Source organism: Nocardia sp. NPDC050799 (assembly GCF_040654015.1).
Taxonomy (GTDB): Bacteria; Actinomycetota; Actinomycetes; order Mycobacteriales; family Mycobacteriaceae; genus Nocardia.
Window position 1 is genome coordinate 1 of sequence record NZ_JBFAHF010000024.1, and the last position, 56,380, is coordinate 56,380.

52 protein-coding genes and 4 pseudogenes are annotated in these 56,380 nt (G+C 65.5%); 29 read left to right on the top strand and 27 right to left on the bottom strand.

Annotated features, from left to right (window positions below; all coding sequences use genetic code 11):
- Positions 1–328 precede the first annotated feature (328 nt).
- Positions 329–667: pseudogene (locus AB0H42_RS23245) on the top strand (transposase); the annotation flags it as partial.
- Positions 668–852: 185 nt separating this feature from the next.
- On the opposite strand, the gene AB0H42_RS23250 reads toward AB0H42_RS23245, so the two are convergent.
- The 3 genes from AB0H42_RS23250 to AB0H42_RS23260 are packed head-to-tail and all read right to left on the bottom strand — an operon-like array spanning position 853 to position 5,234.
- Positions 853–2,160, bottom strand: coding sequence for an MFS transporter (locus tag AB0H42_RS23250; RefSeq protein WP_357059039.1), 1,308 nt, complete (start codon positions 2,158–2,160; stop codon positions 853–855).
- A 33-nt stretch (positions 2,161–2,193) separates the two neighbouring features.
- Entirely contained in the window at positions 2,194–3,858 is a 1,665-nt protein-coding gene (gene ilvD / locus AB0H42_RS23255; protein ID WP_357059042.1) for a dihydroxy-acid dehydratase, read from the bottom strand.
- The gene (locus AB0H42_RS23260; RefSeq protein WP_357059045.1) at positions 3,855–5,234 is read right to left on the bottom strand and encodes an FAD-dependent oxidoreductase; all 1,380 of its coding nucleotides are present in this window, start codon (positions 5,232–5,234) and stop codon (positions 3,855–3,857) included. The genes ilvD and AB0H42_RS23260 overlap by 4 nt, the downstream gene beginning before the upstream one ends.
- 69 nt (positions 5,235–5,303) lie before the next feature.
- On the opposite strand from AB0H42_RS23260, the gene AB0H42_RS23265 reads away from it, so the two are divergent.
- Complete coding sequence (locus AB0H42_RS23265; protein WP_357059048.1) at positions 5,304–5,942, top strand: GntR family transcriptional regulator; 639 nt, start codon at positions 5,304–5,306, stop codon at positions 5,940–5,942.
- Here the strand turns inward: AB0H42_RS23265 and AB0H42_RS23270 are convergent.
- The gene (locus AB0H42_RS23270) at positions 5,918–6,283 is read right to left on the bottom strand and encodes a hypothetical protein (protein ID WP_357059302.1); all 366 of its coding nucleotides are present in this window, start codon (positions 6,281–6,283) and stop codon (positions 5,918–5,920) included. The two genes, AB0H42_RS23265 and AB0H42_RS23270, sit on opposite strands and share 25 nt — an antisense overlap.
- Positions 6,284–6,377: 94 nt before the next feature.
- Positions 6,378–7,019 carry a TetR/AcrR family transcriptional regulator gene (locus AB0H42_RS23275; protein WP_357059051.1) on the bottom strand — a complete coding sequence of 214 codons (642 nt, stop codon included), beginning with the start codon at positions 7,017–7,019 and terminating at the stop codon, positions 6,378–6,380.
- A 103-nt stretch (positions 7,020–7,122) separates the two neighbouring features.
- Between AB0H42_RS23275 and AB0H42_RS23280 the strand changes: the two genes are divergently transcribed.
- Positions 7,123–8,520: an MFS transporter gene (locus AB0H42_RS23280; protein ID WP_357059054.1), complete on the top strand. Its 1,398-nt coding sequence runs from the start codon at positions 7,123–7,125 to the stop codon at positions 8,518–8,520.
- The gene (locus AB0H42_RS23285) at positions 8,517–9,731 is read left to right on the top strand and encodes an FAD-dependent monooxygenase (protein ID WP_357059057.1); all 1,215 of its coding nucleotides are present in this window, start codon (positions 8,517–8,519) and stop codon (positions 9,729–9,731) included. The genes AB0H42_RS23280 and AB0H42_RS23285 overlap by 4 nt, the downstream gene beginning before the upstream one ends.
- Positions 9,732–9,909: 178 nt before the next feature.
- Here AB0H42_RS23285 and AB0H42_RS23290 read toward each other — a convergent pair whose 3' ends face one another.
- Positions 9,910–11,931, bottom strand: a complete 2,022-nt coding sequence (locus tag AB0H42_RS23290; RefSeq protein ID WP_357059060.1) for an NADPH-dependent 2,4-dienoyl-CoA reductase — start codon at positions 11,929–11,931, stop codon at positions 9,910–9,912.
- A gap of 323 nt (positions 11,932–12,254) precedes the next feature.
- Here AB0H42_RS23290 and AB0H42_RS23295 point away from each other — a divergent pair, with 323 nt between their 5' ends.
- Positions 12,255–12,824: a PadR family transcriptional regulator gene (locus AB0H42_RS23295; protein ID WP_357059063.1), complete on the top strand. Its 570-nt coding sequence runs from the start codon at positions 12,255–12,257 to the stop codon at positions 12,822–12,824.
- Positions 12,825–12,960: 136 nt separating this feature from the next.
- Here AB0H42_RS23295 and AB0H42_RS23300 read toward each other — a convergent pair whose 3' ends face one another.
- Genes AB0H42_RS23300 through AB0H42_RS23320 form a run of 5 tightly spaced genes read right to left on the bottom strand, consistent with a single transcriptional unit; the run spans position 12,961 to position 18,415 of the window.
- Entirely contained in the window at positions 12,961–14,067 is a 1,107-nt protein-coding gene (locus tag AB0H42_RS23300; protein ID WP_357059066.1) for a phosphotransferase family protein, read from the bottom strand.
- Positions 14,068–14,105: 38 nt separating this feature from the next.
- Entirely contained in the window at positions 14,106–14,978 is an 873-nt protein-coding gene (locus AB0H42_RS23305; protein WP_357059069.1) for an SMP-30/gluconolactonase/LRE family protein, read from the bottom strand.
- Positions 14,979–14,988: 10 nt separating this feature from the next.
- On the bottom strand, positions 14,989–16,503 hold the full coding sequence (locus AB0H42_RS23310; protein ID WP_357059072.1) for an AMP-binding protein: 1,515 nt from the start codon (positions 16,501–16,503) through the stop codon (positions 14,989–14,991).
- Between the two features lie 14 nt (positions 16,504–16,517).
- On the bottom strand, positions 16,518–17,291 hold the full coding sequence (locus tag AB0H42_RS23315; RefSeq protein WP_357059075.1) for a glucose 1-dehydrogenase: 774 nt from the start codon (positions 17,289–17,291) through the stop codon (positions 16,518–16,520).
- Positions 17,288–18,415 (bottom strand): acyl-CoA dehydrogenase family protein, encoded by a 1,128-nt coding sequence (locus tag AB0H42_RS23320; protein ID WP_357059304.1) that lies wholly within the window; start codon positions 18,413–18,415, stop codon positions 17,288–17,290. Before AB0H42_RS23320 ends, AB0H42_RS23315 begins: the two co-directional genes overlap by 4 nt.
- A 162-nt stretch (positions 18,416–18,577) precedes the next feature.
- Here AB0H42_RS23320 and AB0H42_RS23325 point away from each other — a divergent pair, with 162 nt between their 5' ends.
- A complete protein-coding gene (locus tag AB0H42_RS23325) occupies positions 18,578–19,402 on the top strand; it encodes a crotonase/enoyl-CoA hydratase family protein (RefSeq protein WP_357059077.1) in 825 nt (274 codons plus the stop codon).
- A 125-nt stretch (positions 19,403–19,527) separates the two neighbouring features.
- On the opposite strand, the gene AB0H42_RS23330 is transcribed toward AB0H42_RS23325, so the two are convergent.
- Both AB0H42_RS23330 and AB0H42_RS23335 read right to left on the bottom strand, forming a co-directional pair.
- The gene (locus tag AB0H42_RS23330) at positions 19,528–20,331 is read right to left on the bottom strand and encodes an enoyl-CoA hydratase-related protein (protein ID WP_357059079.1); all 804 of its coding nucleotides are present in this window, start codon (positions 20,329–20,331) and stop codon (positions 19,528–19,530) included.
- Positions 20,328–21,479, bottom strand: coding sequence for a CaiB/BaiF CoA-transferase family protein (locus AB0H42_RS23335; protein WP_357059081.1), 1,152 nt, complete (start codon positions 21,477–21,479; stop codon positions 20,328–20,330). Before AB0H42_RS23335 ends, AB0H42_RS23330 begins: the two co-directional genes overlap by 4 nt.
- A 166-nt stretch (positions 21,480–21,645) precedes the next feature.
- Between AB0H42_RS23335 and AB0H42_RS23340 the strand changes: the two genes are divergently transcribed.
- The 9 genes from AB0H42_RS23340 to AB0H42_RS23380 all read left to right on the top strand — a co-directional run bounded on the left by AB0H42_RS23340 (position 21,646) and on the right by AB0H42_RS23380 (position 30,659).
- Positions 21,646–22,980: an acyl-CoA dehydrogenase family protein gene (locus AB0H42_RS23340; RefSeq protein WP_357059084.1), complete on the top strand. Its 1,335-nt coding sequence runs from the start codon at positions 21,646–21,648 to the stop codon at positions 22,978–22,980.
- Between the two features lies 1 nt (position 22,981).
- Entirely contained in the window at positions 22,982–23,983 is a 1,002-nt protein-coding gene (locus tag AB0H42_RS23345; RefSeq protein ID WP_357059087.1) for an NADPH:quinone oxidoreductase family protein, read from the top strand.
- A 95-nt stretch (positions 23,984–24,078) separates the two neighbouring features.
- Positions 24,079–24,654, top strand: coding sequence for a TetR/AcrR family transcriptional regulator (locus tag AB0H42_RS23350; protein WP_265807670.1), 576 nt, complete (start codon positions 24,079–24,081; stop codon positions 24,652–24,654).
- Between the two features lie 203 nt (positions 24,655–24,857).
- Positions 24,858–26,054, top strand: coding sequence for an ABC transporter substrate-binding protein (locus AB0H42_RS23355; RefSeq protein WP_357059090.1), 1,197 nt, complete (start codon positions 24,858–24,860; stop codon positions 26,052–26,054).
- Positions 26,055–26,067: 13 nt separating this feature from the next.
- Positions 26,068–26,934, top strand: coding sequence for a branched-chain amino acid ABC transporter permease (locus AB0H42_RS23360; protein WP_357059093.1), 867 nt, complete (start codon positions 26,068–26,070; stop codon positions 26,932–26,934).
- Between the two features lie 61 nt (positions 26,935–26,995).
- The gene (locus AB0H42_RS23365; RefSeq protein WP_357059097.1) at positions 26,996–28,990 is read left to right on the top strand and encodes a branched-chain amino acid ABC transporter ATP-binding protein/permease; all 1,995 of its coding nucleotides are present in this window, start codon (positions 26,996–26,998) and stop codon (positions 28,988–28,990) included.
- Positions 28,974–29,693 carry an ABC transporter ATP-binding protein gene (locus AB0H42_RS23370; protein ID WP_357059100.1) on the top strand — a complete coding sequence of 240 codons (720 nt, stop codon included), beginning with the start codon at positions 28,974–28,976 and terminating at the stop codon, positions 29,691–29,693. The genes AB0H42_RS23365 and AB0H42_RS23370 overlap by 17 nt, the downstream gene beginning before the upstream one ends.
- A 1-nt stretch (position 29,694) precedes the next feature.
- Positions 29,695–30,150, top strand: coding sequence for a MaoC family dehydratase N-terminal domain-containing protein (locus AB0H42_RS23375; RefSeq protein ID WP_357059103.1), 456 nt, complete (start codon positions 29,695–29,697; stop codon positions 30,148–30,150).
- On the top strand, positions 30,147–30,659 hold the full coding sequence (locus AB0H42_RS23380) for a MaoC/PaaZ C-terminal domain-containing protein (RefSeq protein WP_357059106.1): 513 nt from the start codon (positions 30,147–30,149) through the stop codon (positions 30,657–30,659). The genes AB0H42_RS23375 and AB0H42_RS23380 overlap by 4 nt, the downstream gene beginning before the upstream one ends.
- 169 nt (positions 30,660–30,828) lie before the next feature.
- Here the strand turns inward: AB0H42_RS23380 and AB0H42_RS23385 are convergent, their stop codons facing one another.
- Positions 30,829–32,325 (bottom strand): long-chain fatty acid--CoA ligase, encoded by a 1,497-nt coding sequence (locus tag AB0H42_RS23385; RefSeq protein ID WP_357059109.1) that lies wholly within the window; start codon positions 32,323–32,325, stop codon positions 30,829–30,831.
- Between AB0H42_RS23385 and AB0H42_RS23390 the strand changes: the two genes are divergently transcribed.
- Positions 32,324–32,488, top strand: coding sequence for a hypothetical protein (locus tag AB0H42_RS23390; RefSeq protein WP_357059112.1), 165 nt, complete (start codon positions 32,324–32,326; stop codon positions 32,486–32,488). The genes AB0H42_RS23385 and AB0H42_RS23390 overlap by 2 nt on opposite strands.
- A 131-nt stretch (positions 32,489–32,619) precedes the next feature.
- On the opposite strand, the gene AB0H42_RS23395 is transcribed toward AB0H42_RS23390, so the two are convergent.
- Both AB0H42_RS23395 and AB0H42_RS23400 read right to left on the bottom strand, forming a co-directional pair.
- Positions 32,620–33,081, bottom strand: coding sequence for a DUF3237 domain-containing protein (locus AB0H42_RS23395; RefSeq protein ID WP_265807709.1), 462 nt, complete (start codon positions 33,079–33,081; stop codon positions 32,620–32,622).
- Positions 33,078–33,560, bottom strand: a complete 483-nt coding sequence (locus AB0H42_RS23400) for a nuclear transport factor 2 family protein (protein WP_357059115.1) — start codon at positions 33,558–33,560, stop codon at positions 33,078–33,080. Before AB0H42_RS23400 ends, AB0H42_RS23395 begins: the two co-directional genes overlap by 4 nt.
- Before the next feature lie 267 nt (positions 33,561–33,827).
- On the opposite strand from AB0H42_RS23400, the gene AB0H42_RS23405 reads away from it, so the two are divergent.
- The 5 genes from AB0H42_RS23405 (at position 33,828) to AB0H42_RS23425 (ending at position 39,639) form a co-directional block, all read left to right on the top strand.
- Entirely contained in the window at positions 33,828–34,892 is a 1,065-nt protein-coding gene (locus AB0H42_RS23405; RefSeq protein ID WP_357059118.1) for an NADP-dependent oxidoreductase, read from the top strand.
- A 625-nt stretch (positions 34,893–35,517) separates the two neighbouring features.
- Positions 35,518–36,384 (top strand): GyrI-like domain-containing protein, encoded by an 867-nt coding sequence (locus AB0H42_RS23410; RefSeq protein WP_357059121.1) that lies wholly within the window; start codon positions 35,518–35,520, stop codon positions 36,382–36,384.
- Between the two features lie 140 nt (positions 36,385–36,524).
- Entirely contained in the window at positions 36,525–37,169 is a 645-nt protein-coding gene (locus tag AB0H42_RS23415) for a response regulator transcription factor (protein WP_357059124.1), read from the top strand.
- 68 nt (positions 37,170–37,237) lie between these two features.
- Positions 37,238–38,977 (top strand): GAF domain-containing sensor histidine kinase, encoded by a 1,740-nt coding sequence (locus AB0H42_RS23420; RefSeq protein WP_357059127.1) that lies wholly within the window; start codon positions 37,238–37,240, stop codon positions 38,975–38,977.
- A 239-nt stretch (positions 38,978–39,216) separates the two neighbouring features.
- A complete protein-coding gene (locus tag AB0H42_RS23425; protein WP_357059130.1) occupies positions 39,217–39,639 on the top strand; it encodes a hypothetical protein in 423 nt (140 codons plus the stop codon).
- Between the two features lie 419 nt (positions 39,640–40,058).
- Here the strand turns inward: AB0H42_RS23425 and AB0H42_RS23430 are convergent, their stop codons facing one another.
- Together AB0H42_RS23430 and AB0H42_RS23435 are read right to left on the bottom strand one after the other, a co-directional pair.
- Positions 40,059–40,466: a DUF302 domain-containing protein gene (locus tag AB0H42_RS23430; protein WP_357059133.1), complete on the bottom strand. Its 408-nt coding sequence runs from the start codon at positions 40,464–40,466 to the stop codon at positions 40,059–40,061.
- Between the two features lie 178 nt (positions 40,467–40,644).
- A pseudogene (locus AB0H42_RS23435) lies at positions 40,645–41,061 on the bottom strand (universal stress protein); the annotation flags it as partial.
- Positions 41,062–41,363: 302 nt separating this feature from the next.
- On the opposite strand from AB0H42_RS23435, the gene AB0H42_RS23440 reads away from it, so the two are divergent.
- A complete protein-coding gene (locus AB0H42_RS23440) occupies positions 41,364–42,008 on the top strand; it encodes a GNAT family protein (protein WP_357059136.1) in 645 nt (214 codons plus the stop codon).
- A 43-nt stretch (positions 42,009–42,051) separates the two neighbouring features.
- Here AB0H42_RS23440 and AB0H42_RS23445 read toward each other — a convergent pair whose 3' ends face one another.
- A complete protein-coding gene (locus AB0H42_RS23445; RefSeq protein WP_357059139.1) occupies positions 42,052–42,468 on the bottom strand; it encodes a hypothetical protein in 417 nt (138 codons plus the stop codon).
- A 292-nt stretch (positions 42,469–42,760) separates the two neighbouring features.
- Between AB0H42_RS23445 and AB0H42_RS23450 the strand changes: the two genes are divergently transcribed.
- On the top strand, positions 42,761–43,453 hold the full coding sequence (locus AB0H42_RS23450; RefSeq protein WP_357059142.1) for a class I SAM-dependent methyltransferase: 693 nt from the start codon (positions 42,761–42,763) through the stop codon (positions 43,451–43,453).
- Here AB0H42_RS23450 and AB0H42_RS23455 read toward each other — a convergent pair.
- Positions 43,450–43,716, bottom strand: a complete 267-nt coding sequence (locus AB0H42_RS23455) for a hypothetical protein (protein WP_357059145.1) — start codon at positions 43,714–43,716, stop codon at positions 43,450–43,452. The genes AB0H42_RS23450 and AB0H42_RS23455 overlap by 4 nt on opposite strands.
- Positions 43,717–44,283: 567 nt before the next feature.
- Between AB0H42_RS23455 and AB0H42_RS23460 the strand changes: the two genes are divergently transcribed.
- The 3 genes from AB0H42_RS23460 (at position 44,284) to poxB (ending at position 46,938) form a co-directional block, all read left to right on the top strand.
- Entirely contained in the window at positions 44,284–44,670 is a 387-nt protein-coding gene (locus tag AB0H42_RS23460) for a glycine zipper domain-containing protein (protein WP_357059148.1), read from the top strand.
- A 37-nt stretch (positions 44,671–44,707) separates the two neighbouring features.
- Positions 44,708–45,022 (top strand): hypothetical protein, encoded by a 315-nt coding sequence (locus AB0H42_RS23465; protein WP_357059151.1) that lies wholly within the window; start codon positions 44,708–44,710, stop codon positions 45,020–45,022.
- A 179-nt stretch (positions 45,023–45,201) separates the two neighbouring features.
- Positions 45,202–46,938, top strand: coding sequence for a ubiquinone-dependent pyruvate dehydrogenase (gene poxB / locus AB0H42_RS23470; RefSeq protein WP_357059154.1), 1,737 nt, complete (start codon positions 45,202–45,204; stop codon positions 46,936–46,938).
- Between the two features lie 63 nt (positions 46,939–47,001).
- Here the strand turns inward: poxB and AB0H42_RS23475 are convergent, their stop codons facing one another.
- Both AB0H42_RS23475 and AB0H42_RS23480 read right to left on the bottom strand, forming a co-directional pair.
- On the bottom strand, positions 47,002–48,705 hold the full coding sequence (locus AB0H42_RS23475; RefSeq protein ID WP_357059156.1) for a bifunctional 3'-5' exonuclease/DNA polymerase: 1,704 nt from the start codon (positions 48,703–48,705) through the stop codon (positions 47,002–47,004).
- A 408-nt stretch (positions 48,706–49,113) separates the two neighbouring features.
- Entirely contained in the window at positions 49,114–49,560 is a 447-nt protein-coding gene (locus AB0H42_RS23480; protein ID WP_357059159.1) for an SPW repeat protein, read from the bottom strand.
- 99 nt (positions 49,561–49,659) lie between these two features.
- Here AB0H42_RS23480 and AB0H42_RS23485 point away from each other — a divergent pair, with 99 nt between their 5' ends.
- The 3 genes and pseudogenes from AB0H42_RS23485 to AB0H42_RS23495 all read left to right on the top strand — a co-directional run bounded on the left by AB0H42_RS23485 (position 49,660) and on the right by AB0H42_RS23495 (position 51,744).
- Positions 49,660–50,214 carry a TetR/AcrR family transcriptional regulator gene (locus tag AB0H42_RS23485; protein ID WP_357059162.1) on the top strand — a complete coding sequence of 185 codons (555 nt, stop codon included), beginning with the start codon at positions 49,660–49,662 and terminating at the stop codon, positions 50,212–50,214.
- Positions 50,215–50,391: 177 nt separating this feature from the next.
- Positions 50,392–50,559, top strand: coding sequence for a hypothetical protein (locus tag AB0H42_RS23490; protein ID WP_357059165.1), 168 nt, complete (start codon positions 50,392–50,394; stop codon positions 50,557–50,559).
- A 49-nt stretch (positions 50,560–50,608) separates the two neighbouring features.
- Positions 50,609–51,744 (top strand): annotated as a pseudogene (locus AB0H42_RS23495) (Rieske 2Fe-2S domain-containing protein).
- On the opposite strand, the gene AB0H42_RS23500 reads toward AB0H42_RS23495, so the two are convergent.
- The 5 genes and pseudogenes from AB0H42_RS23500 to AB0H42_RS23520 all read right to left on the bottom strand — a co-directional run bounded on the left by AB0H42_RS23500 (position 51,727) and on the right by AB0H42_RS23520 (position 56,371).
- Positions 51,727–52,356, bottom strand: a complete 630-nt coding sequence (locus AB0H42_RS23500) for a TetR/AcrR family transcriptional regulator (RefSeq protein WP_357059306.1) — start codon at positions 52,354–52,356, stop codon at positions 51,727–51,729. The pseudogene AB0H42_RS23495 and the gene AB0H42_RS23500 overlap by 18 nt on opposite strands.
- Positions 52,357–52,494: 138 nt before the next feature.
- Positions 52,495–53,247, bottom strand: a complete 753-nt coding sequence (locus AB0H42_RS23505) for an IclR family transcriptional regulator (RefSeq protein ID WP_357059167.1) — start codon at positions 53,245–53,247, stop codon at positions 52,495–52,497.
- A 162-nt stretch (positions 53,248–53,409) separates the two neighbouring features.
- Entirely contained in the window at positions 53,410–54,063 is a 654-nt protein-coding gene (locus tag AB0H42_RS23510; protein ID WP_357059170.1) for a helix-turn-helix domain-containing protein, read from the bottom strand.
- A gap of 181 nt (positions 54,064–54,244) precedes the next feature.
- Positions 54,245–55,171, bottom strand: coding sequence for a biphenyl-2,3-diol 1,2-dioxygenase (gene bphC / locus AB0H42_RS23515; RefSeq protein WP_357059173.1), 927 nt, complete (start codon positions 55,169–55,171; stop codon positions 54,245–54,247).
- Positions 55,172–55,199: 28 nt separating this feature from the next.
- Positions 55,200–56,371, bottom strand: a pseudogene (locus tag AB0H42_RS23520) (acyl-CoA dehydrogenase family protein).
- Positions 56,372–56,380 lie beyond the last annotated feature (9 nt).

Below are 56,380 nucleotides of genomic sequence, written 5' to 3' on the forward strand. Positions count from 1 at the left end.
TGCTCGACGAACTCCGCCTTGGACATGCTGCCTGAGACAGGGAACGAATCAGCGTGTGCCATCACAGTCCACAAGGCGCTCTCATGGAGAAGATCGAAAGCTGCGTCGCCATGGTCGGAGTCGAGGCCCTGCACCAACTCACAGGCAATCCTCTTGTTTTCTTCCACACTCATCAGTGCACCCTAATCGCTTAACCACTGAATATGTACCTGGACTGCCGAGACCTCGATTCGGCGCAGCGAGGGCTCAGCCTCGATCCACCGAATGGGTCCATCGGTTGTGAGAGTTCTGAAGCACCAGAATGGGTGCAGGAGGAGACGATCACACCATGTCACGACGTCGGCACGCGCCCGAGCGGATCATCCGCAAGCTCCGCGAGGGTAGCGGCTGCTCGGTGGAAATTTCACGATCGAGGACGTGTGCAAGCGCCTGGAGATTTCGGATGCGACCTGGCATCGCTGGCAGAATCAGTACGGCGGGATAACATACGAAGACGCCAAACGGCTCAAAGAGCTCGAACGTGAGAACGCCCGGTTGAAGCGGATGGTCGCTGATCAGGCCTCGACATCGACATGCTCAGGGAGTTGAACCGGGGAAACTACTGAGCCCGGACCGCCGCCGCCGGGCCGTGCAGGTGCTGCGTGACCGGTTCGGGGTCAGCGGCCGTCCCGGCCGGGGTTCATCGACCAGCCCGGCCAAGCCGTGCTCGATGAACCGTTTTCGCCACTCCGCCAGGGAATGCCTGGAGGCCTCCATTGTGGACCGCGGGATCGTGTTGCGGCCGGCCAAGGTGCGACCGGATCGTCGACGAGGTGGGCCGCAACACCCGCCTCGTCCCCGTCGATCCCTGGGCTACCCCGTCAGGACCGTCTCGCGCGTACCGGCGGACTCGATGTCGTAGCGCCGGGTTTCTGGGCCGACGGCGAGCGCGATGAGGGTGAGCACCGTCAGCAGCCCCAGGTACACGGCGACCGGCCACCAGTGGCCGGACCACGCGAGCAGCGCGGTAGCGATCAGTGGCAGGAAACCGCCCGCCAGTACAGAACCGATCTCACGGGCGAACGCGAATCCGGCGAGCCTGGTCTTGGTCTCGAACAGCTCCGCGAACCACGCCGCCTGCGGCGCCAGCATCGCCGGGTAGCAGATGCCGAGTCCCACCACGAACCCGACGACGACGGCTACCGGCTCGCGGGTTTCCAGCAGGAGGAAGAACGGTACGGTCCACAGCGCCGACGCGACAGCGCCGGCCGCGTAGACAGGCCGCCGTCCCCACCTGTCGGACAGCCAGGCGAACAGCGGCACTCCGCCCACTTGTACGGCCGACGCGATGATCACCGCGGTCAGCGCGAGCGACTCGGACAGGCCCAGCTGCTGGGTCAGGAAAGCTACCGCGAACACGGGGAACAGATAGGCGAAGCCGTTCTCGGCGAAACGGGCACCGATGACGACCAGGAAGCTCTTCGGCTGGTTCCGCAGCGCGGCGAACAGCCCCGGTTCGGTTTCCTCGGCCTGCTTCGCCTTCTCGAACGCGGGAGTCTCGTCCACGCCGCTGCGGATGAAGTAGCCGATCACGAGCATGACGAGCCCCAGCAGGAACGGTACTCGCCAGCCCCACTGGCGGAACTGATCGTCGGGCAGCAGCAGGAACAGTTGGAAGACCCCAGTCGCGAGCAGGGTGGCGAGCGCGAAACCGGCCGGGGCCCACGCACCGGCCAGTCCGCGCCGTCGCTGGTCGCCGTGCTCGACGGACAGCACCACGGCGCCGGCGTACTCGCCTCCGGCGCCGAAGCCCTGCACGAGACGCAACAGGATCAGCAGGGCCGGCGCCCACGCGCCGATCTGATCGTAGGTGGGCAGCACGCCGATCAGCGTGGTCGCGACGCCCATCAACACGAGGGTGAGCACCAGCATCGTCTTGCGGCCGAGCCGGTCGCCGAGGTTGCCCAGCACGATGCCGCCCAGCGGTCGGGCGAGGAAACCGACGGCGTAGGTGGCGAAGGTGGCCAGTGTGCCCGCGACCGGACTGATCGTGGGAAAGAACAGCTTGTTCAAGATCAGCGCGGCAGCCGTGCCGTAGATCAGAAAGTCGTACCACTCGAGCGTGGTGCCGACGAGGGCGGCGATACCGGCTTTGCGGGCGCGCCGTCGCGATTCGGTCATGTAAAGCCAACTCCTTCGGAGGCCAGAGAAACTTCAGTGGCGGGCGGGACGGCGCAGGACCGCACCCCGCTGAATCGGTCCGACCAGTGCCGCGTACTGGCCCAGCCAGCCGCGCTCGGCGCCCGGGTCCCCGGCGGTGATGGGCTTGCCGTCGCGCACGGGGTCGGCGTCGATCAGCCGTGCGTCGAGGTCGATCGAGATGCTGTCCCCGTCCTGGACCCCGGCGAGTGGTCCGCCGTCGGCTGCTTCGGGCATGACCTGCCCCACGACGAGACCGTGGTTCAGCCCGGACAGTTCGCCGTCCGTGACCACGGCGACCTGGCCACCGAGGCCGGCGCCGTTGAGGGCGGCTACGAAGCTCGCGGCGAACACTGTGCCGGGCCCGCCCCTCGGGCCCATCCCGCGCAGCACGATCACCTGTCCGGGCTCGATCCCGCCCTGGCCGAGCGCGGCGATGGCCTCGTCCTCACCCGCGAAAACCTTGGCGAGCCCGGAGAACTGGCGGCGCGCCGAGCCCACTCCGGCGACTTTGACGATTGCGCCGTCCGGGGCCAGCGACCCACGCAGAATCAGCAGGCCCGGCTCGTCGGCGACGGGTTTCTCCAGCGGGTGCACCACATCGCCGTCCGGCCCAGGTGCCTCGGCGACCACCTCGGCAACGGTGCTGCCGGACACGGTCAGCGCGTGGGTGTGCAGCCGCGGGGCCAGCGCACGCAGCACAGTGCGGACCCCGCCTACCCGGTCGAGGTCCCACACCTGGTGTGTCCCGTTCGGACGGATCGCGGCGAGCTGCTTGGCGCCGCGGCCCTTCTCCTCGAACAACGCAACGACGTCGAGGTCGAGGTCGGCCTCCGCGGCCACGGCCGTGAGGTGCCGGACGCAGTTGACCGAACCGCCCAGCGCCAGCGCCACCTCTACCGCGTTCTCGATGGCGTCGCGGGTCAGCACCTTCCGTGCGGTGAGCCCTTCCCGGACCAGCTCGACGGCACGGCGTCCCGCGGCCGCGGCGCGTTCGAGCATCGGCGCGGAGTTCGCGCGCGTCGGCGCGGAACCGGGCATCGCCATGCCGAGCGCCTCGGCGAGCACGTGCATCGTGTTCGCCGTCGCCAGGCCCGCGCACACGCCGGGTCCCTCGATCGCGCGGTCGGCCAGCTCGCCGAGCTCCTCCACGCCCAGCTTCCCGGACGCTACGGCACCCACTGACTCGTACACCGAGTCGATGTCGACCGAGCATCCGGAGAAGGTGCCTCCTCGCTGGTAACCGCCGACGACGATGACCGAAGGCAGGTCGAGCCGGGCGGCGGCCATCAGGTGGGCCGGTGTCGTCTTGTCGCAGCTCGACAACAGCACCATGCCGTCGAGCTGGGCACCTTCGACGGCGGCTTCGATGTCGTTGACGATCAGGTCCCGGGTCGGCATCAGATACCGCCCCTTACGGCCCGCGCTGGTGACGAAATCGGACGGCGCGGTCGTGCGGATCTCCAGTGGCAGCCCTCCCGCCTCGCGGACCGCGTCCTCGACGACCTTCGCCACGTCGTCGAGGTGCGCGAAGCACACCGACAGCTTCGACGACGTGTTGACGATCGCGATCTTGGGCTTGCGCTGATCCTCGGCGCTGATTCCCATCGCGCTCCACTGGGCGCGGCGCACGGCCCAACGGGTGGTGCCCGGCTCGAAGTTGCTCCGCAGCTCATTCATACTGTTCTCCTGTCAGGACGGGAAAGTGCGCTTCCGTTGGCGGCCATCGCGGACCGGACCTCGCGGCCGTCGAGTTCCCGGTACGGGCGGCTGTTGTCGAGCGACAACAGCGTCGCGACGGCGGCGGCGTGGCCGTACTCGAAGCACTGCGCGGTGACCCGCGCCGAGGCGAGCGCCTCGTGCTCGGCGCTCAGGCAACGGCCCGCGACGATGATGCCCTCGCCGCGTTCGGGCACGAGCGTGCCGTAGGGCACCTCGTAGTAGTCGTCGAGCAGCCAGGTCAGTTTCGGCCGGTCACCGGCGTGCAGCTCGATCGGCCACGGCACCCGGCAGATCCCGTCCTCGCGCTTGCGTGCCGCGAGGATGTCCTCGTTGGACAGCCGCTCGATACCGGCGATCGTGCGAGTCTGCCGGATCCCTGCCTCCACCCCGGTGTCCACCACGAAAGCCGTTTCGCAACCGGGGATCCGTTCGGCCAGGATCCGCGCATACGAACGGACCTGCCGCCGTCCCCGGATCTCGGCCTCGGTGAAATCCGCTGGGTCGATCACATTGAGCATCCGCCCGTCGCGGCCCGCCAGCCGTGTCGCGTTGACGAGCAGCTCGCCGCGTCTGGGAGTGGTGAAAATCCAGATCTTCTGCCGCGGCAGGTCCAGGCCCGCGTCCCGCGCCCGGAGAATCTCCTCGCTGACGTACGGCGGGCAGATCGTATCCTCGCCGTAGAACTCCAGGAACCGCGCGACGTCGACGTTGCCGAGACGGAAGAACATGGTCGGGTTCTGAATCGTGCCGTGGTCGCCGAAGGTGTAGCGGTACCCGGCGCGGGCGATCACCGCCGCGTCACCCGAGGCGTCGATCGTCCTGGCGGCCAGCACCACTGCCCGGCCCGCGTTCGATTCGACCACGACCCCGCGGTGGGTATCGCCGTCGAGAACGACGGCGGTGACCGCGGTGTGATACAGGACAGTGGCACCTGCGGCTTCGAGGAGGTCGTCCGCGACCTCGCGCCACATGAGCGGGTCGTGCGCTGCGGTCCAGGTCTTGCCGTAGACCTGCGGCGCGGTGAGACCGCCGCGGGTTGCCAGCTCCCGTCGAAATCGCTCGGTGAACCCCGCGACGACCTGCCGCGGCTCCCGGTCGGTGTCCGACGCGAGGTACATCCCGCAGATCGTGCCGGACATGCCTGCGACCGCCGCGCCACCGGCGAAGCCGTACTTCTCGACGACGAGCACCGACTTGCCTGCCTCGGCCGCGACGACCGCCGCCGCGACACCGGCCGCTCCGGCCCCGACCACGAGAACGTCGACCTCGGCCAGCACCTCGAGTCCGCGGTCGAGCGGTCCACCGGTCAGCGACCAGTCCGATATATTGGTCATGTACCGGTTGTACATCGCTGAGCACGGTACTGTCCAGACCCAGTAGTGGAGTGCGAAGGAGGACCGCCCGTGGTGAACAAGGCCGACCAGGCCTACGACGTGCTGGAACGCATGATCACGTTCCAGGAGCTCCCACCGGGGTCGTTGTTGTCGGAGTCCCGGCTGATGGAACGGACCGGGCTCGGCCGCACCCCGGTGCGCGAGGCGCTGCAACGGCTCGCGCGGGAGCGCATGGTGGATATCCATCCGAACCAGGGGGTGTTCGTCGCCCCGACATCGATCGAGGCCCAGCTCAAGGTGCTCGAACTACGCCGCTCCGTGGAAGAGCTCGCGGTCCGCCTCGCCGCCCTCCGCGCCACGACGGAGCAGCGCGAGCGCATCTTGGCGCTGGCCGAGATCCTCGGCAAGTTCGACGGCGAAGACTCCAAACGGTTCGGTGAACTGCTCAAGCAGACCCACACCCTGATCGTCGAGGCCGCGCACAACGAGTACCTCTCGGTGGCTATGGCCCCATTGCAGGGCCTCTCGCGCCGGTTCTGGTTCGCCCACCTGCGCGATCCGAAGGTGGAGCTGGCCGAAGCGGCCGACCTCCACGGGGACATCCTGCGTGCCATCTGCCACGGCGACCAGACCAAGGCGCCCGAGGCCTCGCTCAGGCTGAACGACTACCTGACCGACTTCACCTACCGGACCCTGCGGAACCAGTGAGTACGTGGAGTACGTGGCCGTGCGGCCAGGCGAGGACGATCCGGCTCCATGGCAGGCAAGGTCCACCTCAACAACTCCGATCGCCGGGCCGGATTCGGCCGATCCGCGGGCCGGTCCGGCGCGGTGCGGTCGATGCGCCCGGCCGGTAACGCATACCCCAGCGGGTTCCAGGCCAGCACGTCGGTGCGACGGCCCAGGACGAGCGCGAGCGTGGTGCCGAACGCGCGCAACAGATCTCGCGCCGCGAGATCGAGCTTTTCCGGTGCCGGTCGACGCTGCGTCCGGGGTCGCTGGGCGACGAGTTGACGGAGATGCTCGTACTCGTGTGCGTCGAGTCGCAGGGCTGCGGCCCATTACCGCACTGTGCACCGCCGCGGTCCGGTGTGCCCGACCCTGCCGCTGGTAGGCAAACGCGGAGCTGGTCGACTCACCACTTCACCGCACCGGACCAGTCCGGAACGCCCTGAGAAAGGTGCGCACGCCCTCGACTACGAGCGGCTCGACGCGAGGATCCTCCGCGGCATTCGCCGAGCCGAACTTGTTGAGTGCGACCCCGAACGCCAAGACGAGGAATTGGTCGACCGCGAGCCGGGGGTCGGGAATGTCGAGTAGCCCAGCCGCGGCGAAGGCGGCAAACCGCTCGGCGATTGCTTCCTCGGGAGTGTCGGCCATCGGGTTGTAGCCGGGGTGCGGTAGGTGGCCGGATTCCGCGCGAACCAATCGAACCAGCGTTGCGTACTCCGCCGAGCCGAGCATATCGGTGGCGATACGCATCGAGAAGGTGACCAGGGACTCTTCGAGATCGGCGCCTTCGGGGAGACCGGTGAGGGTGTCGTCGAGCGTGCGCCGGATCGTGTCGGTCAGCGACTGGCCGACTGCGTCGACGACTGCTTGTAGCAATGTGTGCTTATCACCGAAGTAGTCATAGACCGTCCGTTTGGACACCTCGGCGCGGGCGGCGACCGCATCGACGCTGGACCGGTCGAACCCCTGGGCGAGAAACAGTTCCCGCGCGGCGGAGAGTATGGCAGCCCGCTTCTGGGTTGACCCCTCACGCAGTGTCTTCGTGGTCGGCATGACGATATCCTACCGAATTACACTGCACGGTGTAGTGTATTGCGGTGCCGCACCGTTCGCGGAGCTTGCAGGCCGTCGTGGCCGCGACTACGGAAGGAAGTCCATGACCGAAACGCTGGCTCCCGCAGCCCGTATCGGGAAGCCCGCTGTCGCGGCGCTCGGCATGCTGGCGGTCGCCACCGGTGCTCTGGAATCGGTGGTGACACCGACCCTCCCGCTGCTGCAACGCGAGCTGGATATGAGTCCGGGCCAGGGTGCGCTGCTCAGCGTGGTACTCCTCGTCACCGGCGCGCTCATCACACCGGTCGCCGGCAAGTTCGGCGACCGCTACGGCGGAAAACGAGTCCTGATCCAGCTGATGTCGGTGGTTTCGACCGGAGGGCTGGTGTCCGCCCTGGCACCGAACCTGCCCGTCCTGCTGCTGGGCCAGATACTGCAGGGCGCGATGGTGGGCGCTCTGCCGCTGGCGTTCATCCTGGTACGCGAACACCTGCCCGCGGGCGCGGCGAAGGTGGCCATCGGGGTGGTCAGCGGATTGTTCGTGGGGGGCGGGATGGCGGGCACACTGGCGGCTGGGCCGGTAGCGGAAGCACTTTCCCGGCACTGGATGTTCGCGCTGCCGACGATCGCGGTCATCACGGCCACCGCACTGGTGAACCGATTGATGCCGCATGATACGCCCGGCCGGACCGACGCCGCCGGGATCGACTGGCCGGGCCTGGGTCTGTTGAGCGGGATCTTGGCCACGCTGATGCTCGGACTCGCGCTGGCGCCCGAGCTCGCTTCCCGACCATTGGTCCTGGGCGCCCTCGTCGTGGTCCTGGGGTCCTTCGTCATCGGATGGATCACTGTCGAGCGGCGCGCGGCCGCGCCGATGATCGATCTGCGCATGCTCGCACGGCCCGCGATATGGCAGCCGTGTGTGCTGACATTTACCATCTGTGCCGGTACGTCGGTAGCGGTCTATCTGGTCCCGCAACTGCTCGCGGTGCCGACCGGCGAATACGGGTTCGGGGCGGGCGCCACCGAAATCGGCTTCTTGCTGTTGCCCGGCGCTGTTGCCGCGACACTGGCCGGGCCGATCAGCGGGGTCTGGACGCGGCGTTCCAGCTCGCGTGCCGTCGTCACCGCCGGGATCGTGCTGCTGGCCGTCGCGCTGATCGGCCTGGCGGCCTTTCATACCGAGGTCTGGCACCTCGTCGGCGGCAAGGCGATGGTCGCGCTTGCCAACGGCCTGTGCGTGACCGCGATGGTGACGGGCATCGCCACCTCCGTCGATCGGGGTGACACCGGCATCGCCACCAGTTTGGTCCTGGTGACTCGCGTGCTCGGCTACGCCGTGGGCGCCCAGCTCAGTGGCGCGATCCTCACCGCCGCAACCCCTTCCGGATCCGATGTCCCGGCCGAATCGGCCTTCGTCACCGGCTTCGTCATCGCCGGAGCCATGACGGCGCTGTCCTTGTGCGTCGCCCGGACCATGAACAAAGGAGTCACGCAATGACCGGCACCGAATCGACGAGGGGCAACCGCACCACACCGCGACGCAAAGTACTGATTGCCGGAGCGAGCATCGCGGGGCCCGCCCTCGCGTTCTGGTTGAACCGTTACGGATTCGCCGTCACGGTGGTCGAGAAAGCGAGCGCCTTCCGCGGCGGTGGTTACCCCATCGATGTGCGCGGCACCGCGCTGGAAGTCGTGCGGCGGATGGGAATCCTGCCACGGCTCCAGAACGCCCATATCGACCTGCGCCGGGTCTCCTTCCTCGACGGCTCCGGCAACGCGGTGGCATCGGTGGCCCCACACTCCCTGACCGGCGGCACGGGAAACGATCTGGAGGTACCGCGCGGGGAACTGACCGCCGCTCTGTACCAGGCGGTTCGTCACGACGTGCAGTTCCTGTTCGGCGACTCCATCGACACGCTCGACCAGTCGGACCACGGCGTCGATGTCACCTTCCGACGGGGCGGCACCGAAACTTTCGACCTTGTGGTCGGGGCCGACGGTCTGCATTCCCGCACCCGCGAACTCGTGTTCGGCCCCGAAACGCAGTTCCATCGATACCTCGGCTACTGCTTCGCCGGATTCACCATGCCCAACACCCTGGGGCTGAGCCGCGAGACCGTGTTGTGGAACACGCCGGGCCGGGCCGCGGCACTCTACGCCGTGGGAGACAACGACGACACAGTGCATGCCCTGCTGAACTTCGTCCACCCGGCCCCACCGTTCGACGCGTTCCGGAACCCGCAGGCCCAACGAGAACTGGTCGTGGGCGTTTTCGCCGACGCCGGATGGCAGGTCCCGGGCATGCTGTATGCCATGCGGCAGGCGGAGGACCTGTTCTTCGATACAGTCGGCCAGATCCACTTGCCCCGCTGGTCCAGCGGCAGAGTCGCACTGGTGGGCGACGCCGCGTACGCGCCCTCATTCCTCACCGGACAGGGATCCAGCCTTGCGCTCGTCGGCGCGTATATGCTCGCCGGCTCACTGGCGGACCGAGACCACGCCGCGGGCTTCGCCGCCTACGAACACGACACACGGGAATTCGTGACGCTGAACCAGAACCAGGTCGGCAAAGGTGATGCCGCGCTGTTCCCGGCCACCGCGCAGGCCCTGCAGCAACGAAACGAGATGCTACGCAACCTCAGCGCGATGCCCGCCCCGGCGGAACGGCCCGCCCATTCTGCCCTGACCCTGCCCGAGTTCGCCCCATGACCGACACCTCATCGTGCCCGGCCACCGGATCCGATGACCAAGGCCGGGGCCGGGTGCCGGTTGGGCGTGTTCGCTGCTTCTCGAGCGAGGCCGAACTCGGGTACATCAATCTTTATCCGAATAAGCCGGAACCTCAGTGCGGTGACCTGGGCTGTGCCAAGCCCTTGGGCCGGTTCTTTCAGATACTCGCGGCAAGCTCGGTGCCTTGACGGATGGCTCGTTTGGCATCGAGTTCCGCAGCCACGGAGGCGCCGCCGATCAGGTGGGGGCTCAGTCCGTGGTTGCAGAGTTCGTCGAACAGGTTCCGGCGAGAGTCCTGGCCGGCGCAGACGATGACGGTGTCGATCTCGAGGGTCCGATCCTCGTCGCCGATGCTGATATGCAGGCCTTCCTCGTCGATGCGGTGGTAGCACACACCGGCGAGCATATGGACTCCACGCTGCGTGAGTTCGGCTCGATGGATCCAGCCGGTCGTCACGCCCAGTCCGGCGCCAATCTTGGACGTTTTGCGTTGCAGCAGGTAGACGGTGCGGGGCGAAGCTGACGGGTGCGGGTCGACCAGTCCACCCGGTGTCTGCAGATCACTGTCGATACCCCAGTGTCGGTTGAACGCCGCGATGTCGAGGCTGGTCGATGGCCCCGGTTGCGAAACGTATTCGGCCACATCGAATCCGATGCCTCCGGCGCCGATGATCGCTACCCGCCTTCCGACTGGCGCTCCGTCACGCAGCACCGACAGATAGCTGACAACCTTGGGGTGGTCGATGCCGCTGATAGCCGGAAGTCGCGGGAGGATTCCGGTGGCGATGACGACTTCGTCGAATGCCTCATCGATCAGGGTCTGCGCGGTGACGGTGGTTCCCAACCGGAGTTCCACTCCTGCCCTGGCCAGTTCGCCGGTGAAGTAGCGCAGTGTTTCGGCGAACTCTTCCTTGCCGGGGATGCGGCGGGCGATATCGAACTGGCCGCCCAGTACCGGTGCCGCGTCGAACAGGGTCACCACGTACCCGCGATGGGCGGCGTTGACGGCGAACGCCATCCCGGCAGGCCCAGCACCCACGACACCGATCCGCCGCCGGGTACGAACCGCCGTCAGCGAGATCAGTGTTTCGTGGCAGGCCCGGGGGTTGACAAGGCACGAGGTGATCTTGCCGCTGAGGGTGTGATCGATACAGGCCTGGTTGCAGCCGATGCAGGTGTTGATTCGGTCCGGTCGCCCGAGTTCGGCCTTGGCTACGAACTCGGGATCGGCCAGCAGTGGGCGCGCCAGCGAAACCATGTCGGCGGTTCCGTCCGCGAGCAGGGTCTCGGCAACGTCGGGGGTATTGATGCGATTGCTGGCGACCACCGGCACCGATACCGCGGCTTTGAGCTGAGCTGTCACCGCGACGAAGGCAGCACGCGGGACCGAGGTGGCAATGGTGGGAACTCGCGATTCGTGCCATCCGATCCCGGTATTGATGATGCTCACCCCGGCCGCTTCGATCTCCTTGGCGAGCTCGAGCGATTCCGCCGGCGTCGATCCGCCGGGCACCAGGTCCAGTAGCGACATCCGGTACACCAGAATGAATTCGGCACCGAGTCGGCGCCGGGTGCGGGCGACGATCTCGATGGGTAGGCGCATACGCGCGCGGAAGTCACCGCCCCACTCGTCGGTGCGGCGATTGGTGCGTTCGGCCAAGAACTCGTTGATCAGGTAGCCTTCCGACCCCATGATCTCCACGCCGTCGTATCCGGCGTCACGGGCGAGTTCAGCGGCACGGACGTAGTCCTCGATGGTGCGTTCGATGTCCTCGCCCGTCATTTCCCGCGGGACGAACGGGCAGATAGGGGCTTGGATCGGACTGGGCGCGACGAGGTCGGGGTGTTTGGCGTAGCGGCCGAAATGCAGGATCTGCATCACAATCTTGGTGCCCACGCGGTGCACCGCGTCGGTGATCGGACGATGCTGCGCGGCATCGGCGGGTGTGGTCATGCTGGCACCATGAACAAAAGGCCGGCCCTCGATGTTCGGGGCGATGCCACCGGTCACGATCAAGCCGACACCACCACGGGCGCGTTCGGCGTAGAACTCGGCCATCCGCGCGAATCCGTCGGGAGCTTCCTCTAGTCCGAGGTGCATCGACCCCATGACTACACGGTTTTTCAGCGAAGTGAAGCCGAGGTCGAGCGGTGCCAGCAGGTGGGGATAGGTGGTCATACTTGACCCTTCCTGAGTGGTTGGTCAGCACGTTAAGCCATGAACCATGGTTATGCAACTAGTTGCAAAAGCGGGTAGGGACGCTTACCTTCTCAGTGATCGGTGTCCGAGCCGCTACGCGTTGCGGCACGCGGTGGGCGCTGTCAGCCGTCTCGAACAGCACCGCGCAGCGGCCACCCACTACGACAAACTCCCTGGTCCTCTACCTGGCTACCGTCCGCGGCGCCGCACTGGAGCTGACGATCGCGAGACCCCCCGGGGGGCATTGTGGCGAAGTAGGATACCCATGTCAGCGTCGGGCCACTACAAAGAAGGACAGCTGCATGTCTTTGCCACACGCCATCCTGACGGCTCTGCTCGAGAAGCCATCGTCAGGATTGGAGTTGGCGCGGCGCTTCGACCGATCGATTCGCTACTTCTGGTCGGCCACGCATCAACAGATCTACCGAGAGTTGAACAAACTCGAGGAGACCGGCTACATCACCGCGCGCGAGGAACCCGAGACACTGCAAGGTCAGAAGAAGACCTATGAAGTGTTGCCCGCCGGGCGCACTGCACTCGTCCACTGGGTCGGTGCCGGCCAAAATCCCCGCCCGATCCGAGATGTCATGCTGCTGCGCATGCGTGCCGCCGCAGTGGTCGGGATCGACGGCATCGAGCCCGAGTTACGCCGTCACCTCGAAGTCCACCGACGCCAACTCGACGAGTATCTCGGCATCGAGGCGCGCGACTTCGCCGACCACAGTACCGACGAGCAACGCCTCCGCCACCTGGTCCTTCGCGCCGGTATCGGTCTCGAAGAATTCTGGACCGAGTGGCTCACGGAAGCGATCACCGCCGTGCGGGAGATGCAGGAGGCCGACACCGCCGTCCGGCGGCAGCCTGCCGGGTGAATGCGGGCTCCCCCACCCGCCATCCAGTGGGATGCGGTATCAACTGAATGCCGACGAAACGCCACCGACCCTGAAACCAGGTGGTCGCGTTATCGCGTCCGGCCAGATGCGATCTCGTTCGGCGAGCGTCGACCGGTCAATCCCCGGCGCGTTCTGCCAGACGTCTACCGAGCTGCGCGAGCTGAGGCATCGACGAGATCATCTCGTCCGCGTGCGGCGACGCTGCTGTACCGTGCGCGATCCTCGCTCGAATACCGTGCATGATGGCGTAGAGCCGAAAGGCATTGAATGCCAGGTAGAGGTCCAGATCATCAATGTGTTGACGTACCGACCGCGCACAGTACTTCGCCACATACTCATCCTCTGACGGAATCCCCAGCACTGCGAGCTCCTCGGCCGAAAATGCCCCCAATCCACCAGCGATATCGTTCGGCAAGTGATACATCAACGCGTTGTAACCGAAGTCGGCGAGTGGATCGCCCAATGTGGCAAGCTCCCAGTCGAGAACCGCAACTACCCGAGGCTCTGTGGGATGAAAGATGAGGTTGTCACATTTGATGTCGCCGTGAGTGATCGAGACGCGTTCCTCTGTCGGCACTCTCTCGCGAAGCCATCCTTGTAGCCAATCAATATCCGGGTCGTGTCCACCGGCCTCGGAATCGTACTGCCGAGACCATCGGTCCAGCTGACGCCGCAGGTAGCCACCTTTTCGGCCGAAGTCGCTCAGCCCGACTGTGTCAGGATCCACCGAGTGCAATGCGGCGACGACTCGATTCATGTCGTCGAACATCAGGGCTCGATCGCACGAGGCAACCTCTGGCATGCTGCTGTCCCAGAAAATTCGCCCTTCTACGTGTTCCATCACGTAGAAGGCCGTGCCGATCACGGCGTCATCCTGACATTCAGCCAAGATCTCGGGGACTGGAATGCCGGCACCACCCAGCGCCGCGATGACGCGCGCCTCCCGGTCGACGGCATGAGCCCCCGGAATCAACTCACCTGGCGGCTTCCGCCGCAGGACGTAGTCAGCACCGGGCGTACTCAGCCGGTACGTGGGATTCGATTGGCCCCCGCGGAACTGCGTCACCTTCAGGGGTCCCGCGAAGCCACTCACCCTCGGCCGAAGCCACTCCCCCAATGCGAGTTCATCGAACCGGTGCTGCTGACGAACCTGCGCCTCCCCGGAGTTCAACTGCTGACGATCGGCGCCGGCGCCGGCCGTGCCCGACGCGGTAGGACTCATCGACCGGTGCCCGAGGTGCGCAGGGCCGCCCAGGGTGCTCAAAACTCGACCCGGCACGGAGCTGCCGGCAGTCCCGGTGTCTCGACACGCGCCCGGAACACGCCGGCTCCACGATCGGTGCCGAGTCCCTCGGAGCCGGAGACGATGTACATTTCTCGAAGATCATCGCCACCGAAGGCCAAACTCGTCACCATCGGGACGTCGATCTGGATCGACGCGACACGCTCTCCGCTGTGATCGAAGCAACCGACCTGACCGCTGTGCGGCAGCGCGACCCACACATTTCCGGCGGCATCGACGGCGAGCCCGTCAGGTTGTTCGCCGTCCCCGGTCATCACGAAGGATCGCTTGGTGCCGAGTCCGCCGCGATCGTCGACGTCGTACACATTGACGGTCGACCGCAGCGTATCGGCGTGATAGAGCAATGAGCCATCGGGCGAGAATCCGAGCCCGTTCGTGAGCAGGATATCTTCGGCCACGATCCGTGCGGAACCATCCAGGTCGATGCAGAACAGCTGGCCCGGTTTATCGGCATCCCGCGATTCCGAAGCGACAAAGGCGAGTGAACCCACATACAGGCGACCTTTGGCATCCACCGTCAGATCGTTGTACCCGACGATGTCGTTGGATGGATCATTCTCTCGCAACACATGAGTCGCCGTGTCACCACTTCCGACAAGACCCTTCACTGCCACGTTCCGGCCGCTGACGACGAGTCCGCCATTGGCGTGCAGAGCCATTCCACCGATTCCACGCCTGTGCTCGATCACAGTTTCGGTCCGACCCGAGTCGGTGATGCGAAGCACGCCTCCGGCCGTGGCGTCGGCCACGAGTAGACCCTCTGGCGTCCAGAGGGGCCCTTCCAGAAGGCCGTGGCCCGTCGAGATCTGTTCAGCTTGGGTGGTCGCCATGAGGTTCCGATCAGTGCTTGGTTGGAGGATTGCCGGCTGCGAGGACCTGGTCGCGTAGTACGCGCTTCAACGTCTTGCCGGTAGGTCCGCGAGGTAGATCATCGACAACTGAGATCCAGGCGGGAACCTTGTAGGAGGCGAGATGGGAAATGCAGTAGTCTCGCAGCAGCTCACCATCTGCTACTTCACCGCCCCGGGTGACCACAAAGCCGACCGGGATCTCACCGAATCGCTCATCGGGAACTCCGATTACGGCAGCTTCTGCTACCGAATAGTGATCGGTCAGCACCGCCTCGATCTCGGCGGGGTAGATGTTCGCACCACCTCGGATGATCATGTCCTTGATTCGTCCGGAGATGTAGATGTTCCCGTCCGCATCGCGACGTCCGAGATCCCCGGAGCGTACCCAGCCGTCGATGATGGTTTCTCGGGTGGCTTCCGGTCTGTTGAAGTATCCGAGCATGTTGCTCGGACTTCGGAAGGTGATCTCACCGACCTCGTCGACTGCGACTTCGGATCCGTCTGCGTCGAGTATCCGGATCTCGCTGTCCCCGATAGGGGGGCCGACCGAGTCGGGAACTGGTGAAGAGCCGGGTGGAAACCCGGTCAGCGGGGTGCCCTCGGTCATGCCCCAAGCGTTGTAGAGGGTCTTGCCGGTAAGGGCACGCATACGTTCCACCAGACTCCACGGCAGACCGGCTGCTGAAGAGACACATGCCCGGAGGCTGGCGAGGGACCCGGCTTGGTCGGGATTCGACTCGATCCATTCGCATACCATCACGTACATCGTCGGCACCCACATGATGACCGTCGCCTTGTGGCGGTTGATCGTTTGGATCGCCTCGGATGGATGGAACCGCTCTTGCAGAATCACTGTCGCGCCGATGGCGATATGCCCCATGGCGGCGATGGTGGAGTGCATGATGAACGCGAGCGATCCGTTGATGAGGATCGTATCGTCCGCCGTGGAGCCGACCCATGTGGTCGTTCGGCTGAGCGTGGCCGCGACGCCGGAGTGAGGAAGCACCGCACCTTTAGGGTGGCCGGTAGTGCCGGACGTATAGTGGATCAGAGCGGGGTGCCTGTCTTCCAGATCGATGACCCGCGGCCAGCTCCTCCCGTCATCCTCGTCCCATGATCGGACTTCGGGCTCGACCAGCACGACGACAGGGATCATCAGGCCATGCGGGATCCGAGGCAGGTTTGCGTCGTCGACGATCACCAATGCTGGAGAACAGTCATCGAGAATGTAGGCGATTTCCGGTTCCGACAATGCCGGGTTGAGCGGGACCAGGGTTGCACCCCGTGCCAGGCAGGCACAGTAGATTGCCAGCCATTCCGGACGATTGGATGCAAGTAACGCCACACGATCATCAGTACCGATCTCAGCTGTGTCCAGCTTTGCCGCGGCATCCGAAACAAGTGTTCTGAAGGCCCTTGCCGTCACACCTCGATCTCGGAAGTAGATGATCGGACGGTCCTTGGCGGTCGCCTCGATTCCCATCATGAATTCGACAACATTCATCCTCTGGCCTCTCCCTAGCCGTGCATCGTCAGGCCACCGGAAACACTGATGACTTGGCCCGTGATGAAGGAAGCATCGTCGGTCGCGAGGAATACCGCTATCCCCGCGACGTCTCGAGGCTCTCCCATTCGACGCATAGGTATCGCCTTGGTCATTCGCTCGAGAACGTGCTTGGCACTCGCATCGTCGCCGTCGAGGGCTTCCGTCATCATTCTGGTCCGTGTGGGACCGGGCGCCACGACGTTCAGAGTGATCCCGTGTCGGGCCATCTCCCTCGCGGTCGACTTCGTCAATGCGATCATGCCTGCCTTGCAAGCCGAGTAAACCGCTTGCCCGGTGGACCCGACACGGCCGGCATCCGACGAGATCGTGACCACCCGGCCACGGGCACGGTCGACCATTTTGCCGAGGACAGCATGCGTCACATTGATCGGACCCTTGAGGTTGATGTCGATAATTCGGTCACGATGGGCTTCGTCATTATCGAGGAAAGGTCTGAGAGAGTCCCACCCGGCGTTGTTGATCAGGATGTCGATTGGGCCGAGCGCTTCCTCGATGGTATTCACTCCGTCGACGACTGCGGAGTTTCTACTGATATCGGCCACCACGACCGCAGTACGCACACCAGACGCATCCAGCTCTGCAGCAATCGCTCGGGCGGATGCTTCATCGCGATCGATGATGCCGACCGACGCTCCGGACTCGGCCAGGCGCCGCACGATGGCTGCCCCGATTCCATTGCCCCCGCCCGTCACCAGCGCCACCTTGTTCTTCAGCGTTCGAGTCACGCCAGCTCCCTATGAATAAGCATTTTCAAGACTTCGCTGGTTCCTTCGTAGATCTGCAAGATCCGCTGGTCTCGGTAGAGCTTCTCTACCATCCCGCCACCGGCGAATCCGGCGCCACCGAATATCTGCACGGCGTCGCTGCAGACGGACTCCGCCATCTCGGAAGCGAAGAGCTTGGCCATGGCCGATTCCCGCATGGATCGCACACCGGATTCCTTCAGGGCGGCCGCCCTCAGGTACATCTGTCGTGCGACTTCGATGCTCGTTGCCATCTCGGCGAGTTTGAAGCCGATCGCCTGGTGCTGGAATATCGGCCGGCCGAAGGTCGTCCTTTCCTTGGCGTAGTCCAGTGCCAGGTCAAACGCTCGCTGCGCGACGCCGACGCTTTGCGCCGCGACTCCGATTCGGCTGGTGTCCAAGCCATCGAGGATGGTGCGATACCCCGTTCCCACCTCTCCCAGAACGTGATCATCGGTGAGCTCGAGGTCATCGAGAGAAATTTGGCAGATATCCACGACGCGGTGGCCCATCTTCGGCTCGCGCCTGACGACGTTGTACCCCGGCATGTCGGGCCGGACAAGGAATAGCGTCAATCCTCGGACCCCTGCGTCCGGATCGGTCGTCGCCAGCAAGATGCCTGCCCCCGAGGACGCCCCACCCGTGATCCAGACCTTCTCCCCATTGATGACCCAGCCACCGTCTCGCCTGGTCGCCCTGGTGCGGACCTGGGAGAGGTCTGAGCCGGCATGCGCTTCACTCAGTAGCAGAGATATGTAGTACTCCCCCGCCACGGCCGGCTTGAGAAACTCCTCCTGCTGCCAAGGAGTGCCCAGCTCGGCAAGCTTCGATCCGAACGGAAAGTTGGTCCCGCCAACCTGGTTGGCGATGGCGCAATCTCCCTGGGCGAGCTCTTCGATCATGAGCGCCCACGCCGTCACCCCCGCTCCGGCGCCGCCGAAGTCCGGATCGACGGCGAGGCCGAAGAACCCCTGTTCTCCTAGTCCCCGCCAAACCTTTTCGGGAACTTCGCCCTCGCTCTCCCACTGTTGGATGTACGGCGAGATCTCGCGCGCGACGTAGCTACGCGTGACATCCCGTACCGAGAGCTGGAGATCCGTCAGCATGCGCACCTGCTCATTTGAACCGTCCTTCACCGTAGCGCGACGCTTTCAATTATTAGAATAATGACTCACGATTGTCAATATTGACTGGATGCCGTACGGTCCCATGAGCGAAGGGCGCTCGCACGGCGCGCCACCCCCACAGGACACAAAGGACAAACCGGCATGCAGCCTCCCGCCTACTCGGCGCTCCAGATCTCTGTGACGGAGCACGTGGCCACGGTCACGCTCCTCGAGACCGGTTCGAATCCGACGATGGGCGTTGCGCACTTCCAGGAGTTGCCTCAGGCATTTTCCTGGCTGGAAGAATGCGATGATGTACGCGCGGTCGTCGTCCGCGGGGCTGGAGGACATTTCTCGTTCGGGCTCGACTTGGTCGACATGCAGCCCCTGCTCGACCTGGCCCGGCCGGGAGCTGGCGCCGGCGAACGTCAGGTCTTCTTGCGATCCATAGCCGAACTCCAAACGGCGTTTTCCAGCGTCGCCGGTATCAGCAAGCCGGTCATCGCCGCGGTGGATGGCTGGTGCATCGGCGCCGGCGTGGATCTCATCTCATCGGCCGATGTCCGGCTCGCGACGCAGAGTGCCAAGTTCAGCGTCAGAGAGACCCGTATGGCAATGGTCGCCGACCTCGGTAGCCTTCAACGTCTTGTCGGGATCATCGGCGATGGGCACCTTCGCGAGCTGGTACTGACAGGACGGGACGTCGCGGCCGATGAGGCGCGGCAGATCGGCCTGATCAACCGTACCTTCACGGACAGCGAAGCCCTGTATGCGGCCGGCGCGGAACTCGCTGTACAAATGGCAAGGAATTCTCCGCTCGTGCTCGCCGGCATCAAAGAGGTGCTCGGTGCCGAGCGAGAGAGCCGCGTGCAAGCGGGACTCAGGTTCGTTGCCGCATGGAACGCCGCCTTCATGCCCAGCGAAGATCTCCTCGAGGCGCGGAACGCATTCTCGGAACGTCGACCAGCCAATTTCACCGGTCGCTGATCCTCCTGCCGGTCCTGGCTCCCGCAGTCCACTACGGAGAGAAGTTCACTAGCTTCCGACCGCCACATCATCCAGTATTGCTCCAGCCCGACGCCGGCGAGCAGGCTCATGTGTTGAATGAACGGTCAACTGAGCAAGCGGCTGATGAATTTCGGGCGCCGGCGTTCCTCGAACGCGGCGATCCCCTCTCGAAGATCAGAACCGGAGAACGAGTCGACCCGCAGCTGCCGGAGCGCGGCGGTCTCGACCGGCCGATCCAGTGCCTGGGAAATGACCAGCTTTGTCAAGCGGATCGCATACTGCGACTGTTCGGCCAACTCGCCGGTGTAGTCGTCGATCTCCTCGTCCAACCGGGTCACTGCTACCACTCTGTCCACCAGCCCGAGGCGGCGTGCGGTCGACGCGTCGATTCGACGAGCCGTGAAGAGCAGATCTCTGGCCGCGCCGACTCCGACAAGCTCGATGAGCCGACGCGTCGAATTCACGCTGTACGCGACACCGAGGCTGGTGGGTGGCGTTGCGAAGGTAGACGTGTCCGAGGCGAAGCGCATGTCGCAGGCCATTGCGATCTCGAGCCCGCCACCGATGCAGTAGCCGCTGATGCCCGCGATCGTCACTCGTCGGCAGTCCGAGATACTCGACTCCGCCGCGGCGATGGCATCGATGTACGCACGTCCGGCCGCCGGATTTCCGAGGGCCGATCGAAGATCGGATATATCCGCTCCGGCAGCAAAAGCTTCCTTCCCGGCACCGCGGAGGACCACGGCGACGACATCGGGGTGCGACTCGGCTTCAGCGATCAGTCCAGGAATCGCGCGCCACATACCGATATCCAATGCGTTCCGCGCTTCTTGCCGATCGATGGTCAGTAGGGCGACACGGCCTTCGACGGAAAGACGAACACCACCCCCGGCGTGATCTGCACTCACAGCTCGCCTCCCTCGTCGACACGGTCCACCTGGCTACGCTCGGCCCTCCCGAACTGCGGTTCGGACGCTCCAAGCTCTGGCGCTGCCCGTTGCCCACCGCGGCGAAACCCTCGATGAACTGGGCTTACGATCGCCGCGAAACTCTGATCGGCCGTGCTCACGGTCTCCTCGAACGTCTTGCGATACGCCCAATGTGGGTGAGCGAAGGCATCTTCTGGCGTGGTCATGATCGAGACACACACGTCGACACCATCGAAAAGCGACCGCCAGTGGTCCCCGCCGTGTCGCAAGAACCGCTCCGCGAGTCCCAGCTGGACGGTGGTCTCGTCGGCATCCGCTGACCTGAGCTCGGCAGGCAGGGCGAGTATGTCGCACAGTCGTAGCCAGAAACGCTCCTCGATGGCAGCCACCGCCACCACGGCGCCGTCGGCCGCCGCGTACAGCGCGTAGCGGGGCGACCCACCGGCCGGATGGGCAGTACCCGGGGCGCTCGACCTGCCGGCGACGTCCACCTGGGTCCGTATCCACCAGTGCCAGAAGAACAAGTTCTCGGTCATCGCGACATCCAGGTGGGCCCCGTGTCCGGTCAGTTCGACGGAGCGCAGTGCCAGGAGAATGTTGACGACGGCCGGGTACGCCCCGCCGCCGATATCCGCGATCAACGTCGGCGGAAGATGAGGGACACCATGGGAACGCGAGCGGCGCGCCGACGCGAGGAGTCCCGCGTCGACCAGATAATTCAGGTCGTGTCCGGCCTTGGATGCCAGCGGGCCGTTCTGCCCATATCCGGTAATCGAGCAATAGACGATTCGTGGGTTCAGTGAGCGGACACGTTCGTAGCCGAGCCCCAGCCGGTCCATCACTCCGGGACGAAACTGCTCGATCAAGACGTCGGCCTGCGCGATCAGTGGGTCGAGTTCGGTCGCCGCTGAAGCGTTCTTCAGATCGATCACGATGCTGCGCTTGCCTCGATTGAGGTTTGTGAAGTCATAAGGGTCGAGGGCCCGCATCTCATCTCCGACGCCGGGGCGTTCCACCTTGAGAACATCTGCGCCCGCGTCGGACAGGAGCAGACTGGCCAGCGGCCCAGGCACCAGGGTCGAAAAGTCCAGTACTCGGACGCCGGCGAGGGGCAGGTGTGACGACATAGGAAAGGACTCTCCGCTTCGATCCAGAACAGTAATGCTGATTCATGAGTATCGCTTTTGCTCTAGTATGCATCAGAGCCTTCCGGTACGCATCAGAGCCGCTGAGTCGAGGAGACAGATCTTGAGATCCCCAGGCACGACCGTGACACCTCCCCCCGGGACAGACATGGACCTGCGATACACCGATCGCAGTCGAGAGCTGCAGCAGCGGTTGAGCGCGTTCATGGACCAGCACGTGTATCCGGCCGAACGGGCAGTACATCAAGAGATCGAGCGACTGGGGCCCTGGGCCGTGTATCCGACGCTTCTCGACCTCCGAGGAAAAGCCAAGAGCGTCGGATTGTGGAACCTGTTCATGCCCGGGGCCCCCGATGGGCAGGGGTTGACGAACATGGAGTACGCCCCGCTCGCGGAGATCATGGGGCGGGTCCTGTTCGGGGCAGAGGTATTCAACTGTTCGGCCCCGGATTCCGGGAATATGGAGGTCCTGCACAAGTACGGCACACCCGAACAGAAAGCGCGCTGGTTATCGCCGTTGCTGGAGGGAACAATCCGTTCGGCCTTCGCGATGACGGAACCGGACGTAGCATCCTCCGATGCGACGGCCATCTCGAGTTCCATCGTCCGCGATGGAGACGAGTACGTCGTCAACGGGCGGAAGTGGTACACGAGTGGTGCGACCCATCCGAACTGCGAACTCATGATATTCATGGGCAGGACGAACCCCGACGCGGAGCGCCACCGGCAGCAGAGCATGGTCCTCATACCCCGCGATACGCCCGGCGTGCACGTTGCTCGGGCGCTGCCGGTACTCGGCTCGTACCTCGACCGCGCGTGTGAGGTCTGGTTCGACGACGTTCGTGTTCCGATCGAGAATGTCTTGCTGGGAGAGGGCCGGGGGTTCGAAATCGCGCAGGGCCGTCTCGGGCCCGGCCGCATGCACCACTGCATGCGACTGATCGGCCTGAGCGAACGAGTTCTCGAGCGCATGTGTCGGCGCGTCGACAGCCGGAGCACGTTCGGTCGCACCATCTCGGAACAATCCGTAACGCTCGAGCGGATTGCCGAAGCTCGAATCAGTATCGAGCAGGCGCGGCTTCTGACCATGAAGGCTTCCTGGATGATGGACACCGTTGGAAATTCAGCGGCGCGCCAAGAAATCGCGATGATCAAGGTTGCGGCGCCCGCACTCGCGCACCAGGTCGTGGATTGGGCTATCCAGGCGTTCGGCGGAGCCGGTCTGACGAATGACTTCCTGTTGAGCCCGATGTTCGCCAACTCGCGGTCGATGAGGTTGCTGGACGGCCCTGACGAGGTCCACCGTAATCAGATCGGGCGGCTCGAGCTTCAGCGCCAGCGTGCGAAGTCGACCGCGGAGGCCGCGGCCGAAGTGCTCTCTCGGGACGAGGCGGTTTCGATGTCCGACTCCGGTCTATGGCCTCGCCCGGCAGATTGGCTCAGCGATCCGGCGGTTGCGTCGCCGACAGAGCGGAAGGGCTGAGATGCGCGCGCTGGTGTCGGTATTGCCGGGCGGTCCAGAAACCTTGGAATGGGTTGATCTGCCCGAACCTGTACCACTACGTGGCGAGGTGCGTATCTCGGTTCGCGCAGTCGGGCTCAACGCGACCGATCTCCTGATGATGCGCGATCTCTATCAAGACAAAGCGGCGCGACCGTACTCGCCCGGCGGCGAAGTCGGCGGGGTCGTCGAAGCATTGGGCGATAACGTACATGACCTGTCGGTTGGTGATCGAGTCGTCGCGATCACCGGCTCAGGGGGGTTGCGCGAGCAGATCGTTCTGCCGGCATCGAGCCTGATCCGCATCCCGGGCGGTGTCTCGTTCGAGGAAGCAGCCGTCTTGCCCATCGCCTATGCGAGTGCACTTCACGCATTGCAGGACCGGGCCCGCGTGACATCGAGCGAGCGCGTGCTCGTCACCGGCGCGGGCGCGGGAATCGGACTTGCGACCGTGCAGATCGCTACAAGGCTGGGGGCCGAAGTGGTGGCTGCTTGTTCGACAAGCGAGAAGCTCGGGGCCGCCCTGGCGGGCGGTGCGGTGCGTGGACTGGCGTATTCGCGCACCGGCGACCCGGTGCCGGATCGCCGAGAGCTTCGGCGACTCTTCGCCGATGCTGTCGGGGAAGGCGGAGCGGACGTCGTTGTCGACCCGGTGAGCGGGCCATATGCCGATCCGGCTGCTCGTACTCTGCGCACGGAGGGGCGATACGTGCTGGTCGGATTCGCGGCAGGCGTCGGTCCCTTACCGAACAATGTGGTCCTGGTCAAGCAGGCGAAAGTGATCGGGTCCGCGCTCGGTGAGCATTTGAAGATCCGGCCGGAGCGTCTCGGAACACTGATGGCACAGCTTCTCGACTGGTGCGTATCCGGGACTTTGAAGCCCGCTATCACGGCCGTGGTACCACTGAACCAGGCCGCCGAGGGACTTGACATGCTTGATCGTCGTGCGATCACCGGGAAGGTGGTCGTGCAGGTAGGGAATTGAACCAGTAAGCGGTACGCGTGATGGTACCGGCGAGGAGGAGAGGACCGAGCGTGGCACGAGGGCCCTATAAGCGAAATCCAGAACGAATCTCGGCAATGCGTCGACGGATCATCGAGAGCGCCGCCCGGATCATCGGAGATCGCGGCTATGCCGAGGCGTCGGTGGCCCGAATCGTCGAAGACGTAGGTATTTCTCAGGGGACGTTCTATCGGTACTTCGAGACACGACAAGATCTGTTCGACGTCGTTCTGCCGACCTATGCAGAACGGATGCTCGAGTTCATCCAGGAGCATGTTCCCAAGGATTCGACCGGCCTGGATCGCGAGATGCAGAGGATGCAGGCGTTTCTCGACTTTGTGTCAGATCATCCTTGGTTCGCTCGTGTCCTGGACGAAGCGAGCGTCCAGGCCCCTGCCGCAAATGCCGCCTATTTCGACAGGGTGGTCAACGGCTACGTGAGAGCCCTGAACCGAGCGGTCGACCGAGGCGAGATCGAAGGATACGAGCCTGACGAACTGGAGGGGATAGCCATCGCGCTGCTCGCCGCGCGTAACTACTACGCGAAGGTGTATCTCTCCAGCATGGGACGCGTCGGAGAGTCGCGTGCGGCCGTGCTGAAGGGCTATCGCGCCTTCATAGCGCGAGCACTTTTTCTGCCACTTCCCCGATAGGCGATCCGTTCGGCCCGGTCTGGCCACCCCTCGAGTTTCGTGGGGTGGCCAGGCCATTTTCATGTACCTTCCGACTCTTTCGGCAGGTCACCATCGTTGCCTATTGACAATCGTGAATCACGATTATAGGTTTTCAGCGTCGCGGAGTGAGCGGCATCACACAGGTTCGGCGCGCAGCGCGGCGATGGCTGAAGGAGTACTAGATGCACACACGACGGATGGTGGCAGCACTGGCCGCCATGCTCCTCGCCAGCGCCTGCGGCTCGGGCACGGAGTCGTCGCCCTCGGCTTACAGTGATGCCTTGATCGGCGTCATCGGCCCGAAGACGGGGCCGGCCCCGCAGTTCTATCAGGACACTCAACGCGGGATCGAGCTTGCTGCACCGATCGTCGAGAAGCGTTACGGCCTCGAACTCGACTTCGTCTACGCCGACGACGCCGGTTCGCCCGAAGGCGCCTCGAGCGCCGTGCAGAAGCTCCTGAACGAAGACGACGTCGACGCCATTTTCGGTCCTCCGACGTCGGCGCCGGCTCTGCAAATCGCGGAAGTGGTCGCCCGCTCTCGACGTCCGTACCTTTTGGTGTCAGCAAGCAATGCCGACCTGGTGCCGACCGGCGGCGATAAGAATTTTGCGTTCAGAACGCAGTGGTCGGGACCAGTCCTCAACGAGGTCAACAGCCAGGTGGTCTTCTCGGATGTCGATGGAAAGAAACCCGTCGTCGGTATCGCTTACGCAGCAGACGCTTTCGGTCAGGCCGCGGTGGCCCAGTACCGCAAACTGGGGGACGAACTCGGTGTGAAGGTGGTGGAAGAGTCGATGCAGACCGGCGCCACAGACTTCACCGCGGGAGCGAAGCGGCTCCGTGATGCCGGCGTGAACTCGGTGTTCCTCAACTTCACGTCCGGGTCCGACATCGCCACCGTCACGCGCGATATGAAGGTCGTGCGCTTCGACCCACCACGCAAGACGACGACCAGCAATGTTCTCGCAAACTACCGCGAGCTGTCCGAGCCGGCCGAGTGGGAAGGCTTGAAGTTTGTTGAGCGTGAGGACTTGAACAGCCCGAACTTCACGAAGGTGCTCGACGCCTACAGGTCGGCCTACGGTGAAGAGCCTCAGTTGCCCACGGTTGTTTACAACGTGTTCTCGGCGCTGGACGCCTACGCCCAGGGGCTGAAAGCCGGCGGCGGCGACCATGGGGCGGTCCGGGATGCAATCGAATCGGTGGCAAGCGTGGAAGTAGAGGGATCGACGTACGAGAAGCCCTTCGCACCAGGTGACGGCGAGTTCTACGACGCAGATTTCGCCAACTGGCACGTGATGGGATTCGACGACACGCCGGAGGGCGACATCGTAACGTTCGGCACGGTTGCCGACTGCATCAAGCGCGGCTGCTGAGAGGCCGGAACTCGTGGAGATCGTCATAGCGGGACTGGCCGCGGGCGGCTTGTTCGCCCTTGTCGCCCAAGGCTTCGTCCTCACTTTCTTGACCACCAACACTTTGAATTTCGCACTCGGCGAGTTCATGGTGGTTGCCGCTTTCCTCGCGCTGGGAGCCAGCTCATGGGGTCGGCTTCCGACCGCCGCGAAATTCATGCTCGTCATCGTTGTCGTCGGTGTGCTGGGGGCCTCGACCTATCGACTGATCGTGCTGCCGTTCAGTTCCGGACACAACGACTCGCGATGGCTCCTTTCGACCGTGGGTCTCTCATTCATCATCATCAACGTGACCACCAATGGTGAAGGTGTGCTGCGCCAGCCGCTGGACTACGGCGGAACGGACGAAGTTGTCGAGTTTCTGGGGGTCCGTCTTCAGGCTCAGCAGGGCCTGATCGCCATGACAGCGGTCCTCGTCACGATCGCCTTGGTGATGGTGACCCGAATGACCGGGTTGGGCACCCGCATGCGAGCCGTGTCGGAAGACGCCGAAGCAGCTTCGCTCATGGGCATCTCGTCCCAACGGATCGGAATGATTGCCTATGGCCTGGCCATGTCGGTGGTGGCTCTGGCCGGCATCCTGTGGGCGGCCGAAGTCGGCGTCTCGCCGCAGCTGGGCGAGCCATTGCTTGTCGGTGCATTCGCGGCAGGCATCATCGGCGGCCTCACGTCCCTCTGGGGGCCGCTCCTCGGCGGTGGGATCTACGGGCTGGTCACAGCTGCGGTCGGCGACTTCGCCGGCGTCATGTGGGGCGAGGTCTCGGGACTTCTGGTCGTCCTGGCCGTTCTCATGTTCCGCCCCGAGGGTCTGCTGGGACGGCGTGTCGAGCTGAAGCTCTGACCCAGCAGCCCGCGAATCGGACACTCAAAGCTCGATCCAGAGACGAGCACGAAGGAACACAATGCACATGCGCTTACCGGCGGCGAAGAAGTTACTCGCACGCTGGTCCGAAATCTCGCCGCAGCGTCGAGATGCTCTGTTCGTCATCGCTGTCGTCCTCATCTCCTTTCTCGCTCTGGCCCCCGGGCTCAGTGGTGAAGGGACATCAATTCCTCATATGCAACTCATCGGCCTGATGGCCGCCACGGTCGTGGCGGCTGTGGGACTGAACCTCGTCTCGGGGTTTGCCGGTCTCATCTCGCTCGGACAGGGCGCGATGTACGCGGTGGGGGCCTACGTCTTCGGCTACCTCTCCCTCGAGGGTGGCCTGCCAATCCTGCTGGCAGTTCCCATCAGCCTGATCGTGTGCGCTGTCGTCGGCATGGTCGTAGCCCTGGGAACAGCCCGCCTCCGGGGTCCGCAATTCACCATGATCACTTTGGTCCTGGCGGTGCTGGTTCACAAGGTCCTGGTCGAGTGGCCGGTACTCGGCGCCGCATCGGGGTATCCGAACACCCTCCAACACCAAACCGGTCTTCTTCCCGACGCGACCGTCCTGGGATTCACGTTCGTGCCGCCCCTTTTCGCCGGCGAGTTCGCTTCGGTGCTCGTGCTGGTGCTCGTGGCAACCGTGGTGGTGCTGGTGTTGTATCGGAACCTGAGCATGTCGTCATGGGGTCGGTCGCTGAGGGCCGTCGGCGAAAGTGACATCCTCGCTTCGCATCTAGGTGTGCACGTATTTCAGCGGAAGGTCGCTGCGCTGGGCATCTCGAGCGCACTCGCAGGTCTCGGTGGCATCTTCTACGCCCTGCTGTTCGCTCACCTGCAGCCGGAATCCTTCGACGTGTTCTTCTCGATCACGATTCTGCTCGCCGTCATCCTCGGAGGCAGTGGAACCGTCATCGGGCCCGCTGTCGGCGCCGTGATCGTCGTGTGGCTGGAACGGTCAGAAGTGCTGGAGGGTGTCACAGAATTTCAGCGTCAGTACCTGAGTGAACAGTGGTATCTGTCGACGCCTGGGATCATCGGCCTGATTCTCATCGCGGCGCTGTTCGCCCTCCCGCGCGGAGTCGTAGGAACGATCCCGGACTTCACTGCCAAGCGAACGCGCCGGAACCTCGCTCGGCTTCCGGCACCCCAACTGCCCTCTCAGCCGCCGTCGACGTCGGGGTTCCTGGCTATCGATATCGGAGAGACCGACACAGAGGCCCTCTTGGAAGTCGTCAGTGCAACGAAACAGTTCGGTGGATTGCTGGCAGTCAATGGAGTCGACCTCCGCGTACGCCCGGGAAGCATCCATGGCGTAATCGGACCGAATGGGGCCGGCAAATCCTCGTTGGCGAACCTGGTGAGTGGGGCATATCGCCCCGACAGCGGTTCGATCCTCCTGGCCGGGGTCGAAATTTCAGGCCACCGTCCGGACCAGATCACGCGAAAGGGACTCGCCCGAACGTTTCAGACACCACAGTTGTTCAACTCGGCTACTGCGCTCGAGAACGTGAAAGCGGGATTTGCTGACACAGGACAACTTTCGTGGTGGCGGGCCGCGTTGAAGCCGCGCGCTCAGTATCGGCGAGAGGCCGAGCTCGAGGGGATGGCGGTTGCCCTGTTACGGCGCGTGGGTCTCCTCGACGAGGCGTATGTTCTCGCCGGGAGCTTGGCGTACGGCAAGGCGCGTGCACTCGAGATCGCTCGAGCGCTCGCAAGCCAACCAAAGGTGCTGATCTTGGATGAGCCGGCCGCCGGTCTCAACTCGACTGAAGTCACGGAGCTGGGGCGGCTGTTGACAGACCTTCGTGCCGATGGTCTCGCCATGGTCCTCGTCGAGCACCACATGGACCTGATCTCGACGGTGGCTGACGAGGTCACATGCTTGGCGCAAGGGACCGTCATCGCCCATGGAACCGCGTCGGAGGTCTTGACCGACGAGACGGTGATGGCGGTGTATCTCGGGGGATCCGATTCTTCGCAGGTGGAATCGTTTACCGAAGGGGACAGGTATGAGTCTGGTCGTTGAAGAAGTCAGTTCCGGCTACGGTAGGGCTACGGTCATCAAGTCGATCAGCGTGGAGCTTGCGCCCGGCCGAATTTCGGCGTTGATCGGGTCGAACGGCGCGGGCAAATCGACGTTGGCGCGAACCGTGTGCGGTCTGCTGCCTTGCCGGTCCGGGGCCATCGTCCTCGACGGCAAACCCATCCAGAAGTTGACCGCGGCTCAACGAGCACGCGCCGGCATTGTGATGGTGCCGGAAGGTCGACGACTATTCGCCAGGCTGACCGTCGCGGAGAACATCCGCATGGGATCCTGCGCGGCTGCCGGACGCGGCAAAATATCGTCGCAGCACGTGGAGACCCTTCTCGACGCGTTTCCCGTACTCCGCGATCGGTGGGGTCAACGCGCCGGCCACCTATCCGGCGGAGAACAACAAATGGTGGCCCTGACTCGAGCCGTTGCTTCGGCGCCCAGGTATCTGGTGCTCGATGAACCGTCGCTCGGCCTCAGCCCTAAGCTGACGCAGGAGGTCTTCCGGCTGATCCAGCTGATCGCAGACGAGACACGCGCCGGCATCCTCTTGATCGAACAAATGGCCGACGATGCTCTGAGCCTCGCGCAACATGCCCACGTGCTCGAGCAGGGGCGAATCACGATCAGCGGGCCGGCTGACGAATTGCGGACCTCGCCGGACGTTCGCGCCGCCTACCTGGGAAGGACCCACTGAGGTGTCCACCGAACCGACGCAATTCATCGGTCGGCAGCTCGAAAGCTTCGATCGTCAGGTGACAAGACACGCTGTCGGCGAGTTCGCCGCCGCCACTGGCGAAAAAAACCCGATGTACTTCGATGTCGCGGTCGCCCGGGAGCTCGGTATGAAGGATATCCCCGCACCGCCCACGTTCATGATCACGCTGGAAATCGACCACCGGGACATCCTTCGCTTCATACGCGAACTCGGTCTCGACACCACAATGGTTCTCCACGGTGAACAAGCGTTTCACTTCCGTTCGCTCGTCTACGCGGGCGACGCGATACAGGTTCGACGCCGCATCACCGATGCTGGTTTCAAGGGAGGAACCATGACCTACTTGGTGACGCTGAATACCTTTCACCGCGGGGACGAGGTGGTCGCTACGTCTGAATGCACCTGGCTGATCAAGAATAGGCAGGTCCTTCGATGATCGACCGAACTCCTGTGCCCACCGCATTTTTCGGGCCGGTCACCAGATCCATGTTGTCCGAGTACGCTCAGGCCTCCGGGGACAACAACCCGCTTCACCTGAGTGATTCGGCAGCGCAACTGGCGGGGCATCGCGAAGTAATTGCTCAAGGAATGCTGTCTATGGCATTCGTCGGTCGGTGGGTGACATCTTGGTGCCCCCTCGAAAAACTGCGATCTCTGAACTCCCGATTCACCGCTCCCACGCCGTTGGGCTCGCGCCTCAGATGTGAAGGCCATGTCAGTTCCACGCACCAAGGATCGGTGACAGTCGCCTACACCGTCACGATCGAAAAGAGTGAGGTGGTAACGATTACGGGCACGGTTGTGGTCGATTCCGGTGCGCTGGAGCGCTTTGCCGAAGGGCGGGATCGACACCCCGAGATGCGTGGCTCTCGGACAGACGCCGGAGGCCGAGGCCGCGCTGATCGAACAGTCACATCAACACGCCGCCGCCTGCCGGAAGCATGACGCCGTGATGTCCGCCGCTCCTTCCAGCAGTGACGGTTACTCCGACAGCCGCCAACAGGGCGGTGCCGCGCCCACTCCGATAGCCCACGGCAATGCGGAGCGGTTGTTCCGCCTGACAGCGTGCCGACCGGTATTCGTAGCCCGAGTCCCCGGCCGCATGATGCCGGCCTCAGGCCGGGGGCTCAACACTCCTGCGTAGAATCTTGCCCGTAGGGCCCTTGGGTAAGCTGGGGACGAACCAGACCCGGCGGGGGTACTTGTAGTCCGCCATCCGTTCCCGAACGAAGTCGATTATTTCGGTAGCGTCGGCATGCGCACCGCGCTTGAGTGACACAGCGGCTCCGATTTGTTCCCCGAAATGCGGGTCTTCGATCCCGATTACGGCCGCCTCCGCAACGGCCGGATGCTCGTACAAGACCTCCTCGACTTCGCGTGGATACACGTTGTATCCACCTCTGATGATGAGATCCTTCTTCCGGTCTACGATGGTGTAGTAGCCATCGCGATCTCGCGTCGCGATGTCCCCGGTACGGAACCAGCCGTCCACTATGGATTCCTCGGTCGCCCCCGGGCGGCCCCAGTATCCCTTCATGACATTCTCGCCCTTGATCTCGATCTCTCCGGGCTGATCGGGGTCATGCAGTTCATTGCCGTTGTCATCGACCAGGCGAAGTAGGCAACCGCGGACCGGAATTCCGATCGTTCCGGGCTTGCGCGGCGTTTCGGGCTGGTTGAAACAAGCGATCGGCGCGGTTTCCGAGAGTCCATAGCCTTCGTACACCTCACACCCGAACTTTTCCTCGAAGGATTTCAAGACCTCGACGGGCATCGGTGCACCTCCGACGATGCAGCAGCGGAGACTCGCTAGGTCTACGGAATCGGCGTGGGGCAAATTCAGCAGCGCCGAGTACATGGTGGGAACACCTTCCAGAACCGTCACGTTATCCCGCACGAGAACGCGCATCGCGCTGTCCGCGTCGAACCTGGGAATCAGCGTGAGCAGAGCTCCTGACTTCACGGCGGCGTTCAATCCGCAAGTCAGACCGAAGACATGGAACAGTGGTAAGCATCCCAGGACAACGTCGTCAGGAGTTGTCCGGATGAGAGTATCAACGGTGGTGGAAGCATTTGTCGACATGTTGTCATGAGTGAGTTCCGCGCCTTTGGGACTGCCCGTCGTACCGGAGGTGTAGAGCAGCACAGCGGTGTCATCCCGGCTGCGCATCACGGGTTCGGCGACCGGGCAGCCGAGAAGATCCGCCGCGGCCGGACCCAGGTCATCGACCAGCAAGGCTGGAATGCCCGTATCGCGTGCGGCTTCGGACACCACGCGGCCCGCTGCCCGAGAGCCGTAGACGAGGGACATCCCGGAGTCTTCCAGGTAATATGCGACCTCGCGCGCCTTCAGCAGGGGGTTCATCGGCACCGCGACGGCGCCCGCCATCAGGACCCCGTAGAAGAGGATAGGAAACGCCGGCACGTTCGGCAGCACGATGCCGACACGATCGCCGGCCTGGATGCCCCGAGCTTGCAGATCGCCCGCCACAGCTGCGGCCGCTCGCTCGAGTTCCGAATAGTTCAGCGTGGTGCTGTCGAGTCTGATCGCCGGCCGATCGCCCAGGTAACGAGCAGTGTCGATGAGATTGTTCGCGAGATTCGAAGACATGAAGGTGTATTCCTTGTTGGATCTGGGTGGCGCCATGAGACTCGGCCTCGGCGACAGCGGCTCGACCGGCTCGACCGATCAGAAGCTCGTGAGCGGAATCGACGAAACGCCACTCGGCGAAACCCTGCGGCCCGAACCGGCCAACTCGGTCCGCTCCTCGTGAATGCGACCGGCTCGAATCAGATTCCTGTCGACTGCGACAGGAACAGCAATGGCCGATATGGCCGCATGGAAGCGTGGGCCGCACATCGCAGCTGCAGAAGTATGTGCGGCCCACGGGTTGTCCCGTTCGGACTACTGGAGGGCTACCCGAAAGACCTGGAACTCGATCACGGGACCCGGTGTGATGCGACCCTGTCCGACAAAAATAGTCTGGTTGACCCAGCCGTACCTGGGGTCACCGCTCTCGAGCCGAGGAGTCGTCACGAAGTAGTGATCGCCGAAATTCGTACTCGAATCTCCCCCTGTCAGGGCGGCTTCAGCTGCTTCGGTGACCTCGACCAGTCCCTGGTAGCTCATGTAGATGACGGCGCCGTCGTTCGTATTGAACTGCGCGCGCACGTCCAATCGCCCGAATCCATCGTCGCCGGCGAGGAGCCAGTCGCCGCCGCCGATGGCCGCATGGCCGCTGAGTCGATCGCCCGTCACGGTTCCGCCTGTCACAGGGAGTACCTGCCGTAGACCATACGGTCCGGGACCGACGATTTGCGGCGCACCCAGCTCCGCAGTGTAGGAGAATTCTGGGATGAGCTTCACTTGGTAACCTCCAGGCCCGCGGCGGCCATGACTGTCGACATACCTTCGGCGATCAGCTCGGTGCCGAAGGCCTGTTCGACGATGCTCGGATCGAAGTACTCGCGAATCAACGTGACCTTGCCGTCTCTGATCCGCATGTGCGTGCAGTAGGTGTTCGCGTAGATATTCCCGTTCTGGACCACGGTTGCCCGACCGTGCAGCTCGAGAACAAAGAGCTCGGGATCTGTCGTGTCGTGGACGACCAGCGAATCGATCGCCAGATCGGGAACGGATTCGAAGAACCAGTCGACGAAGTGGCCGATCAGCGCGCGGCCGGGTACCGACTTCGCGAGCGGCTCGGGAGCGAAGGGCATTTCCCAGACTGCGTCTTCTGCGAACCAGTCCTTCCAGTCCTCGAGCTTTGCCCCGGTTGGCGGCCCACCATCGAGATCACTCCAAAAACTATCTACTACCTTGCGATTTTCCGCTTGTGTACTCACAGTCGCCTCCTTCTGTGCGGCCTGGTCACGACCGATGTGCCAGTCGCCGTAAAGTCAGAGAATGCCCGAACCGTCGGTGATAGTCAACACAGTGTCGACAAGTCGATATGGGCCGCACGGCCACAAATCGACGTAGCGTTGACTATGATCCACTGTGAGTCTAGTCTCAGGGTCTCGGCCTGCGAGCCGCCGCGCATCGACTGCGGGCGTGGATCCCGGCGGTCGGCATTCCGCATTTCAACCTTGCACTTGGCTTTAGGAGACGTGATGAGCACACTGACCAATCGACTCTATCGATTGCGGAGTCGACCAGAGGGAGAAGTAACAGCGGCGAATCTCGAGTGGACCGAAGAGCCGGTCACCGAGATTTCCGAAGGGCAGGCACTCATCCGCACGCACTATCTATCTGTGGACCCCACCAATCGAGTGTGGATGAGCGCAATGCGCTCCTACATACCCCCGGTCGAGCTCAACGCGGTTATGCGGGGAGCAGGGGTCGGGCAGGTAGTGGCCAGCATGCGCGAGGATCTCCCTGTCGGCGCTTTTGTTGTGGGATTGACGGGTTGGCAGGACTACTGCGTGGCCGATGCAGCGAGTGAGGACATGCCGTTCACAGTCCTACCTGATCCGTTGCCTGCCCCTCTCCCCGCATTCGTCGGAGTACTGGGCCACACCGGAATATCGGCTTTCCTCGGGGTCGAGTTCGGCGATCCGCGGCCGGGTGAGACGTTCTTCGTATCGGGGGCGGCGGGAGCAGTGGGGTCCGTCGCCGGTCAGCTCGCGAAGCGACGGGGAGCCCGAGTGGTCGGGATCGCAGGCGGTGCCGAGAAATGTCGGTACCTGGTAGAAGAGTTGGGCTTTGACGCCTGTGTCGATCGACATGCCGATGACTGGAAGGCGCAACTCGATCTCGCCACCCCCGAGGGAATCGACGTGGATTTCGAGAACGTGGGCGGAGAGATCATGGATCATGTACTCGATCGACTCAACATCGGTGCGCGCATCACGCTTTGCGGTCTTATATCTGAATACAATGATTACAATTCCGCCGACACCCCACGCGGTCTACGCAACCTCAGTCAGCTACTGATGCAGCGTGCCACCCTGCGAGGTTTCATCGTTTTCGATCATGTTGATCGGTACGGCGAGATCATCGGGCAGCTGTCACAGGATCTCCACGTCGGTGCCTTGCGTACCGAGGAGACCGTGGTCGACGGCCTGGAGAATGCGCGACACACTCTCAATCGTAGTCTCGCAGGCGAGAACAGGGGAAAGGTCGTGGTCAAAGTGCTCACCGACGCAAGCGAAACCATGGACGGAGTTTCTCGCTGAGGCCGTCTGCCCCAGCTTCCACTAGGCATTATCGATGCGCTCGTGGTCTCGGGGAGTGTCCCCACCTTATCCGTGAGCGCATCCGGAGCTGCAGCCTCTGAGCACCGACCCCGAATGGGTCTACGCGCTCAGACCGTGTCGTAGCGGGCCGTTCGGGTCCGGCGCGGTGAGGCCCTGGTGCCGCCGGGGCCGTGACACCTCACGATAGGTCGTGGGCACCTCGCCGGACCGCCGGCAACTTATCGCCCGATCGATGCCTCGATTGAATCAGCAGCCATGAACTCTCTCTACAGACAGTGCACGGTCGGGTATCGAGGCATTGCCGTCCGGGCCTGTACATCTCGTGCGCCGGAAGCCGCTGACGCAAGACCCCAGGCGAGGTGTCGGCCGGAAGTGGATCGACACGGTGTGTCGTTCCGGCTGGGCAGTTGTACTCAATTGATACCACGCGGTTCCAGCCCAGTCCTTCGAGCTCGAACACAGACGCGCACCGTGCGGGTGGGTTGGGATCGCTGACAGGGCGCGCCCGGTAGGATACCCGAGTCCGGCCACGCGGGCACGCACCCGATACACGGGCGACGCTCTCCGCCGCAGCGGCCGACGGCGCCGAAAGGACCGGCGCGTCATGGCCTATCAGGTGGATCTGCACGAATCCGCTCCGCACACTGTTCTCACCATCCGGCGAACGGTACGAAGCGACCGGGCGGGTGACGATATCCGGGACGGCATGACCGACCTCTATCGTCTCGTCCGAACCCTGGGCCTGCTGCCGGTCGGTCCACCCGCCACCACCTACCACGGCGATTTCCGGTCCGGCGCGGCCACCGAGGTCGAGCTGGTCCTTCCGGTCGAGTCCTCGGTGCCGGGCACCTCGGACGGCGAGTTCACCCTCCGCCGCACCGGACCCCGCTGCTACGCACGCACCTGCCATTACGGCGACTACGCGAGCATCGGCGCCGCCTACCGCGCGCTCGACGACTGGCTCCGGCACTCCGGTCTCCAGGCCACCGGACCACCCACCGAGATCTATCGGATCGCGCCGGACGAGGCCGTCACCCCCGCCGATCTGCTCACCGAGATACGTGTCCCGGTCACCTCCACCACGCTCGGCGTGCGGATAACCGCGTCCGTCACGGCGGTCGCCCGGACGGTCCGTACCGTACTGCGGGACAGCGGTTTCGAGATCGCGTACGAAATCGCCCTCCCTGCCGACCCGGACCGGGGGTCCGGCGCCGGGCCGGCCGAACACCTGCTTCTCGGCGCCTTCGACCCGGACCTCGCCGCGTACGCGGCCCGGGCCAACGGGCGGATCACCCCACTGCTGCCCTGCGATATCACCGTGCGCCACGCCGATTCGATCACTGTCGTCGAAACGACCGACCCACGACTGCTCGTGGAATGCAGTGGGCAACCCGCGCTGGGGCCGCCGGCCGAGCAGATCGGTGAACGTCTCATCGCGATACTCGCGGCCGTGGCACACGCGCACGGCTAGTGCGGCCCCTCGGAGCGACCTGCACAGAACGATGGGCCGGTCAAGTGCCGTTCGTCGTCGAATGCGAGGCCCATGCCGCCGCCCCGTGGGCTCTTCACTCCGTACGCTGAGGACAACTCATCCCCGAGAGAGGCGAGACCATGGTCAGGGTGTTCCTGGTCGACGACCACGAGATAGTACGGCGCGGGGTCGCCGACCTGATCGAGGCGGAGACCGACCTGGAGGTTGTCGGCGAAGCGGCCGATGTCTCCCAGGCACTGGCCCGGATCCCGGCGCTGCGGCCCGAGGTCGCCGTCCTCGACGTCCGCCTGCCGGATGGCAACGGTATCGAATTGTGCCGGGAACTGCTCTCGGCGAATACGGGCCTCCGGTGTCTGATGCTCACCTCCTTCACCGACGACCAGGCCATGCTCGACGCCATCCTGGCCGGCGCCAGCGGCTACGTCGTCAAGGACATCACCAGCCTGGAACTCGTGCGCGCCATTCGCGAGGTGGCGGCCGGCAAATCTCTGCTGGACAACCGGGCAGCGGCCGCGCTGATGGCGAAATTCCGGGCCGCCGCCGAAACCGCGACGGGTCCGCTCGCCGGACTGACCGAACAGGAACGCACCCTGCTCGCCCTGCTGGGCGAGGGGCTCACCAACCGGCAGATCGCCGGTCGGATGTTTTTGGCCGAGAAGACCGTCAAGAATTACGTCTCGCGGTTGCTCACCAAACTGGGTGTCGAACGCCGGACCCAGGCCGCGGTCCTCGCCACCAAGATGATCCCGCCCGACCACAGGTGACCCGTGAACCGACCATGACCAGGCCCGACGGTAGCGTCGGGCAACCGGCCGGTGGAAGAATATCGCGTATGGAACGCCAGGTGCCCGCGACGAGTGACCGGCCCCCGGTGACCGAGACGCTGTCCCAGCTGCGGCTGCACGAACTGCTGGACGAGGTGCAGGAACGTATCGCCCAGATCGTCGATGTTCGTGATCGGATGGACCGACTGATGGAGGCGATGCTCTCCATCACCGCGGGGCTCGATCTGGACGACACCCTCCGGTCGATCGTGCACACCGCCATCGAGTTGGTCGACGCCGGATACGGCGCACTCGGTGTCCGGGGCACTGATTCGACCAGTGACCAGTTGGCCGAATTCGTCTACGAGGGTATCGACGACGCCACCCGGTACCGGATCGGCGATCTGCCCCGCGGCCACGGGGTACTGGGGGTGCTGATCCAGCAACCCGAACCCATCCGCCTCACCAATATCTCCGAACACCCGGCGTCGGTCGGTTTCCCGGCACACCATCCGCCCATGCACAGTTTCCTCGGGGTGCCGGTGAAAGTGCGCGACGAGGTGTTCGGCAACCTCTACCTCACCGAGAAGATCGGGGCCGAGGAATTCACCGAGGACGACGAGGTCGTGGTGCAGGCCCTGGCGGCGGCGGCCGGGATCGCCATCGAGAACGCCCGCCTCTACGAGCAGTCCCGGCGGCGCCAGCACTGGCTGGAAGCCACCCGGGATGTGGCCACCGAACTGCTCGCGGGCGGCGAACCCCAGGACATCCTCGATCTGGTCACCGAGCGCGCACGCACCCTCACCGGCGCCGCGTGCACGTTCGTGGCACTGCCCGATGATCCTGATATCCCCGGTCACGAGGTGCGCGACCTGACCGTTGCCGCGGTATCCGGTGCGCAGGCCCACGAATTCCGCGGGCAACGCCTGCCCCTGCACGGTTCGCAATCGAGCAAGGCGTTCCGGCACGGGCAGACGATCGCCGTCGAGCAGCTGACCACCGATGTATTGCCCGGGATGTCCGGCGATTTCGGCCCGGCACTCGTGCTCCCGCTGCGCGCCGAGGACACCATCATCGGTGTCCTCGCCACCGTCCAGCCTCCCGGCGGCAATACCTTCGATCCCGCCGTCCGGGCCATGATGACGGTGATCGCCAACCAGGCCGCCCTGGCCCTACGGCTGGCGGAGACCCAGCGCCGGATGCGGGAACTGGATGTGGTCGCCGACCGCGACCGGATCGCCCGCGACCTGCACGACCACGTCATCCAGCGCCTTTTCGCCCTGGGCCTCGGCCTCCAGGGCACCCTGCAGCGCGCCCGCGGCGACGAAGTGCGCGCACGACTGGGCGAAACCATCGACGACCTGCAATCGATCATGCAGGAGATCCGGCACTCGATCTTCGATCTGCACAGCACCACGACCACCGAATCGGCCGGCTACCGCCGGCACCTGCACGGTATCGTCACCGAACTGACCGCCGAGACCGAGCTGCGCACAACGATCCGGCTCAGCGGGCCGGTCACCGTCCTCGCCCCGCCTCTCTCCGACGATATCGAGGCGGTCCTGCGCGAGGCGGTCAGCAATGTGGTGCGGCACGCCCGCGCCACCACACTGTCGGTCGAGCTGCGCGTAGGCGACGAGGTGACTCTCGAGGTGGCGGACGACGGCGTCGGCCTGTCACCCGAAATCCGGCGGCGTAGCGGGCTGGCCAACCTGCGGGTCCGCGCGGAGCGGGCCGGCGGGCACTGCACAGTGGGCCGCAAACCGACCGGCGGCACCGCGCTGTGCTGGAGCGCGCCGCTGCCCTGACCCCACAGGTCCGTCGAGCCCGGCCCGTGACCACTCGGCCGCGACGGGCCGAATCCTGATATCGGTTGCGCCCACGCCGATCACGCCGTCGGCTACCAGGCTCGGCGATCCGCTACCGAAGCGGGAGGCCCCGCCGACAGGGTCGGATGTCGTGTAACGGGAGGGACCACGGTTCCGGTGCCCCACGTACCGTCGACCGGCCCTGCCCGGCACCGCGGCCACGCCCCCACACTGGCGATATGACCGACAACGACGTCCCCGGCACCGTCTCCGCACCCGGCCGTGCCACCTTGTTCGACGCCCTGCGCGTAGCGGCACGCGCGCCGTCGGTGCACAACACGCAGCCCAGGCAGTGGGTGTATCGCGACGGACGGCTATACCGCTACCGCGACGACGAACGGCTGCTCACCTCGGCCGATCCCACTGGCCGCCAACTCGTGATCAGCATGCTGCACCACGCCCGCGCCGCCTTCGCGGCGGCCGGGTGGCGGACCGGAGTCACCGGGACAGCTCGGCCGGGTCTTCGGGGTTCTGCCCGAACCGCTGTGCCGGTTGCTGTCCGGCGCGGCGTCCCCGTCCACCGACGGGTCCCGGCGCCGGAAGCAGAGCCGGATCCAGGGGCACGCCGCGGACCTGAGCGCATCGGTCCGCGCGCTGGGTGAGGCCGTCGGCGTACTCGCCCGAGGTCTCGAACGCTGGCGCCTCCGGCCACGGTTCGACCCTCACCCATCTCGGTTCGACCCTGTTGTCCGTCTTCGCCCACGGCCACGGCAACGTGATCGTCGCATGCTGCGTCACGCCCGGCCGGCCGGCGCACCGGCACGGGCCGGTCGTCGTCGGCCTGGACAGTTCCCGGTGCAGTGCGGCCGCCGCGGCGGCCGCCTTCGCCGAGGCGGACGCGCGCGGTGCGGCCCTGATCGCGATCCGCAGCTGGCACGACCTGCGTGCCCACCGGTTCGCCGGGATGCCGGAAGTGATCGAGGATCCAACGATCGCGGAGGCGGCCGACGCCCAGCTCCGCACGTGGCTGGACTACTGGATGGAGAAGTATCCCGGTGTCCGGGTGACCCGCCGACGTCGATCAGTTCTCGCCGGAGTCCAGCGATTCCAGCGCCGCCCGCAGTTTCGCGGTGGCCTCCTCGGCTATCGGTTCCAGCGCTTGTTCCTCGGTGACCTGGACCATCACCTGCGGATTCATCGCCTCGACGACAACGGCGGTAGCGGAATCGAGATCGCGGCGCACCACCACATTGCAGGGCAGCAACAGGCCGATCCGGCGGTCGACGCCGACGGCTCGGTGGGCCAGCAGCGGATTGCACGCGCCGAGAATCAGGTAATCCTCCATCTTCTCGCCCAGTTTTGACTCGAGCGTGGCCCGCATATCGATTTCGGTGAGTACTCCGAAGCCTTGTTCGGCGAGGGCTGCACGGGTGCGCTGAACGGCTTCTTCGAAGCTGGTGTGCAGAGTAGTGGACAGACCGATTTCCATGTATCGGCCTCCTTTCAAGTGCTCTTCGGTGGTGAGGCCAGGGCGAGGAACAATTTCTCCGATCGGCCTCACCCACGTGTCGCGCGACCGAACGATGACGATCGGAATGTCCACGGCTTGCAGCAGACGGCCGGGTCGCCGCGGCCACGTCCAGCGGCGCGTCCGCGTGGATCACCGCGACCGGACATCGCGCGTGCCGGGTCACCGCGGTACTCACCGAGCCGACGAGCCCACGCTGGAAAGCTCCGAGCCCCCGGCTACCGACGACCAGCAGCCGGGCCGAACGCGGCCGCTCGACGAGGGCGGGCACGATGAGCTCGTCGATCGCCTCGGTGGTGATCGCGAGGCCGGGATCGGGCGTCGCGGCCCGGGCGACCTCCTCGGCCGCGGCAAGCACCTGACCGGCTTCGTCGTGCAACGCCCGCAGATCGTGCTCGGTCAGGGTGGCGTCGGGATCGAAACCGACCGCCAGAATCCACGAGTTCAGCAGGTGCAGCCCGCACCCGTGCATACTCGCCTTCGGCGGCGGCCCAGGCCACCGCCCGATTCGAACCGGGTGAACCGTCCACGGCCGCGACCACCGGCGGGGCGGCATGTTCTCCGGACCCCGGAGCGAAGTCGGTCATGGGCTGCCTTCCTGTGTGTCACCGGGAGACTGCTTCTCCGTTGCGTGTACGAACGAACGCCACTGCCGGTCCCAGGAGCAGCTTTTCCGGGCCGGGGCCGGCCCCTCTTCGATGCTTCCGCCCGTGAGCGCCGCGGACCAGAGAAGAATGTCACCGGATACATGGGCTCAATGCCCGGGTCGCGCGCGGGCGCTGACCGATTTTTGCTGCCGCACTCTCTGATTGCGAGACCGAAATGACCGGTCGGCGGACCGATCCACATAATTCAGTGATGGCCCAGCTCACGGATTTCTCCGTCAAACCCGTCCTCACCGGCGGGAAAGTTCTCCTACGGTCATTCGCCGACGCGGACCTCGACGGCCTCCGTGCGGCGCTGCGCGACCCGGAGGTCCGCCGGCTCACGGGTAGCGTCCACGACGAGAGGGAAGAGTTCGCGCCCGAGGACCCGGCCGAGGTCGCGGAGTTGCGCGACTGGTACGCGAGCCGGGCCGCGCAACGGGACCGGCTCGACCTAGCGGTCGTCGACAACACCGACGGCCGGTGTGTGGGAGAAGCGGTGCTGAACCAGTGGGATCCCGCCAACCACAGCTGCAATTTCCGCATTCTGCTCGGCCCCGCCGGACGGGGACGCGGGCTGGGCACCGAGGCCACGCGCCTGATCGTCGGCTACGGCTTCGAGTGGCTCGGCTTGCACCGGATCTCGCTGGAGGTCTACGCATTCAACCGCCGCGCGCACCATGTCTACGAGAAGGTGGGCTTCCGCGCCGAAGGCGTCCTCCGCCAAGCACTGCGCTATCGAGACGAGTGGATCGACGCCACCGTGATGTCGATCCTCGCGCCCGAATGGGCCGCCCACCAGGGCACAGACATCCATCGCATCGACGCGGAATCAGGAACCGCCGGCGGCGGGACATGATCCGGCCGGGCCCTCGGGCGTGGCGCGGACGTGCCGGCTCGTCCTACATCTGTTCCGGCCGCCAGGTGGAGACCGCCCAGATGACCACCAGATCGATCGCGATGACCACGATCGACCACCACGGGTAGTACGGGATCCACAGGAAGTTCGCGATGATCGACAGCCCGGCCAGCACCACCGCCGTGATCCGCGCCCACAGCGCGCCGGACATCAGGGCGACCGCCGCGATCACCAGCAGGATGCCCAGCACGAGGTGGATCCAGCCCCAGGTGGTGGTGTCGAACTGGAGAATGTAGTTCGGCCCGGTCACGAACAGCTCGTCGCCCGCGATCGCCGAGATACCCGCCAGAATCGACAGCACACCCACCGCGAGCAGCAGGACCGCGGCCGCGATCGAAGTCACCGCCGCCACGCCCTGCTTCACCGGAGAGCCTCCGGGTTCTGTCCTGTAGGTCGCCATATCCCGCCTCCCGAGAAGTGATCGGATCCCACCCAAGTCCACCCCGCCGCTCGACGCCTCACCCGTTACGTATGAATCCGGTCGGTCCCGCGTCGGTGCCGGTGCGCGGACCGGGGGTCCCTCCGAATCGCTCAGCCCCCTGACCCGATATTAATTAATTCGCATATCTACGTATCTACAGTTGAATTGCTCTTCCGGTCAAGGCGGTCTCCCCTTCGTCGGCTTGGGGACACTCCGGACCTCTACCGGCATTCGCGTGCGCACCGACGGCCCCGGGCGTACGGTCGAACCTGTGAGCAGCGGCGCCGTACCGGCGGCAGCGGTGGAGGGCTCGGGCCTGTGGGCACGAGTGTTCGCGGCGCTGTACGACCCGTTGCTCTGGTGGGGCGAGAGATCGGGGATGGCCGATCGGCGGCGCGATCTACTCGGCCGCGCGAGGGGGCGAACCGTCGAACTCGGCAGCGGTACCGGTCTCAACCTGCGGTACTACCCCGACGACCTCGACGAGCTGACCCTGACCGAGCCGGAAGCCGCGATGCGTACCCGGTTGGCGCGAAGGCTGGGCCGCGGTCGAGACCGGGCACGCGTCGTCGACGCCGCGGCGGAACGGCTGCCTTTCGCGGATGAAACCGTGGACACCGTCGTCTCGACGCTCGTGTTGTGCACTGTGGCGGACCCCGATCCGGTGTTACGGGAGATCGAGCGCGTATTGCGACCCCGGGGGCAGCTGTTGTTCCTCGAGCACGTGCGTGCCGAATCGCCGCGACTCGCCCGATGGCAAGACCGGCTCGCCGGCCCGTGGCGCCGGTTCGCGGAGGGCTGTCATTGCAATCGTGCGACCCTCGAGCTGATCCGGGCGCGCGGGCTGGAGCTCGGCGAGGTGCGGGAAACGTCGTGGCGGCGGATGCCCCCGATCGTTCGGCCGCTGATCATGGGGGTGGCCACCAAAGCGGTATCCGACCAGGGCCGACGCCCACTCGGCTAGCGCACGGTCTGCTGTTCGTACTGATGAGCCTCATGGCGCAGGACGGCCGCGCGCGCCCGGCCGGGCGCGATTTTCCGGGTATCCGATCGCTCATCGGCCTCCCGGCAGGCTTGCTTCGCCCATTCGTAGGCATAGAGCGCCCGGCGTAGCCATTGCGAAGGGCTGTCCTCGACGGAACCGTTCGGGTGCGGATCGTCCATAACGAGCGCTTCCATCGCGGCAGCGAATCCGTCGGGATCCACGGTGATTTGTGGATCATCCATTGTCGTCCCCTCTCATCACTGGGCTCACGAGCCGACCGGCAAGTAGATGCCACAGTCGGCGGCCGGCGATTACACACCGCGAACCGGGCTCGGCAAACGCACGTACCCGTATCCGTTCGCGATACCACATCAGCTTCCGCGATACGCATCACTGATGCACCGGTCGGACGGCCCCGGGTATACCTGTTTCTGTCGGCGCCCTGCCCTCTGCGCGCGAAACTGCCCGCGCGACCACCGGCATTACGGTCCACCGAGGGCCCCGGCTCCCGGCGGATACGATCAGGCGTCGGCGCGAACCGGTCGTCCGATGCCACTTCGATGCGATTCCCAGGCCGGCCGAGGCCGCGCGAGAGCCCCGAACGCCAGTTCAACCGTGGCAGAACACCGAGTGGCCCGATGAGGCGACCGGACGACGACCGATCCGATGCCCCGAATCCACCCGCCCGGCACTACCCCGGAACGGACGGATCACGAATTACATTGCCGCGCATTATTATTGCTCACATTCCTTGTTCGGATTCCGCACCGAGCTGCCTATGATTCAGGCGGCCGGAGTGCCTCTGGTCCATGTATTACGCCCTCGCCTGTTCCGAGGGTCGGAAAGGTGAGCAGAAAATGATGGGAAACAGCCTGGTCAAGGCGACGGGCATGGTCGCCTTCGGCACCCTGCCCCTGGCCGCGACAATTGTTCTCGCGGGTCCGTCGGCCGCTGAAGCCGCAACCGACCGAGCCACACCCGTGGCCGGTATTCCGCTGCAGAAGAGCGAGGATATCGCTACCAACCCGCATGCACTGATTCCCGATCCGGTGCTGAACGGCTCGTCCGCGGGGGGATCGGTCGGTTCCGCCGTGGGATCGGCCACCGGGTCCGGTGCCGGCTCACTCCTCGGCTCCGTGATCGGCGCCCTCGTCGGCTATTTCCACCCCGACGTGATCCCGCAGGTTCTACCCTGACCGTGGTCCAGGCAGGCCGGCCACGGGGATGCGACGGATGGTCGGCCCGAGCGCAACGAAGTCGGTGCCGGGCCTGGTGAGCCCGGAAGATCCGACCTTCGGCCCGACCTACCGGCTGCCCCGCCAGGCCACGGATCCCGCGCCGCCGACGGTGGAACCGGGTGCCGCGGTGAGCAGCCTGCTCACCTATCTGCCGGGCGGTCCGGACGGCTGGGTCCCGGTCACGCTCGTCGTCACCCCGCCGGATACCACCACCCGGCTGCGGGCGTCGTGGCCGGCGGACGTGAGTGTGCAACGCCAAGGTGGCGTCACCCACCCGGGCACCTTCATCGGCCCGCTACAACCCGCCTGATCACCCGCTCGACCGCCGCGCCGGCACCGATCGGCGCGGCGGTACTCGTCGCGGGGACAGCAGGCTTCGACCTCCGAGCGAGAGCCGGGCGTTTCGACCACAGCATCCGAGAGAGCTCATCCACCGACCCGCCCCGCATGTCCGGCTACATCCTGGCAACCGCCGCGTAGGGTCGGGCCATGGCGACTGTCGCTCAGCACATGATCACGGCATTACAGGTCAGCGGCGTCCGCCGGGTCTACGGGTTGCCCGGTGACAGTCTGAACGGATTCACCGACGCGATACGGCGATCCGACGGCATCACCTGGGAGCATGTGCGGCACGAGGAGGCCGCCGCGTTCGCGGCGACCGCGGAGGCGGCGCTGACGGGCCGCCTCGCCGTATGCGCCGGAAGCTGCGGGCCGGGCAACCTTCATCTGATCAACGGACTCTACGACGCCCAGCGCACGCGGGTACCGGTGCTGGCCGTCGCCGCGCACATCCCGATCGGCGAAATCGGATCCGGATACTTCCAGGAAACTCATCCCGAGGAGTTGTTCCGCGAGTGCAGTGTGTACTGCGAGCTCATCAGCAGCCCGCGGTCGGCGCCGCGGGTCGTGGAGATGGCGATGCGGGCGGCAGTCGAGGAGAACGGTGTCGCCGTCGTCGTGATACCCGGTGAGGTCTTCCAAAGCCGCCTGTCCGGCGACCGGTGGAGCAGCCGGCCGGTAGTGCCGTCGCGGTCGGTGCTGCGGCCGGACGACCCCACCCTGCGCCGCGCCGCGGACATCCTGAATGCCGGGTCGCGGGTGACGATTCTCGGCGGCGCCGGTACCGCCGGCGCGCACGCCCAGGTCATGGCGTTGGCCGACAGGCTGAACTCGCCGATCGTGCACGCGTTCCGCGGCAAGGAACACCTGGAGTACGACAACCCGTACGACGTGGGGATGACCGGACTGCTCGGGTACGCCTCGGGGTACAAGGCGATCAAGGAAGCCGATGTGCTGCTGATGCTGGGTACCGACTTCCCGTACACGCAGTTCTATCCCGAGGACGCCGCGGTCGTCCAGGTCGATATCCGCGGCAGCCACCTCGGCCGCCGCACCCCGGTCGACCTGGGTATGGTCGGCAGCGTGCGGGATACGATCGACGCACTGTTGCCGCGGGTGGAGCAGAAGACCAACCGAGCACATCTGGACAGGTCGCTGCGGCATTATCGGCGCACCCGCGAATCGCTGGACGCGCTGGCGGTCAATGATCGCGACCGCACGCCCATCCGGCCGGAATACGTCGCCGGAGCGGTGAATCGACTGGCCGCCGGCGACGCGGTGTTCACCTTCGACGTCGGATCGCCGACGATCTGGGCGGCACGCTATCTGACCATGAACGGCCGGCGACGGTTGACCGGCTCGTTCACCCACGGGACGATGGCCTGCGCCCTGCCGCACGCGATCGGTGCGCAGACGGCCCACCGGGGACGCCAGGTGATCGCCCTCGCCGGAGACGGCGGACTCACCATGTTGTTCGGCGAGCTGATCACGTTGCTGCAGAACGACCTACCGGTGAAGGTGATCGTGTTCAACAACTCGTCGCTGAACTTCGTGGAATTGGAGATGAAGGCGGCCGGGGTGGTGAACTTCGGCACCGACCTGTCGAACCCCGACTTCGGCGCCGCCGCCCGGGCCATGGGGATCTGGGGGCGCCGGGTCGAAGAGCCCGCCGACCTGGAGCCGGCCCTCGCGGAGGCGCTCGCGCACGAGGGACCCGCACTCGTCGACGTCGTCGTGGCACGGCAGGAACTGACGATTCCGCCGGCCATCTCGGCAGAACAGGCCAAAGGGTTCACCATCTATGCCATCCGCACCATCCTCGCCGGCCGCGCCGACGAGCTGCTCGACCTGGTCACCACCAACGTCGCCCGGCGCATTCTGGACTAACCACGCCGCGAGAGACCTCCCGCCGGTGACCGATCCGCCGTTCGGCATCGTCGAGACGGAGGCCTACTTCGCATCTCCGTAGCATTCCACCACTGCCGTGGTGAAGGGGAACCGCACCGGTGTCGGCCCGAAAGCCAGCCGGCCCGCGGTATCGGCCGCGGTGGTGATCATTTCGGCGACCTGCGACGCCTCCTCCGCCGGACAGTGCACGATCACCTCGTCGTGCTGGAAGAACACCAGCTCGGCACGGAGCCCGGCACGAAATATCGCATGACGCAGACCCGCCAGGACCAAGAGGGCCCAATCGGCGCCGCTGCCCTGCACGACGAAGTTACGCGTGAAGCGGCCCCGGGCGCGCGCCGCCGAGGTGCTGCGGTACTCACCGGAGTTCTCCCGGGACAGTTCCTCCTGGTCCGGTGGCACGACCGATACCGGCGGGCACGTCCGCCCCAGCCAGGTGCGGACCAGACGGCCCTCCTCACCGGCTCGCGCCGCATCGTCGACATAGGCCACCGCGGCCGGATATCGCCGGCGCAGACCGGCCAGGTGGGTCAGGGCATCGCCGGAGGTCTGGCCGTAGATGGCGCCCAGCAGGGCGAGTTTGGCTTGCGCGCGGTCGCCGCCGAAGCCCCGGGCGGCGAGATCCGCGTACAGATCCGCATCCCGGCCGGCCACCTCCATCAACCCCGGATCGCGCGAGACGGCGGCCAGTATCCGCGGCTCCATCTGGTCGGCGTCGGCCACGACCAGTGTCCAGCCCGGGTCGGCACGGATCGCCCGGCGGACCACTTTCGGGATCTGCAAGGCGCCACCACCATTGGTGGTCCAACGGCCGGTCACCGTGCCACCGGGCAGATATTCGGGACGGAATCGGCCGCCGTGTACCCACTGTTCGAGCCAGGACCAGCCGTGGGCGGTATACAAGCGGTACAGCGATTTATAGGCCAGCAGGGGCACCACCGCGGGATGGTCGATGCGCTGGATCTCCCATTTACGCGTGGAGGACAACAGAATTCCGGCGCGGGAGAATGCCCTGATGATGTCGTTGGGCAGGTCCGGACGGACCCGCACTCCCGCTCCGAAGGCCCGCGACACTTCCTCGGCCAGCTCCGCCAGCCGGCGTGGTTCCGCCCCGCCCGGAAACCGCTCCCCCAGCAGCGTGTCCAGCAATTCGCGGTGCACGTCCGCGCGCCACGGGATGCCCGACCGCGACATCTCCGCGGCGACCAGCATGCCCGCCGATTCGGCGGCGAGCAGCAACCGCATGCGTTCGGAATGCGCGGTGGCCGCGGTCCGGGCGAGCTGACCCGCGTAGACCTCCACCAAGGCAGTGAATTCGTCGGTGCCGGACGGCAGCGGAACCGGGCCCGACTCGAACAACGACGGCTGGCTCTCGGCGGCGCGCGCCGGGGCGTCCGGCGGAACGGGCAGGTGGTGCAGCCGGGCCCACGCGGCCGCCAGTGAACGGGGTTGACCCGACTGCCCCTCCTCGTACCCGATCAGCAGCGCCTCCGCGGCCTCCACGTCGTAGCAGCGCTCGACCCGCACACCGGCCGCCGACAAGGATCGATGGATCTCGGCGGTGGACCGCCACACCCACCGCTCGACGTCGGGGCGTGACCGCACCGCCGCGGCGAGCGAAGGCTCGTGGACCACCGCGGCGGCGGGCCGGCCGGCCGGATCGAGTGGACACAGATACGCGCCCCCGTCACCCGACTCCGCCACCGCCCACCGCACATCCCCGAGTCTGGCACCAGGGTCCGACATCCACGGCGACGGTCCCTCGTGTCGCATGACGGTCCACCGGCGCGCCGACCGAAGCCGGTCAGCACATGCTTCGGTACCACGACACACGCCACGGAACCCCGCGGTGCCGGCATCCTACGAAGACCGGATCGGCACCGCGCTGTCCGGAGTCCTCCTCATCCCAGAGGAAGTTCGACACGACCGGCCCGGATACCGGCGGCCAGGTGGGCGTAACCTTCGCGGGCCTGGCCGAGGTGAAACCACGACGTGCGACGGAGACGCCGATCCGCTCACGGCTCCTGCGGACTCCCGGATCCACGCGACGGGCCGCGGCATCTCCCCGGAGGTGCCTGCGACTCCGCAGCACAGGCCCCGACCCGGCGCCCTCCCGGTCCCGGGAACGGGCCCGGGGGCTCGAACCATCGGTGTTCAGGCAGCACTACCTGATCGGTTACTGCGGCCGGCGCCGGCGATCTCGTGGTGCCGGATCTGCCGCAGTCGGTACGTCACCAGCTCGTCGACCCGAACGGCCTCGGCAACGTTGCCGGCCTCGTCGCTCACGTAGGCCGTGCCCGCCAGCAGGGCGAGGAGCAGACCGGTCGTCCACGCCACCCATCCCGCGCCCTCGGCGGCGAACCCGCCCACCCAGGGCGAGATGAACAGCATCAGCCCGATCACCGAGAGGGTCCAGTGATCCTTCGTAGGATTTCGGGCGAGTAGGGACCACATCGCGTAGATGACGGTCAGCGCACCCAGCCCGAGTGTGAGACCGGCCGCCGCCGCGGTCGTATCGATCCATACCGGGGTCGCCGCGGTCGCCAGCCCCAGCGCCATCGCACCCCATCCGACGATCGAGTTCCTGTCCGGTTTCCTCATGTCATACCTCCTAATCGCTACGATACACGTAGCGTAGCGACATCGGTTGGCATGATGGGCGCGTTGTGAGGTACCGAACACAGAGGCAAAGGAGACCCGATGGCCGAGGCGCCGGCACCCCGTGACGAACGGATCACCACCGCGACATTGGAATTGCTACGCGCCAAAGGGCCGAAAGCAGTCACCGTCGAGGCGGTCGCCGCGCTGTCGGGGGTGGCGAAGACGACGATCTACCGCCGATACAGCAATCGCGGCGAAATGCTCACCTCTTCGCTGAGTTCGATCGCCGAGCCGGAGTCACCCCCGGATTCCGCGACCTTGCCGGCAGTGCTGCGCTGGGTTGTCGAACAATCCCTGCACGTCGTCGACGCGAGTATCGGACCAGGAGGTGTGGCCGCACTGCTCACCGACGACGATCCGGAATTCACCACCGTGATCCGCACGCTGCTCGTACAGCATCGCCATCGACTGTCCGAGGCGCTGAGCCGAGCGCTCGCGGCGAAGGCACCGCGATCGGACCTCGATGTCGAAACCATCCTGGACATGATCGTCGGCGCCTATCTCGCGGAGATCGCGCGCAGCGGCAGCGTCCGGGACGACTGGAGTGAGCGGGTGCTGTCCGTGCTCACCGCCGGCGCTGTTCCGCTGGACTGAATTCCTGTGGCCTCCGCCACAGCCGGGTTCCTAGCCTCGACTCATCCGAGGAAGGGATCCGGGAAATTGCAGCCGCTCGCCTGTCACACCTGTGCCGCTCGTGTGCCCGTCGCGAAGTACAGCCCCGCTCACACGAGCATTCAATGGACCGCCGAGGCCTCGCGCACATGCCGGGAAATGGCCGCCCCGACAGGGGCCGGCCGTGGCGGCTACCTGCTGCGCTGCGCATCCCTCGACCGCACGGTCGACGACGCGGTGGCCCGCGGCGACATCGCGACGACCACGCGGTCCGAGCCGGCTGTCGCGCCCCTTGCCGCCGGGAACGACCGGCGCACGCTTCGGTGACCACAGTTCACGTCCAATCCGGATCCACCCACACATCACTGGAGAATTCATGACCACCGCACAAGAGCGGATCGAGATCCGCACCATCGATACCGGAACGAACCCGGCGCGTTTCGCGCGCGGCTGGCACTGCCTCGGCCTGGCGAAGGATTTCCGGGACGGCAAGCCGCACCAGATCGAAGTCTTCGGTACCGAAGTCGTGGTATTCGCCGACTCCACCGGCGAGCTCCATGTGCTCGACGCCTACTGCAGGCATATGGGCGGCAACCTGGCGCGCGGTGAGATCAAGGGCGATACCATCGCCTGCCCGTTCCACGACTGGCGCTGGAACGGCAAGGGCCGGTGCGAATCGGTCCCCTACGCTCGTCGCACGCCCAAGGTCGCCCGCACGCGCACCTGGACCACAATGGAGCGCAACGGCATTCTGCTGGTCTGGCATTGCCCGCAGGGTTCCGCACCGCCCGCCGAGCAGGCGATCCCGGAGATCGAGGGATACGAGGACGGGCTGTGGAGCGACTGGACCTGGACAACGATCCGGGTCGAGGGGTCGCACTGCCGCGAGATCGTCGACAATGTCGTCGACATGGCGCATTTCTTCTATGTGCACTACCAGATGCCGGAGTACTTCAAGAACGTCTTCGACGGTCACATCGCCGGACAGCATATGCGCTCCTACGGTCGTGACGACATCAAAACCGGTGTGCAGATGGACCTCCCGGAAGCACAGACCATTTCGGACGCGTTCTACTACGGTCCCTCCTTCATGCTCGACACGATCTACACCGTCGCCGAGGGCACCACCGTCGAGTCCAAGCTCATCAACTGTCACTACCCGGTCGGCTCGAACTCGTTCGTCCTCCAGTTCGGCACGATCGTCAAGAAGATCGACGGATGACCCCGGAGCAGACCGCGGAGATGGCCACGCTGTTCACCGATGGGCTCGAAGAGCAGTTCAAGCAGGACATCGAGATCTGGAAACACAAGACACGCATCGAGAATCCGCTGCTCACCGAAGAGGACGGCCCCGTATACCAGCTTCGCCGGTGGTACAGCCAGTTCTATGTCGACCTCGAAGACGTCACTCCGGAGATGACGCAACGCTTCGAGTTCGAGGTCGACACCGGCCGCGCGCTCGAATCGTGGCACAAGGAAGTGGCGGGGAACCTGTCAGCTTCCGGCGAGTGACGTCGCCGTCCGCTCCGCCCCGACAGGGGTGGAGCGGAGACGCATCCCCTCGACGAATACCGCGATCACGGTGCGGGCGAGGCCGGACAGGGAGTGCTGCGCATCCGGCCGGAACCAGCGGGAGGCGTGCCAGACCGCGTCGTAGAGAAGTTCCCGGAATGCCTCGGGATCGATATCGCCGCGCAGCGCGCCGGCCTCCACTCCCTCCCTGATGGCTTCACGCCAGGCGACCTGCATGATGTCGGCGGTCGCCGACATATCGGCCTCCACCACCCGTTCCCGCATGTATTCGCTTTCGCGGCGCCAGATCGCCGTGGCGCCGTGGTATTGCTCGCTGGTCGCCAGCGCGACCTCGGTGAGCGCCTCGAGACGTTCGATCGGCGGCAGATCCCGCGCCAGCACAGCCTTGCAGCGCGCCGCCAGGTCCTCGATGTACTCGCGGATGAGTTCGGTGACGATCGCTTCCTTGGACGGGAAGTAGTGATAGAGCGCGCCCGAGTACACCCCCACCGCATCGCCGATCTCACGGATGGTCGTCGCGGAAATCCCCTTGCGGGCGAAGATCTCGGCCGAGCGGTCGAGAATCAGCTTTCTGCGTTCCTGCGGGTCCACGGTCATCCCCTGTCGGATTCGGGCGCCACTTGCCTGATCGGCCGATTCTGTCACACTCCATTGATCAAACGGTCAATGGGTCCCGAGGTTCTCTCCAGGGGTGGTCATGCGGGCGGGCACTCGTTCGCTGAGCACCGATCACACCGCGCGGCGCACCGAGTCGCACTCGTCGTGGTCTCGCCAGATCGCATGCGCCGCCGACCGGACCGAGATCGCCAGAGATACGAAGTCCATACTGCCGACCGGGCCGGTCACCGAGACGGCCCCCACACAGGTCCGGCTGTTGCCGATCGGGGCGGCCACACAGGCGACGCCCGCGACGCATTCCTCGCGTTCGTAGGCCACGCGCTGCTGACGGATGCGGGCGATCTCATGGCGCGGTAGCGCCTGTGTTCCCCTGGATGCCGGAGACGCGGTCGCCGCATATGCGGCGACCCGATCCACGGCGGCATGGGCGATAAGCGCCTTGCCCAGCGCGGTGCGCCCGGCCGGCTGCCGTCCGCCTATACGCGAGGGGAGGACGATCCGCCCGAAGCCGACCTTGTCGAGGTAGCGCACGTCGGTGCCGTCGAGAACGGCCAGATGGACGATCAGTCCGCTCGTCTCGTGGAGTTCGTGCAGGATTGGATGCGCAGCCCGGTGCAGGCGGTCGTGCTGCTGCGCGAGGGCGCCCCACTCGAATATTTGGCGACTCAGCCCGTACATCCGGCCGCGCCTGCTCACCCACCCCAACTCGACGAGCCGGGAGAGCATCCGGTGCGCGGAAGAGCGCGGCAGGCCGGTCCGGCCGGACAGCTGGGACAGCGTGAGTTCGGCGCCGTCGCGGAACTCGTCGAGCAGAGTCGCGACCCGGTCGATGACGGCCGGGGAGAAATCGTCGCTGTTCTTCATTGAACCTCCATCGGGGCGCAGGCCGCGTCGCGGCCGCAAGCCATCGATCAAGCGATCAATCAATGGCCGAGGTGACGATAACAGGGGTGTGCCGTAGGTCGAAAGACTCGGCGTCAGCGGTCTCGATCCCACGATCGCAGCAGCCGAGACGACAGGGCCGCCTCAGAGGGAGAGCCGCGATATCACCACGTCGGCGGCCGCGGTGAGGTCGCGCACGGCGCCCGCCGGAGTCCGCCCCGCCGGGCCGGCCAGCGAGAGCGCGGCGGCCTCCTGCCGCCCGGCCTCGAAGGCGAGCGCGACGCAACGCACCCGTTCCCCCGCACGGCCTGGCACGACACGGTCCCGGATCGTGAACCCACACCCGTCATGCAGCGCCAACAGAGCGGCACCCTCGACGGTCCCCAGCGCCGGACGGCGCTGCCCGACGCGGGTACACAGCGCCGAAGCCGCCCATCGGCCACCGATCACTTCGAGAAACAGCAGGTCGTCACCGTTGAGAACAGTCAGCTGAACGGCCATTCCGGTGCGTTTGCGCAACTGGTACATCGTCGGGGCGGCGGCCTGGTACATCCGGTCGTGCCGACGCGCCTCGGAGCCGAGCTCCACCAGCTTCGGACCGAGGCGATAGGCGGTGCCGTTCCGGCGCAGCCAGCCGACCTCCACGAGCTGCGACAGCAACCGATGGGCAGACGACCGGGGAAAGCCCGCGCGCTCGGCCAGCTCGGTGAGCGTCAGGGTCTCGCATTCGCGGAAAGGTTCGAGCAACAGAAGGACCCGCCCCATAACGGTCTGGGATCGGTCGTCTACAGCGGTCACGGGCAACTCCGGCAGCGAGATGGCATATTCATTGATTGATCAAACAATCAATGAAAATGATACCGGCGCGGCGACGGGGCCTCCAGAAGACCTTTCACCCAGAGGGAGGCAACAACGCGGAAGAGCACCGCGACAGTCGTCGCGGTGCTCTTCCGGTCCGGGCCGGTGGGCCGTGCGCGGTTCAGCCGACCGTCGGGATGAACGCTTTCAACGGCTCGGCGCCCGACTGATCATGACCCCAGTACGCGTCCGCGGTGATCTCCTCGGACGTGTAGTAGCGCTCGTCCACGAGCATGCCGTCGGTACCGAACTCGAGATCCCATCCGCCAGGGGCGCGGACGTAGAACGAGATCATCTTGTCGTTCGTGTGCCTGCCCAGCGTGGAGGAGATCGAGAACTTCTGCCGGTTCACCCGATCCAGTGCCCGGCCGACCGCGTCGAGAGTGTCGACCTCGGTCATCAGGTGCACCAGCCCCGGTTCGGACGTCGGCGGGGCCGGGCACAGCGCGAGGCTGTGATGGCGCCGATTGATACCGAGGAACCGCACCCGGCTCAGCCCCTCGTCGTCCAACCGGATCGAACCCCGGGGCAGGAAACCCAGTACCCGGGTGTAGAAGTCGTACGATTCGGCGAACTTCGCGGAGGGCAGCACCACATGGCCCAGGCCGTGCTCCCCGGTCACCCATCGTCCGGCGAACGGAGTCACCAGCGGGCTGTGGTCGAGGACCGGGCCGAAGAACACCTCGAGGCGCGTCCCGGCCGGATCGCCGAACGCGATGGCCTGCTCCACGTCCAGATACGCGCATTCCTTCCGTGACAGCACCTCGACGGTGTGTCCGGACTCTTCCACGGCTTCGCGCACCCGCTGGAGCGCGAACTCGTCGCGCACTTCCCAGCCCACGGCCAGTGCCCTGTCGGATTCGCCGGGCAGGACGGCGATGCGGGCGCGGCGTTCGTCGATGCGGGCGTACAGCCCATCCCGGTCGGGACCGGAGCCGACGGCCATGCCGAGGCCGTCGATGAGCAGCTCGCGCCAGCGCGCGACGTCCTGGCTCTGGACCCGGAGATACCCGAGACCGCGGAGTTCTGTTCTGGGGGGTTCGGTCATTGTTTCGTCCTCGAAAAGTAAAGGGGTGTCAGATCATTGCGCGGTACGGACCCTGCGGGTCACCACCCAGCTGCGCGAGTGCCGCCGCGTGGTAGGTCGTGCCCGGTACATGAATGGCATGGGTGAGGCCGACATGGGCATCGCGCCAGAACCGCTGCATCGGCGTCTTCAGATGCACCGCCGCACCACCGGCCCGGGCGAAGACCTCGTCCATCGCCCGCACCGCGCGCCACGCCGCGGAGATCTGGGTGCGCCGGCCGATCGCGCGTTCCTCGAACCCGATTTCCGCGCCGCGCTCGGTCTTGTCCCAGAACCGGTCGACCGTCTCGAGCAGGGCGAGGCGGGCCGCGGAGATCTCCGACGCCGCCTCGCTGACGGCGAACAAGACATAGGGATCTTCTTTGATGGGCACGCCGGTGACCTGGACGCGCTCCCGCTGCGCCGCGATGTAGCAGGCGAGCGCGCCCTCGGTCATCCCGATCAGCGCCGAGGTGATACCCAGCGGGAAGAGGCACGAGAACGGGAACCGGTACAGCGTCTCGTCGCGGCCCGCGTGCCGCCAGCCGTTACCGCTGAGCACGATATCGGCGTCGATCGTGCGATGCTCCGGAAGGAAGGCATCCTCCACGATCAAATCCTTCGAACCGGTGCCACGCAGGCCGAGCACATTCCAGCTGTCGTGGTCGATCCGGTAGTCCGAGCGCGGCAGCACCACGTGCAGTACCGCGCCGGTGCGGTTGCCGTCCGTGTCGCCGACGGCGGCGCCGATCATGATCCAGCCGCAGTGATCGGTGCCCGAGGAGAACGACCAGCGGCCGTTGAGGATATATCCACCCTCGACCGGGACCGCGATGCCCATCGGCGCGTACGGCGAGCCATCCACATATCGTTGTCCACACCCCAGATCTCCTCCTGCGCCCGGGGATCGAAGAAGGCCAGTTCCCACGGGTGCACACCGACGATGCCCGCTACCCAGCCCGCGGCGCCGTCGAGGGCGCCGAGGGCCATGACGGCTTCGGCGGCCTCGCGGGGATGACCTTCCGCACCGCCGTACTCCTTCGGCTGGAACATACGCACGATGCCCGAGTCACGCAGATGTCTCGCGGTCGCGTCGGGCAGCCGCATCAACGCCTCGCCTTCCGCGGCTCCGGCGCGGATCTCCTCCGCGTGCGCCATGATGCTGTCCAATACCTGGCCCATATACGACTC

Excerpts from the sequence above, each read along its gene's own strand:
- AB0H42_RS23250 (WP_357059039.1), bottom strand. The coding sequence starts at position 2,160 with ATGACCGAATCGCGACGGCGCGCCCGCAAAGCCGGTATCGCCGCCCTC.
- ilvD (WP_357059042.1), bottom strand. The coding sequence starts at position 3,858 with ATGAATGAGCTGCGGAGCAACTTCGAGCCGGGCACCACCCGTTGGGCC.
- AB0H42_RS23260 (WP_357059045.1), bottom strand. The coding sequence starts at position 5,234 with ATGACCAATATATCGGACTGGTCGCTGACCGGTGGACCGCTCGACCGC.
- AB0H42_RS23275 (WP_357059051.1), bottom strand. The coding sequence starts at position 7,019 with ATGCCGACCACGAAGACACTGCGTGAGGGGTCAACCCAGAAGCGGGCT.
- AB0H42_RS23280 (WP_357059054.1), top strand. The coding sequence starts at position 7,123 with ATGACCGAAACGCTGGCTCCCGCAGCCCGTATCGGGAAGCCCGCTGTC.
- AB0H42_RS23285 (WP_357059057.1), top strand. The coding sequence starts at position 8,517 with ATGACCGGCACCGAATCGACGAGGGGCAACCGCACCACACCGCGACGC.
- AB0H42_RS23290 (WP_357059060.1), bottom strand. The coding sequence starts at position 11,931 with ATGACCACCTATCCCCACCTGCTGGCACCGCTCGACCTCGGCTTCACT.
- AB0H42_RS23295 (WP_357059063.1), top strand. The coding sequence starts at position 12,255 with ATGTCTTTGCCACACGCCATCCTGACGGCTCTGCTCGAGAAGCCATCG.
- AB0H42_RS23300 (WP_357059066.1), bottom strand. The coding sequence starts at position 14,067 with ATGAGTCCTACCGCGTCGGGCACGGCCGGCGCCGGCGCCGATCGTCAG.
- AB0H42_RS23305 (WP_357059069.1), bottom strand. The coding sequence starts at position 14,978 with ATGGCGACCACCCAAGCTGAACAGATCTCGACGGGCCACGGCCTTCTG.
- AB0H42_RS23310 (WP_357059072.1), bottom strand. The coding sequence starts at position 16,503 with ATGAATGTTGTCGAATTCATGATGGGAATCGAGGCGACCGCCAAGGAC.
- AB0H42_RS23320 (WP_357059304.1), bottom strand. The coding sequence starts at position 18,415 with ATGCTGACGGATCTCCAGCTCTCGGTACGGGATGTCACGCGTAGCTAC.
- AB0H42_RS23325 (WP_357059077.1), top strand. The coding sequence starts at position 18,578 with ATGCAGCCTCCCGCCTACTCGGCGCTCCAGATCTCTGTGACGGAGCAC.
- AB0H42_RS23335 (WP_357059081.1), bottom strand. The coding sequence starts at position 21,479 with ATGTCGTCACACCTGCCCCTCGCCGGCGTCCGAGTACTGGACTTTTCG.
- AB0H42_RS23340 (WP_357059084.1), top strand. The coding sequence starts at position 21,646 with ATGGACCTGCGATACACCGATCGCAGTCGAGAGCTGCAGCAGCGGTTG.
- AB0H42_RS23345 (WP_357059087.1), top strand. The coding sequence starts at position 22,982 with ATGCGCGCGCTGGTGTCGGTATTGCCGGGCGGTCCAGAAACCTTGGAA.
- AB0H42_RS23350 (WP_265807670.1), top strand. The coding sequence starts at position 24,079 with ATGCGTCGACGGATCATCGAGAGCGCCGCCCGGATCATCGGAGATCGC.
- AB0H42_RS23355 (WP_357059090.1), top strand. The coding sequence starts at position 24,858 with ATGCACACACGACGGATGGTGGCAGCACTGGCCGCCATGCTCCTCGCC.
- AB0H42_RS23365 (WP_357059097.1), top strand. The coding sequence starts at position 26,996 with ATGCACATGCGCTTACCGGCGGCGAAGAAGTTACTCGCACGCTGGTCC.
- AB0H42_RS23370 (WP_357059100.1), top strand. The coding sequence starts at position 28,974 with ATGAGTCTGGTCGTTGAAGAAGTCAGTTCCGGCTACGGTAGGGCTACG.
- AB0H42_RS23380 (WP_357059106.1), top strand. The coding sequence starts at position 30,147 with ATGATCGACCGAACTCCTGTGCCCACCGCATTTTTCGGGCCGGTCACC.
- AB0H42_RS23390 (WP_357059112.1), top strand. The coding sequence starts at position 32,324 with ATGAAGGTGTATTCCTTGTTGGATCTGGGTGGCGCCATGAGACTCGGC.
- AB0H42_RS23385 (WP_357059109.1), bottom strand. The coding sequence starts at position 32,325 with ATGTCTTCGAATCTCGCGAACAATCTCATCGACACTGCTCGTTACCTG.
- AB0H42_RS23405 (WP_357059118.1), top strand. The coding sequence starts at position 33,828 with ATGAGCACACTGACCAATCGACTCTATCGATTGCGGAGTCGACCAGAG.
- AB0H42_RS23410 (WP_357059121.1), top strand. The coding sequence starts at position 35,518 with ATGGCCTATCAGGTGGATCTGCACGAATCCGCTCCGCACACTGTTCTC.
- AB0H42_RS23415 (WP_357059124.1), top strand. The coding sequence starts at position 36,525 with ATGGTCAGGGTGTTCCTGGTCGACGACCACGAGATAGTACGGCGCGGG.
- AB0H42_RS23420 (WP_357059127.1), top strand. The coding sequence starts at position 37,238 with ATGGAACGCCAGGTGCCCGCGACGAGTGACCGGCCCCCGGTGACCGAG.
- AB0H42_RS23425 (WP_357059130.1), top strand. The coding sequence starts at position 39,217 with ATGACCGACAACGACGTCCCCGGCACCGTCTCCGCACCCGGCCGTGCC.
- AB0H42_RS23430 (WP_357059133.1), bottom strand. The coding sequence starts at position 40,466 with ATGGAAATCGGTCTGTCCACTACTCTGCACACCAGCTTCGAAGAAGCC.
- AB0H42_RS23440 (WP_357059136.1), top strand. The coding sequence starts at position 41,364 with ATGGCCCAGCTCACGGATTTCTCCGTCAAACCCGTCCTCACCGGCGGG.
- AB0H42_RS23445 (WP_357059139.1), bottom strand. The coding sequence starts at position 42,468 with ATGGCGACCTACAGGACAGAACCCGGAGGCTCTCCGGTGAAGCAGGGC.
- AB0H42_RS23455 (WP_357059145.1), bottom strand. The coding sequence starts at position 43,716 with ATGGATGATCCACAAATCACCGTGGATCCCGACGGATTCGCTGCCGCG.
- AB0H42_RS23460 (WP_357059148.1), top strand. The coding sequence starts at position 44,284 with ATGTATTACGCCCTCGCCTGTTCCGAGGGTCGGAAAGGTGAGCAGAAA.
- AB0H42_RS23465 (WP_357059151.1), top strand. The coding sequence starts at position 44,708 with ATGGTCGGCCCGAGCGCAACGAAGTCGGTGCCGGGCCTGGTGAGCCCG.
- poxB (WP_357059154.1), top strand. The coding sequence starts at position 45,202 with ATGGCGACTGTCGCTCAGCACATGATCACGGCATTACAGGTCAGCGGC.
- AB0H42_RS23475 (WP_357059156.1), bottom strand. The coding sequence starts at position 48,705 with ATGTCGGACCCTGGTGCCAGACTCGGGGATGTGCGGTGGGCGGTGGCG.
- AB0H42_RS23480 (WP_357059159.1), bottom strand. The coding sequence starts at position 49,560 with ATGAGGAAACCGGACAGGAACTCGATCGTCGGATGGGGTGCGATGGCG.
- AB0H42_RS23485 (WP_357059162.1), top strand. The coding sequence starts at position 49,660 with ATGGCCGAGGCGCCGGCACCCCGTGACGAACGGATCACCACCGCGACA.
- AB0H42_RS23490 (WP_357059165.1), top strand. The coding sequence starts at position 50,392 with ATGGCCGCCCCGACAGGGGCCGGCCGTGGCGGCTACCTGCTGCGCTGC.
- AB0H42_RS23505 (WP_357059167.1), bottom strand. The coding sequence starts at position 53,247 with ATGAAGAACAGCGACGATTTCTCCCCGGCCGTCATCGACCGGGTCGCG.
- bphC (WP_357059173.1), bottom strand. The coding sequence starts at position 55,171 with ATGACCGAACCCCCCAGAACAGAACTCCGCGGTCTCGGGTATCTCCGG.